General features: G+C 70.2%; 54 protein-coding genes (1 of these 54 running past the window's edge). 22 read left to right on the forward strand and 32 right to left on the reverse strand.

Annotated features, from left to right (window positions below; genetic code table 11):
- Positions 1-538: the end of a serine hydrolase domain-containing protein gene (locus CG740_RS15145; RefSeq protein WP_100575647.1), read on the forward strand. 866 nt of this gene lie to the left of the window's left edge; the window shows 538 of its 1404 coding nt (coding positions 867-1404); its start codon lies off the left edge, out of view; it ends in the stop codon at positions 536-538.
- Positions 539-623: 85 nt separating this feature from the next.
- Here the strand turns inward: CG740_RS15145 and CG740_RS15150 are convergent, their stop codons facing one another.
- Together CG740_RS15150 and CG740_RS15155 are read right to left on the reverse strand one after the other, a co-directional pair.
- A complete protein-coding gene (locus CG740_RS15150) occupies positions 624-1076 on the reverse strand; it encodes a GNAT family N-acetyltransferase (protein ID WP_100575648.1) in 453 nt (150 codons plus the stop codon).
- A gap of 25 nt (positions 1077-1101) precedes the next feature.
- Entirely contained in the window at positions 1102-1560 is a 459-nt protein-coding gene (locus CG740_RS15155) for a MarR family winged helix-turn-helix transcriptional regulator (protein WP_100575649.1), read from the reverse strand.
- Between the two features lie 137 nt (positions 1561-1697).
- Here CG740_RS15155 and CG740_RS15160 point away from each other — a divergent pair, with 137 nt between their 5' ends.
- Together CG740_RS15160 and CG740_RS15165 are read left to right on the forward strand one after the other, a co-directional pair.
- Positions 1698-2909: an MFS transporter gene (locus tag CG740_RS15160; protein ID WP_100575650.1), complete on the forward strand. Its 1212-nt coding sequence runs from the start codon at positions 1698-1700 to the stop codon at positions 2907-2909.
- Between the two features lie 34 nt (positions 2910-2943).
- On the forward strand, positions 2944-3375 hold the full coding sequence (locus CG740_RS15165; protein WP_100575651.1) for a GlcG/HbpS family heme-binding protein: 432 nt from the start codon (positions 2944-2946) through the stop codon (positions 3373-3375).
- A gap of 154 nt (positions 3376-3529) precedes the next feature.
- Here CG740_RS15165 and CG740_RS15170 read toward each other — a convergent pair whose 3' ends face one another.
- Positions 3530-4384 (reverse strand): GNAT family N-acetyltransferase, encoded by an 855-nt coding sequence (locus CG740_RS15170; protein ID WP_100575652.1) that lies wholly within the window; start codon positions 4382-4384, stop codon positions 3530-3532.
- A 5-nt stretch (positions 4385-4389) separates the two neighbouring features.
- Positions 4390-4911, reverse strand: coding sequence for a DUF2269 domain-containing protein (locus tag CG740_RS15175; protein ID WP_100575653.1), 522 nt, complete (start codon positions 4909-4911; stop codon positions 4390-4392).
- A 131-nt stretch (positions 4912-5042) separates the two neighbouring features.
- On the opposite strand from CG740_RS15175, the gene CG740_RS15180 reads away from it, so the two are divergent.
- Entirely contained in the window at positions 5043-5675 is a 633-nt protein-coding gene (locus tag CG740_RS15180) for an HAD family hydrolase (RefSeq protein WP_100575654.1), read from the forward strand.
- A 7-nt stretch (positions 5676-5682) separates the two neighbouring features.
- Here CG740_RS15180 and CG740_RS15185 read toward each other — a convergent pair whose 3' ends face one another.
- From CG740_RS15185 to CG740_RS15200, 4 genes are all read right to left on the reverse strand, one after another.
- Positions 5683-6165, reverse strand: coding sequence for an NUDIX domain-containing protein (locus CG740_RS15185; RefSeq protein ID WP_100575655.1), 483 nt, complete (start codon positions 6163-6165; stop codon positions 5683-5685).
- A 59-nt stretch (positions 6166-6224) separates the two neighbouring features.
- Positions 6225-7121, reverse strand: coding sequence for a LysR family transcriptional regulator (locus tag CG740_RS15190; protein WP_100575656.1), 897 nt, complete (start codon positions 7119-7121; stop codon positions 6225-6227).
- A 187-nt stretch (positions 7122-7308) separates the two neighbouring features.
- Positions 7309-8445 (reverse strand): cystathionine gamma-lyase, encoded by a 1137-nt coding sequence (locus CG740_RS15195; RefSeq protein ID WP_100575657.1) that lies wholly within the window; start codon positions 8443-8445, stop codon positions 7309-7311.
- Positions 8446-8486: 41 nt separating this feature from the next.
- Positions 8487-8867 (reverse strand): phage holin family protein, encoded by a 381-nt coding sequence (locus CG740_RS15200; protein WP_100575658.1) that lies wholly within the window; start codon positions 8865-8867, stop codon positions 8487-8489.
- A 50-nt stretch (positions 8868-8917) separates the two neighbouring features.
- Between CG740_RS15200 and CG740_RS15205 the strand changes: the two genes are divergently transcribed.
- From CG740_RS15205 to CG740_RS15220, 4 genes are all read left to right on the forward strand, one after another.
- A complete protein-coding gene (locus tag CG740_RS15205) occupies positions 8918-9235 on the forward strand; it encodes a cupin domain-containing protein (protein ID WP_100575659.1) in 318 nt (105 codons plus the stop codon).
- Positions 9236-9373: 138 nt separating this feature from the next.
- Positions 9374-9595 (forward strand): DUF5326 family protein, encoded by a 222-nt coding sequence (locus CG740_RS15210; protein ID WP_100575660.1) that lies wholly within the window; start codon positions 9374-9376, stop codon positions 9593-9595.
- A gap of 312 nt (positions 9596-9907) precedes the next feature.
- Complete coding sequence (locus CG740_RS15215) at positions 9908-10678, forward strand: IclR family transcriptional regulator (RefSeq protein WP_100575661.1); 771 nt, start codon at positions 9908-9910, stop codon at positions 10676-10678.
- A gap of 102 nt (positions 10679-10780) precedes the next feature.
- The gene (locus tag CG740_RS15220; RefSeq protein WP_100575662.1) at positions 10781-11215 is read left to right on the forward strand and encodes an SsgA family sporulation/cell division regulator; all 435 of its coding nucleotides are present in this window, start codon (positions 10781-10783) and stop codon (positions 11213-11215) included.
- Positions 11216-11219: 4 nt separating this feature from the next.
- Here the strand turns inward: CG740_RS15220 and CG740_RS15225 are convergent, their stop codons facing one another.
- A complete protein-coding gene (locus tag CG740_RS15225) occupies positions 11220-12557 on the reverse strand; it encodes a YibE/F family protein (protein WP_100575663.1) in 1338 nt (445 codons plus the stop codon).
- A gap of 198 nt (positions 12558-12755) precedes the next feature.
- Between CG740_RS15225 and thiC the strand changes: the two genes are divergently transcribed.
- Entirely contained in the window at positions 12756-14534 is a 1779-nt protein-coding gene (gene thiC / locus CG740_RS15230) for a phosphomethylpyrimidine synthase ThiC (RefSeq protein WP_100575664.1), read from the forward strand.
- Positions 14535-14599: 65 nt separating this feature from the next.
- Here thiC and CG740_RS15235 read toward each other — a convergent pair whose 3' ends face one another.
- The 3 genes from CG740_RS15235 to CG740_RS15245 all read right to left on the reverse strand — a co-directional run bounded on the left by CG740_RS15235 (position 14600) and on the right by CG740_RS15245 (position 18160).
- Positions 14600-15445, reverse strand: coding sequence for a hypothetical protein (locus tag CG740_RS15235; protein ID WP_100575665.1), 846 nt, complete (start codon positions 15443-15445; stop codon positions 14600-14602).
- A gap of 173 nt (positions 15446-15618) precedes the next feature.
- Positions 15619-16761, reverse strand: coding sequence for a metallophosphoesterase (locus CG740_RS15240; protein WP_100575801.1), 1143 nt, complete (start codon positions 16759-16761; stop codon positions 15619-15621).
- A gap of 265 nt (positions 16762-17026) precedes the next feature.
- The gene (locus tag CG740_RS15245) at positions 17027-18160 is read right to left on the reverse strand and encodes a LacI family DNA-binding transcriptional regulator (RefSeq protein ID WP_100575666.1); all 1134 of its coding nucleotides are present in this window, start codon (positions 18158-18160) and stop codon (positions 17027-17029) included.
- A gap of 408 nt (positions 18161-18568) precedes the next feature.
- Here CG740_RS15245 and hisC point away from each other — a divergent pair, with 408 nt between their 5' ends.
- On the forward strand, positions 18569-19648 hold the full coding sequence (hisC, locus tag CG740_RS15250; RefSeq protein WP_100575667.1) for a histidinol-phosphate transaminase: 1080 nt from the start codon (positions 18569-18571) through the stop codon (positions 19646-19648).
- Positions 19649-19751: 103 nt separating this feature from the next.
- On the opposite strand, the gene CG740_RS15255 is transcribed toward hisC, so the two are convergent.
- Positions 19752-20132, reverse strand: a complete 381-nt coding sequence (locus CG740_RS15255; protein WP_100575668.1) for a cyclophilin-like fold protein — start codon at positions 20130-20132, stop codon at positions 19752-19754.
- Between the two features lie 219 nt (positions 20133-20351).
- Between CG740_RS15255 and CG740_RS15260 the strand changes: the two genes are divergently transcribed.
- The 4 genes from CG740_RS15260 (at position 20352) to CG740_RS15275 (ending at position 28283) form a co-directional block, all read left to right on the forward strand.
- Positions 20352-21860, forward strand: a complete 1509-nt coding sequence (locus tag CG740_RS15260; protein ID WP_100575669.1) for a cytochrome ubiquinol oxidase subunit I — start codon at positions 20352-20354, stop codon at positions 21858-21860.
- Between the two features lie 18 nt (positions 21861-21878).
- Entirely contained in the window at positions 21879-22880 is a 1002-nt protein-coding gene (cydB, locus tag CG740_RS15265; protein ID WP_100575670.1) for a cytochrome d ubiquinol oxidase subunit II, read from the forward strand.
- Between the two features lie 83 nt (positions 22881-22963).
- Positions 22964-26491, forward strand: a complete 3528-nt coding sequence (gene cydD, locus CG740_RS15270) for a thiol reductant ABC exporter subunit CydD (RefSeq protein ID WP_199846452.1) — start codon at positions 22964-22966, stop codon at positions 26489-26491.
- 19 nt (positions 26492-26510) lie between these two features.
- Positions 26511-28283, forward strand: coding sequence for a sensor histidine kinase (locus CG740_RS15275; RefSeq protein WP_100575672.1), 1773 nt, complete (start codon positions 26511-26513; stop codon positions 28281-28283).
- 144 nt (positions 28284-28427) lie between these two features.
- Here the strand turns inward: CG740_RS15275 and CG740_RS15280 are convergent, their stop codons facing one another.
- Positions 28428-29297 carry a Cof-type HAD-IIB family hydrolase gene (locus CG740_RS15280; protein WP_234376263.1) on the reverse strand — a complete coding sequence of 290 codons (870 nt, stop codon included), beginning with the start codon at positions 29295-29297 and terminating at the stop codon, positions 28428-28430.
- A gap of 262 nt (positions 29298-29559) precedes the next feature.
- Between CG740_RS15280 and CG740_RS15285 the strand changes: the two genes are divergently transcribed.
- Positions 29560-30471 (forward strand): LLM class flavin-dependent oxidoreductase, encoded by a 912-nt coding sequence (locus tag CG740_RS15285; RefSeq protein WP_100575674.1) that lies wholly within the window; start codon positions 29560-29562, stop codon positions 30469-30471.
- Here the strand turns inward: CG740_RS15285 and CG740_RS15290 are convergent.
- From CG740_RS15290 to CG740_RS15300, 3 genes are all read right to left on the reverse strand, one after another.
- On the reverse strand, positions 30468-30932 hold the full coding sequence (locus CG740_RS15290; RefSeq protein ID WP_100575675.1) for a hypothetical protein: 465 nt from the start codon (positions 30930-30932) through the stop codon (positions 30468-30470). The two genes, CG740_RS15285 and CG740_RS15290, sit on opposite strands and share 4 nt — an antisense overlap.
- Before the next feature lie 8 nt (positions 30933-30940).
- A complete protein-coding gene (locus tag CG740_RS15295) occupies positions 30941-31549 on the reverse strand; it encodes an RNA 2'-phosphotransferase (protein ID WP_234376264.1) in 609 nt (202 codons plus the stop codon).
- A 62-nt stretch (positions 31550-31611) separates the two neighbouring features.
- Positions 31612-32127, reverse strand: coding sequence for a PadR family transcriptional regulator (locus CG740_RS15300; RefSeq protein ID WP_100575676.1), 516 nt, complete (start codon positions 32125-32127; stop codon positions 31612-31614).
- A 112-nt stretch (positions 32128-32239) separates the two neighbouring features.
- On the opposite strand from CG740_RS15300, the gene CG740_RS15305 reads away from it, so the two are divergent.
- Both CG740_RS15305 and CG740_RS15310 read left to right on the forward strand, forming a co-directional pair.
- Positions 32240-32797: a hypothetical protein gene (locus tag CG740_RS15305; RefSeq protein WP_100575677.1), complete on the forward strand. Its 558-nt coding sequence runs from the start codon at positions 32240-32242 to the stop codon at positions 32795-32797.
- 2 nt (positions 32798-32799) lie between these two features.
- A complete protein-coding gene (locus CG740_RS15310; RefSeq protein WP_100575678.1) occupies positions 32800-34188 on the forward strand; it encodes a carotenoid oxygenase family protein in 1389 nt (462 codons plus the stop codon).
- Between the two features lie 147 nt (positions 34189-34335).
- Here CG740_RS15310 and CG740_RS15315 read toward each other — a convergent pair whose 3' ends face one another.
- From CG740_RS15315 to CG740_RS15330, 4 genes are read right to left on the reverse strand one after another with little or no spacing between them, the layout of a single operon-like run.
- Entirely contained in the window at positions 34336-35310 is a 975-nt protein-coding gene (locus CG740_RS15315) for a MerR family transcriptional regulator (protein WP_425579269.1), read from the reverse strand.
- Between the two features lie 5 nt (positions 35311-35315).
- A complete protein-coding gene (locus tag CG740_RS15320; RefSeq protein ID WP_234376266.1) occupies positions 35316-36248 on the reverse strand; it encodes a metal-dependent hydrolase in 933 nt (310 codons plus the stop codon).
- Positions 36245-38005, reverse strand: a complete 1761-nt coding sequence (locus tag CG740_RS15325; RefSeq protein ID WP_100575805.1) for an SDR family oxidoreductase — start codon at positions 38003-38005, stop codon at positions 36245-36247. The genes CG740_RS15320 and CG740_RS15325 overlap by 4 nt, the downstream gene beginning before the upstream one ends.
- Positions 38006-38016: 11 nt before the next feature.
- On the reverse strand, positions 38017-38853 hold the full coding sequence (locus tag CG740_RS15330; RefSeq protein ID WP_376207730.1) for a M24 family metallopeptidase: 837 nt from the start codon (positions 38851-38853) through the stop codon (positions 38017-38019).
- A 270-nt stretch (positions 38854-39123) separates the two neighbouring features.
- Here CG740_RS15330 and CG740_RS15335 point away from each other — a divergent pair, with 270 nt between their 5' ends.
- Genes CG740_RS15335 through CG740_RS15350 form a run of 4 tightly spaced genes read left to right on the forward strand, consistent with a single transcriptional unit; the run spans position 39124 to position 42678 of the window.
- The gene (locus CG740_RS15335; RefSeq protein ID WP_100575680.1) at positions 39124-40143 is read left to right on the forward strand and encodes an ABC transporter ATP-binding protein; all 1020 of its coding nucleotides are present in this window, start codon (positions 39124-39126) and stop codon (positions 40141-40143) included.
- Positions 40133-41020, forward strand: coding sequence for an ABC transporter permease subunit (locus CG740_RS15340; RefSeq protein WP_100575681.1), 888 nt, complete (start codon positions 40133-40135; stop codon positions 41018-41020). Before CG740_RS15335 ends, CG740_RS15340 begins: the two co-directional genes overlap by 11 nt.
- Positions 41017-41928, forward strand: coding sequence for an ABC transporter ATP-binding protein (locus CG740_RS15345; RefSeq protein WP_100575682.1), 912 nt, complete (start codon positions 41017-41019; stop codon positions 41926-41928). The genes CG740_RS15340 and CG740_RS15345 overlap by 4 nt, the downstream gene beginning before the upstream one ends.
- A 30-nt stretch (positions 41929-41958) precedes the next feature.
- Complete coding sequence (locus tag CG740_RS15350; protein ID WP_100575683.1) at positions 41959-42678, forward strand: ABC transporter permease; 720 nt, start codon at positions 41959-41961, stop codon at positions 42676-42678.
- A gap of 127 nt (positions 42679-42805) precedes the next feature.
- Here the strand turns inward: CG740_RS15350 and CG740_RS15355 are convergent, their stop codons facing one another.
- The 3 genes from CG740_RS15355 to CG740_RS15365 all read right to left on the reverse strand — a co-directional run bounded on the left by CG740_RS15355 (position 42806) and on the right by CG740_RS15365 (position 45964).
- Complete coding sequence (locus tag CG740_RS15355) at positions 42806-43567, reverse strand: hypothetical protein (RefSeq protein ID WP_100575684.1); 762 nt, start codon at positions 43565-43567, stop codon at positions 42806-42808.
- 284 nt (positions 43568-43851) lie between these two features.
- Complete coding sequence (locus CG740_RS15360; RefSeq protein WP_100575685.1) at positions 43852-45153, reverse strand: CynX/NimT family MFS transporter; 1302 nt, start codon at positions 45151-45153, stop codon at positions 43852-43854.
- Positions 45154-45280: 127 nt separating this feature from the next.
- Positions 45281-45964, reverse strand: a complete 684-nt coding sequence (locus CG740_RS15365) for a FadR/GntR family transcriptional regulator (protein ID WP_100575806.1) — start codon at positions 45962-45964, stop codon at positions 45281-45283.
- A 119-nt stretch (positions 45965-46083) separates the two neighbouring features.
- On the opposite strand from CG740_RS15365, the gene CG740_RS15370 reads away from it, so the two are divergent.
- Entirely contained in the window at positions 46084-46770 is a 687-nt protein-coding gene (locus tag CG740_RS15370) for a rhomboid-like protein (RefSeq protein ID WP_100575686.1), read from the forward strand.
- Positions 46771-47002: 232 nt separating this feature from the next.
- On the opposite strand, the gene CG740_RS15375 is transcribed toward CG740_RS15370, so the two are convergent.
- The 8 genes from CG740_RS15375 to CG740_RS15410 form a co-directional block, all read right to left on the reverse strand.
- Entirely contained in the window at positions 47003-47827 is an 825-nt protein-coding gene (locus CG740_RS15375) for an HAD family hydrolase (protein WP_100575687.1), read from the reverse strand.
- Positions 47824-49113, reverse strand: a complete 1290-nt coding sequence (gene serS, locus CG740_RS15380; RefSeq protein WP_100575688.1) for a serine--tRNA ligase — start codon at positions 49111-49113, stop codon at positions 47824-47826. The genes CG740_RS15375 and serS overlap by 4 nt, the downstream gene beginning before the upstream one ends.
- Positions 49114-49816: 703 nt before the next feature.
- Positions 49817-50752: a prephenate dehydratase gene (gene pheA, locus CG740_RS15385; protein ID WP_100575689.1), complete on the reverse strand. Its 936-nt coding sequence runs from the start codon at positions 50750-50752 to the stop codon at positions 49817-49819.
- Positions 50753-50870: 118 nt separating this feature from the next.
- Entirely contained in the window at positions 50871-52163 is a 1293-nt protein-coding gene (efeB, locus tag CG740_RS15390; RefSeq protein ID WP_100575690.1) for an iron uptake transporter deferrochelatase/peroxidase subunit, read from the reverse strand.
- A gap of 32 nt (positions 52164-52195) precedes the next feature.
- Entirely contained in the window at positions 52196-54118 is a 1923-nt protein-coding gene (locus tag CG740_RS15395) for a copper resistance CopC/CopD family protein (RefSeq protein WP_100575691.1), read from the reverse strand.
- Positions 54119-54146: 28 nt separating this feature from the next.
- Positions 54147-54617 (reverse strand): copper chaperone PCu(A)C, encoded by a 471-nt coding sequence (locus CG740_RS15400; protein WP_100575692.1) that lies wholly within the window; start codon positions 54615-54617, stop codon positions 54147-54149.
- On the reverse strand, positions 54614-55273 hold the full coding sequence (locus tag CG740_RS15405; RefSeq protein ID WP_100575693.1) for an SCO family protein: 660 nt from the start codon (positions 55271-55273) through the stop codon (positions 54614-54616). Before CG740_RS15405 ends, CG740_RS15400 begins: the two co-directional genes overlap by 4 nt.
- Positions 55274-55326: 53 nt before the next feature.
- Positions 55327-56058 (reverse strand): YcnI family copper-binding membrane protein, encoded by a 732-nt coding sequence (locus CG740_RS15410; RefSeq protein WP_100575694.1) that lies wholly within the window; start codon positions 56056-56058, stop codon positions 55327-55329.
- Positions 56059-56117: the final 59 nt, after the last annotated feature.

Consider the following 56117-nt stretch of genomic DNA (forward strand, 5'->3'; position numbering starts at 1 on the left):
CACCCGGAGCGACGGCCTTGAACTCGCAGGCCACACCGGTTCGTTGCCCGGATTCGTCGCGACCCTCTGGGTGAGCGTGGCGGACGGCGTGGCCGCCGTCGTGCTCGCCAATGTCACCTCCGGCCTGAGGGTCGGCGCGCTGGCCGCCGATCTCGTCCGGATCGTGGCGGAGGCCGAGCCGCGCTTCCCGGAGCCCTGGCGCCCCCTTCCTGAGGTGGACGAGGAGCTCCTGGCGCTCACCGGCCCTTGGTACTGGGGCACCCAGGCGGTCGGCCTGCGCCTGACCGCCGACCGCGGGGTGGCTCTGGCACCGCTGCGGGGCGCCGGCCGGGCAGCCCGGTTCAAGGCCGCCACCGATGGCACCTGGATCGGTCTGGACGGCTACTACCGTGGAGAGACGCTCCGAGTGGTGCGACGAGCGGACGGCTCGGTGAGCCACCTCGATCTCGGATCGTTCGTCTTCACTCGCGAGCCGTACGGCCCCGAAGCGGCTGTGGTCCCCGGTGGTGTGGACCCCGAGGGCTGGCGCGGGGTCTGACGTTTCACGTGAAACGGCCGTTCAGGCCGTCTCCGTAGGTCCTGTTTCACGTGAAACAGGACCTACGGGCTGGCCGGGCCCAGGCCTACAGCGCCTTCTTGAACCCTACGTGCGAGGCCTCGAACCCCAGCCGTTCGTAGAAGCGATGGGCATCGGTACGCGTGGCGTCCGACGTCAGCTGGACCAGCCGGCAGCCCTGGCGCTCCGATTCGGCGACGGCCCACTCGATGAGGAGGGTGCCGAGCCCGCCGCCGCGCTCCGCGCTGTGAACGCGTACACCCTCGATGATCGAGCGGGTCGACCCGCGCCGGGAGAGCCCGGGGACCACGGTGAGTTGGAGGGTTCCCACGACCTGGCCGCTGCGGGCCGCGACCACCACGTGCTGATTGGGGTCGCCGGTGAGCCGCTCGAAAGCGGCACGGTAGGGCGTCAAGTCGTCGGGCGATTCGCGCTGGGCACCCAGCGGATCGTCCGCCAGCATCGCCACGATCGCCGGGAGGTCGTCGGGTGTCGCGGGCCTGATGTCAAGATCGCTCATGACGGGGAGCGTACGCCCAGCGGCTTCACGCGGAGATGTGCAGGGCCTCCACAGTCCTTACCAGAGGCGCGAGTTGAGGGTTTCCGGCCGCCTCGTCCAAGGCCTCGCGCAGGGCCCGGTCATTGGTGGGCCGGGCCTGGGCGAGCAGGGCCAGACCGGACTCGGTGACATCGGTGTAGATGCCGCGCCGGTCGGTGTCGCAGAGGTACCGGGTCAGCAGACCGCGGTCCTCAAGCCGGGTGACGAGCCGGGTCGTGGCCGACTGGCTGAGCACGACGGCGTCGGCGACCTGCTTCATCTGGAGGTGCCCGCCCGGGCCGCTGTGCTGGCGGCTGAGGACATCCAGCAGCGAGTACTCGCGCACGCTGAGGTCGTGCCCGGATTGCAGGGCGCGCTCGATGTGGGCGTCGATCTTGCCGTGCAGCAGGGAGAGCGCACACCACCCCTGGGCGAGGGCGGTGAGTGCGGGGTCCGTCGCGGTCATGCGTGTGTCCTCCGTCCGGAGCTGCTTGTCCTCAGGATAGTCCACGAGCGCAATAGCCCGCGTTTGCAATTAGTCAGCGTCTGCAATTATTGTGGACGCCCGTAAGGGGCTCACGCAATCTCCTGGAAGGTCATCCCATGCCACTCGCCCTCCTCGCCCTCGCCATCGGGGCGTTCGGTATCGGCACCACGGAATTCGTGATCATGGGGCTGCTCCCCGAGGTCGCCGGCACCTTCGACGTCTCCATCCCCACCGCCGGATACCTGGTCAGCGGCTACGCGGTCGGCGTCATGCTCGGCGCCCCGCTGATGACCGTCCTGGGCACGAAGATCACCCGCAAGCGGATGCTGATGCTGCTGATGGGCTTCTTCATCGCCGGCAACGTGCTCTCCGCCCTCGCGCCCGCCTTCGGGCTCATGCTGGCCGGACGAATCGTCGCCTCCCTCGCCCACGGCGCGTTCTTCGGCATCGGCTCGGTCGTCGCGGCGGATCTGGTCGCCCCCGAGAAGAAGGCCGGGGCCATCGCGATGATGTTCACCGGTCTGACCGTCGCCAACGTCGTGGGCGTGCCGGCCGGCACGCTCATCGGCCAGCAGGTCGGCTGGCGCGCCACGTTCCTCGTCGTCGCATCGCTCGGAGTGCTCGGTCTGCTCGGAGTCGCCAAGCTGGTCCCGGACATGCCGAAGACCCAGGGCGTACGGCTGCGGCACGAGATCGCCGCGTTCCGCAATGTCCAGGTGCTGCTCGCCATGGCGATGACCGTGCTCGGGTTCGGTGGAGTCTTCGCCGCGATCACCTACATCACGCCGATGATGACGAACGTCGCCGGCTACGCCGACACCTCCGTCACCTGGCTGCTCGTGCTCTTCGGCCTCGGCATGGTCTCCGGAAACCTCATCGGAGGCCGGTTCGCCGACCGTGCGCTGATGCCCATGCTCTATGTGGCGCTGTCCGGGCTCGCCGTGGTCCTGGCGCTGTTCACGGTGGCCGCCCACGACAAGTTCGCCTCCGCGGTCATGGTCTTCCTCATCGGCGCACTCGGCTTCGCGACCGTGCCCCCGCTGCAAAAGCGCGTCCTCGACCAAGCCGCGGGAGCGCCCACCCTGGCGTCCGCCGTCAACATCGGCGCCTTCAATCTCGGCAACGCGCTCTCCGCCTGGCTCGGCGGCATCGTCATCGCCGCCGGCCTCGGCTACACCGCCCCCAACTGGGTGGGTGCCGCTCTGGCCGCCTCCGCCCTCGTGCTCGCCTTCGTCTCCAGCGCACTGGAGCGCCGTACGAGCAGTGGCAGCCGGGTCGTCGCGGGCACCGTTCCCGAGCCGGTCCGGGCCACCGCGGCCCACCACTGAAGCAACTGCCCACCAATCAACAGGAGTTCCTCCCATGAGCACCCCCACCATCGCCACAGCCCCGCTCACCACCCACGAAGCGGAAGCCCTCGTGGAAGCGGCCCGCGCGGCCGCCGAGGCGGCCGGGGTCGCCACAGCGGTCAGCGTGCTCGACGCGGGCGGCCATCTGCTCGCCTTCCGCCGGGACGACCGGGCCGTACTGATCGCCGGTGAGACCAGCACCCGCAAGGCCTTCACGGCCCTTCAGCTGAACACCCCGACCGCCGACCTGGTGGACGCGGTCCAGCCGGGCGGCCTCTTCCACACCCTGCCGACGGCCCTGGACCGCCCGCTCCTCTTCATCGCGGGCGGCGTGCCCGTCCACCGGGACGGCCGACTGATCGGCGCGATCGGGGTGGGTGGCGGCGCCCCCGGTCAGGACCACGGCTTCGCCACGGCGGCCGTGGAGGCGCTGACCCGGCGCTGAACCGTAGGCGCTCTGGCACGACGTGCGGCCCTGTCGCTCTGGCCTGGCGCCGAGCGCACCGACACAGAGACGCCCGCCCTCAACTGCGCGCGATATCGCGGCACATGAGGGCGGGCATGCGTCGTCGCGGCGGCCGGCGGCAGCTGGCGGCGGCTTAGCCCGCCGCCACCGTCAGGGGCGCGAAGCGGCGCGTCCAGTCGCCGGGGAGAGCCGGAATCCCGTACGTCATCACCGCGTTGAACCCGACCGACTCGACGCCGGATGCCTTCAACCAGCTCAGTAGTTCCTCATGGCGTACATCCACATCCGTGCGCAGGGGACGGTCCGTGCCGGCCGCCAGGGAGGCGACCAACGCCTTCGCGGTCTCGGTGTCCCGGGCGATCAGGGGGCCCACCACCTGGGTGTTCATGTTGGGCCACGCTGCCGCGAAGCCCGTCAGTCCGGTCGCGTCCCGCGCGACCCGCAGCTGGTCGCAGAAGGCGGGCAGGCGGGTGATCATGTGGGTGCGATCCTGGCCGAATACCTCGGCGTCGAGCCGGAGGATCGCGGGCAGGTCGTCCGCGCTCGCGGGACGGGTGGCCACCGTCGGAGCCGGTCCGGACGGCTGGAAGTGGCCCCGGACCATCTCGGCGCGGCCGGTCGTCTCGAAGCCCAGCTCCTCGTACAGCGGGCGTCCGTTCGGCGTGGCGTGCAGCGTGAGCGGCGTGCCGTCCCACTCGCGGAGCACGTCCGTCATCAGCCGCCGTCCGACGCCCTGCCGGGCGAAGCGCTCGGCTACCAGAACCATCCCGATGGCCGCGAGACCGGGACCGTACGAGGTGACGACGCAGGCGCTGACCAGCCCCTTGCCGTCCGGGGCATCGATTCCGTAGCCCGTGCCCGCCGCTAGCAGAAGCCCCCATTTGTGCTCCTCGCGTGGCCATCCCCGGTCCTCGGAGAGGTCGGCACAGGCGATGAGGTCTGCGGTGGTCAAACGGCGCAGGGGAAGCGCGTCGAGCGGTGAGGGCATGAGGCTCAGGTTGTCCGACGTACCGGTACGTCGTCCACCGTTTTCCGGCTCTCGGCACGGTGCTTCCGGCCACGCCGGGTCAGTCCCCACGGCTTGAGCACCGAGATCGCCGTCATGAAGAAGTACGCGCCGGAAGAGACGACCGGTGCTGCCACGAGGCTCGTGTCGGGCACCCCGGCCGCGACCGCGCCATTGATCTCCGGCCGCAGCAGAAAGGCCGACAGGCAGAGCGTGCCCAGGGTCAGCCAGAATTTGATCCATACCCAGCGATGACGGGCGAGCCCCCAGCGGGTGCCCAGCGACAGCACGACGCCTGTGACCAGGGTCAGCAGCGCGACGGGCAGCACGAGCCAGTCGCCGAAGACCTTCATGGCGCGGTATGCGGCCTCGGTCATGCCGGGCGAGTCCGTGGTGTAGGCGGTGATGCCGAGTGCGAGAAGGCCGAGGGTGAGGCCCAGCCAGCTCACCGAGACGGCGACATGGGCCACCAGCCAGCCCCTCCGGGTGGAGCGCCGTAGATGTTTCACGTGAAACGGCGCCCGGCTCGTGGGTGCGGATACGGAGAGAGGTGGATGTTTCACGTGAAACAGCGTGCCGTCGAGAGCCCGCGCCAGTCGTCCCGCAGGGGGAGTAACCCCGCGTACTAGGCTCGGCGTACATGGCGAGACTTCACCTCTTCGACCTTGACGGCACTCTCATACGGGGCTCCGCCGCGCCGGTCGAGATCTCCCGGCAGCTCGGGCTCCTCGATGAGATCGGCGAGCTGGAGGTGGAGTTTTCCACCGGCCGGATCGGGTCTCCGGAGTACGCGAGGCGGGTGCACGCCCTGTGGGCCGGGCTCACCGAGGCGCATGTGACGACCGCTTTCGAGACCGCCCCCTGGCTCATGGGGATCCAGGACGTCTGGCAGGAGATCCGCGGCGAGGGGGACTACTGCGCCGTGATCTCGCTGTCTCCGTCCTTCTTCGTGGAGCGGCTGCTCGGCTGGGGCGCTCATGCGGCCCACGGCTCGCTCTTCCCCGAGGTGCCCTTCACCCGGCCCGTGGAACCCGAGGGGCTCCTGAGCCCGGCCGCCAAGGTGAGCGTGATGAACCGGCTGTGCGCCGAGTTCGGCGTCGGCAGCCAGAATTGCGTGGCCTACGGGGATTCGATGTCCGATGTGGACCTCTTCGCCGCCGTGCCGGTGTCGGTCGCGGTGAACGCGGACCACCATCTCGCGGACCGCGCCACCCACACCTACACGGGCGGCGACCTCCGGGAGGCCTACGCACTGGTCCGCTCGGCCCTGTGAGCCGCCGCTAGCCCAGATCGGGTGCGTGCATGGCCCGCACGCCCTCGATGTTTCCGTCGAGATAGTGCCGGAGGGACAGCGGAACGAGATGCACCGAAGCGATCCCGACACGGGTGAACGGGATGCGGACGATCTCGTACTCGCCGCAGGGCTCCTCGATCTCGGGGCCGTGCCGTAGCGAGGGGTCCATGGAATCGAGGCGACAGACGAAGAAGTGCTGCACCTTCACGCCGGTCGCGCCCCCGTCGGCACCGATGTGCTCGACGGTGTCGACGAAGCAGGGCACCACATCGGTGATCTTCGCGCCGAGTTCCTCGTCCACTTCGCGGTGCAGGGCCTCGACGACGGTGGCGTCCTCGGGCTCGACCCCGCCGCCGGGAGTGAGCCAGTACGGGTCCATGCCGGGCTTGGTGCGCTTGATCAGAATCAGGTCGTCACCGTCAAGCAGAACGGCTCGGGCGGTGCGCTTGACCACTGGACGTACGGTCATGGGAGAAATGTGGCCCGAAGGGACGCCTGCGAAACTCCTCGGGTCTCCTCCACTGCCCCTCAGCTCCAGTCGGCCGCGGCACGCAGCAGCCATTCCTGCGCCCGCGCAATGTGCGGGAGGCCGAGTGTGCCGGTGCGCGCCGCGAGGAAATAGGTGCGCAGCGGAGGCACCGGAGGGTCGAGGAGCGCCACCGCCTCGCCTTGTTCCAGGGCTGTCTCGCACAGATAGCGTGGCAGCACGGCGAGACCCGCTCCCGCGGTCACCGCGGCGAGAACCGCCCGGAGATCGGGTGCCACGACCGTGCCCGCGGCGGCGGGTTTGGCGTCGAACACCGACGCCCAGTAGCGCGTGACCAGGGGCAGTGACTCATGGACCTCCACCACGGGGATGGCCTCCAGCACGGCCGGCCCGCCGTGCCGCACCGCACCCGGCCCGAGCCGTGCGGCCCAGCGCACCCCGGCGACCAGCACGTGCTCCTCGTCGCACAGTGCGGTCGCGGTCAGTAGCCCGCCTCGCGGCCGGGCCGTGGCGATGGCGAGATCGTGGTGGCCGGCGGCCAGGCCCTCCAGGGTCTCCTCGGCGTTGCCGAAGGATGCCCGCAGCGCGAGCCCCTGCGGGATGAGCCGGGTGAGCGCGGGCAGGGCGCGCAGCGCGGTGAACTCCGGTGGCCCGGCCAGATGCAGGGTCCGCAGGGCCGATGCCTCGCCAAGGCCGGACTCGGTGATCTCGACCAGCGCGTCCAGATGCGGAGCGGCCCGCTGGGCCAGCTCGTCGCCCATGGCCGTCGGGGTCACCCCGCGCGCTTGGCGCAGGAAGAGCGGATGCCCCAACTGCCGCTCCAGCGTGCGTATCTGGCCGGTCACCGCGGGCTGCGAGAGCCCCAGCAGGGCTGCGGCCCGGGTGAACGAGCCCGCTCTGTGCACGGTGACGAACGTACGCAGCAGGGCAAGGTCCATGGTGCCCTCCCGTCCTGAACTGCTTCATGACGTCCCCGGCCGGACACAACTATAAATATGTCGATAGGCCCCTGTCGCTACCGTGATTGGACACTGACGCACAGTCAACTAGCCTTGTCCGGGCGGTTCTCGTACGCGGGAACCGGGGCGGTCCGAGCCATGAGGGGGGAGGCTCGGACCGCCCGTCCTACGGACGGGGCCCGGCCGGCGAGCCCGCCTCCGCCAAGGCGCGCTCCACGTCCGCGATCAGGTCGGGGGCGTCCTCGGCGCCGACGGAGAAGCGGATGAAGCCCTCCGAGACGGCGTCGCCGCCCCAGCGCCCGCGCCGCTCCGCCGTGGAGCGGACGCTGCCGAAGCTCGTGGCGTCGTCCACGAGGCGCAGCGCCTCCAGGAACCGCTCGGCGAAGGCGCGGTCGGGCAGGTCGAAGGAGATCACGCAGCCGAAGCGCCGCATCTGCGCCGTGGCCGTCCGGTGGGACGGGTCCGAGGGAAGTCCCGGGTAGCGCAGGCCGGTCACCTCCTCCCGCTTGGCCAGTGCCTCGGCGAGGGCCAGCGCGTTCGCGGCCTGCCGGTCGGCGCGCAGGTGCAGCGTCGCGAGGGAGCGGTGGGCCAGCCAGGCCTCCATCGGGCCCGGAATCGCGCCGACGACCTTGCGCCACTTGCGTACGCGCGCGGCGAGATCGGGGTCGCGGCAGACCACGTAGCCGAGCAGGAGATCGCCGTGGCCGGTCAGGCCCTTGGTGCCGCTGGCCACCGCGAAGTCCGCGCCGAGTTCGAGGGGACGCTGCCCGAGCGGCGTGGCCAGGGTGTTGTCGACCGCCACCAGAGCGCCCGCGTCATGCGCGGCCCGCGCCAGCCGGCGCACGTCGCACACATCGAGACCGGGGTTGGACGGTGTCTCGATCCACAGCAGCTTCGCGCCGTCCAGGTGGGCGAGCTGGGCGTCGCCGGCGGTGGGCGCGGTGCGCACCGCGATGCCGTACGCCTCCAACTGCTCGCGCACCAAAGGCAGCGCCTGGTAGCCGTCGTCCGGCAGCACCACCGTGTCGCCGGTGCGCGCGTGGGAGAGCAGCACGGCCGAGATGGCCGCCATCCCGGAGGCGAAGACGATCGCCTCGGCGCTCTCGTCGGGCGACTCCAGCTCGGCTATCGCCCGCTCCAGATGCGTCCAGGTCGGGTTGGTGTCACGGCCGTAGGTGTACGGCCCGGTGGCCTCGCCCGGCAGGTGGAAGTGGGCGGCGAACACCGGCCCGGGCAGGGTGGGTTCGTAGGCCACCGGCTCGGGGAGCCCGGCGCGTACGGATCGGGTGCCGTCACCTGTCATGCCGCACGCTCCATTTCATCGCGGTGGGGGGTGGCCAAGGCTCAGTCCTTGTCGTCGGGCAGAACGATGTGCATCGCCCAGGAAACGATCGAGATGATCAGGGCGCCGAGCACGGCGGTCCAGAACCCCTCGACGTGGAAGCTCAGGTTGAGCTTGTCGGCGAGCCAGGAGGTCAGCAGCAGCATCAACGCGTTGATCACCAGCGTGATCAGCCCGAGGGTGAGGATGAAGAGGGGGAACGACAGCAGCTTGACCAGTGGCTTGACGACGAAGTTCACCACGCCGAAGACCAGCGCGACCAGAATCAGCGTCAGGGCCTTCTTGCCGGTGTTGTCACCGGTCAGGGTGATGTTCTTCACCAGCCAGACGGCCACCGCCAGGGCGGCCGCATTGGCGATCGTCTTGACTACGAAATTCTTCATGGGTCTGATCGTGGCAGACGTGATCAGCACGAGCGCAGGGGCAGAGGGCGATGAAAGACTTCCGACTCGACGAGCTGGAGGCGGAGCGGGCCGCCAACGACGGTGCGTATCTGCAGTTCCTGCGGGAGCGCACCATGTCGGCGGGGCTGTACGCGCTCGACGCGGGCGCGCACGACCCTCAGTCCCCGCACGCCCAGGACGAGATCTACTTCGTGGTCAGCGGCCGCGCCTCCATCACCGTGGGCCTGGAGACGACGCAGGTCGCGCGGGGCAGCGTGGTCTATGTGCCGGCCGGAGTGGCGCACAAGTTCCACCACATCACGGAGGATCTGAGGGTTCTGGTCGTCTTCTCTCCCCCTGAGAGCTGAGGGTCGCCCCCGATTCTCCCTAAGGGTTCGGTCAGGGGTGTTCAAGGGCTGCGAGGGCCCCGCAGGGTACCCCCTCGCGCCTAGCATCAGGAGTGTCGAAAGCACACGACTGGTGAACTGACGAAAGAGGTAAGGACGATGGCGGCACGGGAAATATTCGCGGGGATGCCCTGGTGGGTGAAGTGGGTCGCCGTGCCCGTCATCGCCCTGGTGGTGTTCGGCGGCCTGATCGCGAGCGTGGTGGGCTTCCTGTTCGGACTGCTCTTCAAGCTGCTGGTCTTCGTGGCCCTGGTCGGCGGTCTCATCTATGTGGTGCGGAGGTTCATGTCCTCCTCGTCGTCCTCGCGCGGCGACTGGTAGCGGGACCGGGCGGAACGACGACTTCCGCCCGGAGCCCGGCTGGGCATCCGCGATACCGGACCGGCGTGCACGCCGCGCCCATGACGTCCGGGGATTAGCCCGGCCGGGGGAACGAAGCCGGCGAAACCCCCTGACCGGCGAAGTCGGCCATTAGAGTGGCTGGTCCCTGCCGCCCCCTGGGAATCACGGGTCCCGACCGATCCCTGCCTCCGGTTCGACCGCCCGTGCCGCCCCTTGGGACGTGCGGCGGGGCCCGCGGGGGTGGCCCCCGCAGTCGGGCGTCCTGCCCGTCGGCACTCCTGGGGGTGACCCGTGGCCACGGCTTCGAATGCCGCCGTCCCTACCCTGATCGGCTCGGTCCAGCGGGCCTTGCGCCTGCTGGAGGCAGTCGGGTCCCACCGGGACGGCGCCCCCGCCAAACAACTGGCCCGCGAGGCCGGACTGCCGCTCCCCACCGCCTATCACCTGCTGCGCACCCTGACCCACGAGGGCTATCTGCGGCGCGAACACGGGGTGTTCGTGTTCGGGCCCGCGGTCGAGCGGCTGGCCCATGGCGGGGCACTGCAGAATCGTCGCAGCAAGATCGCCGACTCGTTGGCGCACTGGCGGGACTCCATCGGGGTGCCCGTCTATTTCGCCGTCTGGCGCGAGGGCGAGATCGAGATCGCCGGGGTCGCCGACACCCCTGCCGCGCCCGCGGTCGAGGAGTGGGCCGACTTCCGCGAGACCGGGCACGCCCACGCGATCGGCCAGTGCCTGCTCAGCCAGCTCGACGAGCGCACCCGCGAGGACTATCTGGACCGGCATCCGGTCGAGGCCATCACCCCCTTCACCGTGCGGGACCGCCGTACCCTGTCGGAGCGGCTGGCGGCTACGGAGCGTATGCAGCCCGTGATCGAACGGCAGGAGTACGCGCTCGGTACGGTCTGCGCGGCGATCCCGATCACGGCCGGTTCCAGCGCTGCCGCGGTGGCCATTTCCGTACCCCTTCACCAGGAAGAACGTCTGCTTCCCGCCATCGAGCAACTGCGGGGCGAAGTGGGTGGCCTGTTCCGCACCCTGGCCTTCTCTATCAGTATCTGAAATATCACTCCTTGTGATCTGTTGGGGCTTCCAGCACGATTGCGTCAAGAGGGCCATGCGGGATCATTCCTGGCCAGTTTCGGCAAAAGCGGGGTACGTGCGATGCGTGAATCGGTTCAGGCAGAAGTGATGATGAGCTTCCTCGTCTCCGAGGAGCTTTCCTTCAAGATCCCGGTGGAGCTGAAGTACGAGGCGGCGGACCCCTATGCGGTGCGCATGACTTTCCACCTTCCCGGCGACGCGCCCGTGACCTGGGCGTTCGGCCGTGAACTGCTGCTCGACGGCATCAACGGGGCGACCGGGGACGGCGATGTGAGAATCGAGCCCAGCGAGCCCGAGGAGCTCTCGGACGTCCACATCCGGCTCCAAGTGGGCGCGGACGCGGCCCTGTTCCGGGCCGGCGCGGCGCCGCTCGTGGCCTTCCTCGACCGCACCGACAAGCTCGTACCGCTCGGGCAGGAGTGGACGCTCGGGGAGTCCGACGAGCATTTGGAGGAGGCACTCGGTCGCATCCTCGCCGAGGAGAACGCCGGCTGACCCGCTACTTCTTGCGGCGGTGACCGCCCCCGCCGCGTACCGCGCGCGGCCCGGCCGACCCCGTGCCCGGCCGGTCGGCGGAGACCACCAGGGCGGCGAGCGCCGTGGTCAGCGGCACCGAGGCGACCAGGCCGATCGAGCCGACCAGGGTGCGGACGATCTCCTCGGCGACCAGCTCGCTGTTGGCCACCGTGCCCACGCTGCTCTGCGCGATCGAGAACAGCAGCAACAGCGGCAGTGCGGCTCCCGCGTAGGCGAGCACCAGGGTGTTGACCACCGACGCGATGTGGTCGCGGCCGATCCGGATGCCCGCCCGGTACAGGCCGCGCGGGCCCATGGTCGGGTTGGCCTCGTGCAGCTCCCAGACCGCCGATGTCTGCGTGACCGTCACATCGTCGAGTACGCCGAGCGATCCGATGATGACGCCCGCGAGCAGCAGGCCGGACATGTCGATGTGCGGGTAGAGGCCGTGGATCAGGCCCGTGTTGTCGTCCGTGTTGCCGGTGAGCGAGGCCCAGCCGATGAAGAGCGAGCCGAGCAGCCCGATCAGCATCAGCGAGACGAGGGTGCCGAGGACGGCGACGGAGGTGCGCGCGGAGAGGCCGTGGCACATGTAGAGCGCGATCAGCATGATGGCGCTCGCCCCGACCACCGCCACCAGAAGCGGATTGGAGCCCTGCAACACCGCCGGAAGGATGAACAGCGTCAGCACGGCGAACGAGACCACCAGGGCGACCAGCGCCATCACCCCGCGCAGCCGGCCGACGACCACCACCGCGAGCGCGAAGATCCCGGCGAGCAGTGCCATCGGGAACCGGCGGTTCACATCGGTCACCGAATATTGCAGGTCGTGCGGTGCGTCGGGGGCGTACGCGACGATCACGCCCTGGCCCGTGTGCAGCTGGCGGGGCGAGTCGGGCTGGACGATCTCGGTGAAGGTGCGGCCCTTCTCCTTGCCCGAGGTGACCTCGACGGTGGCCTTCTTGCACACCCGCTGCTCGGTCTTCCTGGCCTGCTGGCTCTCGGCGGTGGAGGTGTCACCGTTGGACGGGGCCTGCCCGGCGTTGACCGAGGCGCAGTCGACTTCTTCGACCTTGACCACCTTGGCCTGCTGGGTCTGGCGGTCGAAGCCGACGCCGGTGCGCTGGTGCGGCGGGGCGCCGCCGGGCCAGAGCACCACGAGACCCACAAGTACCGCCGTGGAGAAAGGAATCAGCACGGCGGCGATGACCTTGCGCAGGTGCTTGGAGACGGGGGCGGCGGGCCCGTGCGCGTGGGAGTGGCCGTGCCCGTGGCCGTGTCCGCCGTGCTGGTGCGGAGGGTGCGGTTCTGGTGAGGTCACCGCCCGATCATCGCAAGAACACCGGGGGCCCTCTGTTCAGCGCGCCAGTGATGACGCTAGCGTGGTGACACCTTTGCACACGCGGGAGCTCGGAGCACCGGGCTGAGAGGGCGCTGAAAACCGTACGAACCGTACGGAAACGGCTGCGCCGACCGCCGAACCTGTTACCGGGTAATGCCGGCGTAGGGAGTAGGTCTCATGACCATTCAGGACGCACGCACGCCTGCCTCCAGCACTGAGGAGAGCGGGAAGTCCATCGGCTGGCACAAGGGGTACGTGGAGGGATCGCGCCCCGACCTCAAGGTGCCGGTCCGTCAGGTGCACCTCACCAACGGCAAGGCCGTGACGCTGTACGACACCTCGGGCCCGTACACCGACCCGGGCGTCGAGACCGACGTCCGCCGCGGCCTCGCCCCGCTCCGTGAGAACTGGATCATCGGGCGCGGCGACACCGAGGAGTACGCGGGCCGCCCGGTCCGCCCCGAGGACGACGGCATCAAGCACACCTCGCCGCGCGGCGGGCTCAAGAACCTCGACGCGGTCTTCCCCGGCCGCCCGCGCCAGCCCCGCCGGGGCCGCGGCGGCCAGGCCGTCACCCAGCTCGCGTACGCCCGCCGTGGCGAGATCACCCCGGAGATGGAGTACGTCGCGATCCGCGAGAACGTCTCCCCCGAGGTCGTCCGCGAGGAGATCGCGGCGGGCCGCGCCGTGCTGCCCGCCAACATCAACCACCCAGAGATCGAGCCGATGATCATCGGCAAGCGGTTCCTGGTGAAGGTCAACGCCAACATCGGGAACTCCGCGGTCACCTCCTCCATCGAGGAGGAGGTCGACAAGATGACGTGGGCCACGCAATGGGGCGCGGACACGGTCATGGACCTCTCCACGGGCCGCAACATCCACACCACCCGCGAGTGGGTGCTGCGCAACTCCCCCGTCCCCATCGGCACGGTCCCGCTCTACCAGGCGCTGGAGAAGGTCGACGGCCGCGCCGAGGAGCTGACCTGGGACATCTACAAGGACACGGTCATCGAGCAGGCCGAGCAGGGCGTCGACTACATGACGGTCCACGCCGGCGTGCTGCTGCGCTATGTGCCGCTGACCGCCCGCCGCAAGACCGGCATCGTCTCGCGCGGCGGTTCGATCATGGCGGCCTGGTGCCTGGCGCACCACAAGGAGTCGTTCCTGTACGAGAACTTCGAGGAGCTCTGCGAGATCCTCGCGGCCTACGACGTGACGTACTCGCTCGGTGACGGCCTGCGCCCCGGTTCCATCGCGGACGCCAACGACGAGGCGCAGTTCGCGGAGCTGCGCACGCTCGGGGAACTCAACACGATCGCCAAGCGTCACAACGTACAGACGATGATCGAGGGCCCGGGACACGTCCCGATGCACAAGATCAAGGAGAACATCGACCTCCAGCAGGAGATCTGCGAAGAGGCCCCGTTCTACACCCTGGGGCCGCTGACCACCGATGTGGCGCCCGCCTACGACCACATCACCTCCGGCATCGGTGCGGCGATGATCGCCTGGTGGGGCACCGCGATGCTCTGCTACGTCACGCCCAAGGAGCACCTCGGCCTGCCCAACCGTGACGACGTGAAGACCGGCGTCATCACGTACAAGATCGCCGCTCATGCGGCGGACCTGGCCAAGGGGCACCCGGGCGCGCAGGAGTGGGACGACGCGCTCTCGGACGCCCGGTTCGAGTTCCGCTGGGAGGACCAGTTCAACCTGGCCCTCGACCCGGACACCGCCCGGGAGTTCCACGACGAGACGCTGCCCGCGGAGCCGGCCAAGACCGCGCACTTCTGCTCGATGTGCGGTCCGAAGTTCTGCTCGATGAAGATCTCCCAGGACATCCGCCGCGAGCACGGCGGTGACCTGAAGTCCGACGAGATCGAGGCCGGAATGGCGGAGAAGTCCAGGGAGTTCGCGGACGCGGGCAACCGGGTCTATCTGCCGATCGCCGACTGAGGCCGTGCGGCCTCGCGCCGCCCCGGGAGCGGACCACTCCCGGGTGCGGCGCCGCACCCGCCGGTTCAGTCCGGCTGGTGCTCGGGTCCGCCGTAGTCGGGGCTGGTGAAGTCCGGGCTGGTGAAGCCCGCGTGGCGGGTGGGGGAGCCGCCCTCGTCGGGGCTGCCGAAACCCGGGCGGTCGTAGCCGAGGGTGGGGATGCGGCCGATCGGTCGGCGCGGCGCGGGGGCGCCGGGGTCGACGCTCGGATCGGCGAGCGCGTCCCGCAGGAAGGGGTAGATGCCCCGCTCCAGCAGGGCGTGGCGCCAGGCCTCGCGGGCGCGGGCGAGTTCCTGCGTCTGCTCGTCGGGGGCGTCCGCCTCGCTGTCCTGGTCGATGGCGACGACCTGGGTCGCGCCGTTGCGCACGGCGGTGATCAGCAGCCCGATGCCGGCGGCGAGTATCGCGGCGGCGGTCAGCGCGCCGAAGAACCAGCCCGCCGTCACCATGGTGTCGGCGAAGGCGGGTTGGGGCTTGAGCATCTTCAGTACGTAGCCGACCAGCAGGAATATCGCTGCCGCGGTGCCCGCGAGCACCGGGGCCAGGACCGTGACGACGGCCCCCACGCCCGCGCCCGAGGGCTCCAGGACGGTGTTCTCGGCGGTCGCCAGGACGGAGTCGTGCCCGGTGGATCCGGAGTGCGCGCGCAGCTCTTCGCGCGCCCTGACGTAGTGCTCGTACTCGGCGGCCGCCCGCTCGGTGACGAACGTGCCGGCGGAGAGCACCATGGTGCGCAGTTGCACGGCGTTCAGACGGTCGCCGATACCGGACAGCTCGGGCCGTTCATGCGCGGTGCGCAGTGCCTCGTCAAGAATCCGCTCGAACTCCGGGCGGTCCTCGCTGAGCAGGTGCGGAGCGCTGTTCATGTGCATCCCCCGATGCTCCGTAGGGCCGGGATGCCCGCCTGAGGAACGGGCAGTTGGGCGGAAACGGAGGAGAGCCTGCTACGGATAACCCGATGGTAGAGCCGCTACGGCACGCGGTGACAGGGTGTTTCCGGAAATGGCATACCCGGCGCTTTGCGGAAGGCCTTCCCGGTCAACCGTCACCCATGCAGAGGCAGTTGCTGGACCAGCAGCTTTCCGGCCATGGTCACGCCGCCGTCCATGGCGATGGCAAGGCCGTCGGCGTAGACGTGCGGGCCCTCGACCACCGGGCGCGAGTCCTCCTCGCCGTCTTCGGTGCCGACCTCTCCGAGCAGGTAGGGAATGGGGCTGTGGCCGTGCACCACGCGCTGACCGCCGTACGCGGAGAGCAGCTCGCGGGCGGCCTGCGGGCCCGATTCGTCACGGAAGGCGAAGCGCTTGGTGAACTTGCGGAACAGGTCCCAGCACTCGTCGGCGTCGTTGCGGTTGAGAATGGCGTGGACCGTGTCGTTGACGGCCTCGATGGAGTCGCCGTAGTCCAGATAGGCGGTCGTGTCGGAGTGCATCAGGAGGTGGTCGTCCTCCTGCTCGATCGCGTCGAGCCGGGACATCCACTGGAGGTGTACGTCCTGGAGCCGGTCCATGTCGGCCTTCTGGCCGCCGTTGAGCAGCCAGGCGGCCTGGAAGGTGGCGGTGCCCGCGCCCGAGTTGACCGGGGTGTCGGCGAACCGCTTGGCACCGATGAGCAGCAGCTCGTGATTGCCCATGAGGGCCTTGCAGTAGCCGCCGGCGGCCGCGGCCTCGGCGGAGAGCCGCATGACGAGGTCGATGACGCCGATGCCGTCGGGGCCCCTGTCGGTGAAGTCGCCGAGGAACCACAGGCGCGCGGTGCCCGCGGCCCAGTTGCCGGACTCGTCGATGAGGCCCTGGGCGCGCAGCGCGGCGAGGAGTTCGTCGAGGTAGCCGTGGACGTCGCCCACGACGTACAGCGGGCCGGGGCCCTCGGGGATCTCGGCGGCGAGGGGCTCGACCGTCGGCAGCTCGACCGTGTCGCCGCGCTGGATCACCGGGAGGTCCCGGGCCGTCGGCGTGTAGCCGTCGGGCTCATCACCCGAATAGGTGGCCGCGCCGGGCGCCGGAGGAGGCGCGGGCGCCTCGGGGTGGCCGGCGGGTGGCTGCTGGTGGAAGAGCGGCACCGCGGGCTCCGGTTGTCCGGCCGGTTCCTCCGGCGGTGGCACGGGGGTCTGTTGCGCATACGGCGGCACCCGGAAGTCACGCAACGTCTCCGTCCGCACGGGTCCCTGACCGGCCCCCTGAGTCATCGACCCCTCCACCACCGTCGCGCCGCCGTACACCCTGGGAGCCGCCAGGTCGGGCGGGGATCCGTGGTGTCGTGCGCCCATCATAGGAATGCGCCTCATGCTGTGTGACGCACCAGGGGTGGTCAATCCGGGTGCGAGCGATGTTCGCGGGTGGTTATGTCCCCAATGTGGTGGTCTAGTCCAGGCCGATCCTGACATTGGTCCGCGCTATTGGGACAGGGCTGTGCCCGATGCCGGACGACTGGAGCCGCCGTCCGGCCGGAGTTCACTCCTTGCCGGGGCCCGGCTGGTTGTCCTTGGCCGGCGATCGGGGCGGGCTGACCGTGGTGCGCGGAGGCCGTCGCTGGGAGGAGGTGCGCACGATCAGTTCGGTCGGTATCACCTGCTCGATCGGCTGGCCGTTGTCGATCCCCTCGATCGCGTCGATGAGCAGCTGGACGACGGCCGTGCCGATGCGCCTCGGTTTGAGCGAGAGCGTGGTGATGGGCGGCTCGGTGGTGGCGTACACGGTGGACTCGCTACAGCACACGAGCAGCAGGTCCTCGGGCACCCGCAGTCCGTAGCGCCGGGCGGCCGCGAGCAGATCGGTGCCGTTGGGGTCGAAGAGTCCGTAGACGGCGTCGGGCCGGTCCGGGCGGGCGAGCAGCCGGTCGGCCGCGACGGCGCCCGCGCAGGGGTCATGCGCCGGGTAGGACTCGTACACCGGGTCCTGGCCGACGCGTTCGCACCAGCTCAGATAGGCCTCGGTGGAGAGCCGGGTGTAGGTGTCGGTGGTGGTTCCGGTGAGCAGGCCGATCCGGCGGGCGCCGGCGGCGGCGAGATGGTCGAGCAGGTCGAGTACGGCGGCCTCGTGGTCGTTGTCCACCCAGGCCGTGACGGGCAGGCTGCCCGCCGGGCGGCCGTCGGAGACGACCGGAAGTCCCTGGCGTACGAGTTCGGTGACGACGGGGTCCTGGTCGGAGGGGTCGATGACGACGGTGCCGTCGAGGGCGACGTTCGACCAGACGTCCGCGGGGCTGCGGCGTGAGGTGGCGGGCAGGATGACGAGGGCGTAGCCGCGTGCGAGGGCGGCGGAGGTCGCCGCCCTCGCCATCTCGGCGAAGTAGGCGAATTCGGTGAAGGTGAAAGGTTCATCCCCGTAGGTCGTCACGGTCAGGCCGATGAGGCCCGACTTGCCGGTACGGAGCGTGCGGGCCGCTGCGGATGGGCGGTAGCCCAGCCGGTCTGCGACCTCGCGGACGTGGCGGCGGGTGGCGTCGGGGAGCCGGCCCTTGCCGTTGAGCGCGTCGGAGACGGTCGTGATGGAGACACCGGCGGCGGCGGCTACGTCCCGAATACCTGCCCGCCCCAGCCGGCGACCGGTCGACCGGCTCACCTGGTGCTTCCCTGCTGCTGTCATGGCGAGCCGATAGTAGGGCGATGACGGATGGTTGGCCCGGGTGCATATGCACGCGTTGACAGGCACGTTTCTGCATGATCGTAAAGCGTCAATCGCCTTGCGATGCAAGGGAGTTGGGCGATATTCCGACGCGGTGACGCTTGTCGACCCGTGGGCGGCTGGCAACTGTCCGAGGTTTCGAAGAGGTCTCAACTCACCTGCACGGGTGATGCGCGCTACGGCGCGAGCCACCGGCGTGCGCCATGAACAGAAGCGCTCCCCCCTCCGCCCGCGCCCGCCGGGAACCGGCCCCCGTCCCCTATTCGCAGGGAAGCCGAATCCTCATAAGGTGAGGAGCATTGGATGTGTACGGAGCTGTCCGCGCCGGCGGCCACGGCATCCGTACGGAACGGTCGAGGAGGACCTGCGGTGAGCGAGACGAGCCCCAAGCTGCGCGCCGAGCTGGACGGCATCCCCACCTACAAGCCGGGCAGGCCCGCAGCTTCCGACGGACCGGTCGCCTACAAGCTGTCCTCGAACGAGAACCCCTACCCGCCGCTCCCGGGCGTGATGGAGAGCGCGGTCGCGGCCGCGGGGAGCTTCAACCGCTACCCGGACATGGCGTGCACCGGGCTGATGAACGAGCTGGCCGACCGGTTCGGGGTCCCCCTCACGCACCTGGCCACCGGCACGGGCTCGGTGGGCGTGGCGCAGTCGCTGATCCAGTCCACCTCCGGCCCCGGTGACGAGGTCATGTACGCCTGGCGTTCCTTCGAGGCGTACCCGATCATCACCCAGATCAGTGGAGCGACCTCGGTCCGGGTGCCCCTGACCCCGGGCGATGTGCACGACTTGGACGCGATGGCCGACGCGATCACCGACCGCACCCGGCTGATCTTCGTCTGCAACCCGAACAACCCGACCGGCACCGTGGTGCGCCGGGCCGAACTGGAGCGCTTCCTCGACCGGGTGCCCTCCGACGTCCTGGTGGTGCTCGACGAGGCCTACCGGGAGTTCATCCGGGACACCGAGGTGCCGGACGGCATCGAGATCTACCGCGACCGTCCGAACGTGGCGGTGCTGCGCACCTTCTCCAAGGCGTACGGGCTCGCCGGGCTGCGGGTCGGCTTCGCGGTGGCCCACGAGCCGGTGGCCGCGGCGCTGCGCAAGACGGCCGTGCCCTTCGGCGTCAGCCAGCTCGCCCAGGACGCGGCGGTGTCCTCGCTGCGCGCCGAGGACGAACTGATGGGCCGCGTCGGCGCGTTGGTGGGCGAGCGCGAGCGGGTCTACGCGGGCCTGGTGCAGCAGGGCTGGACCGTGCCCGAGACGCAGGCGAACTTCGTCTGGCTGCGCCTCGGTGAGCGCACGGTCGACTTCGCCGCCGCATGTGAGGCGGCCGGTGTCGTGGTCCGGCCGTTCGCGGGCGAGGGCGTGCGCGTCACGATCGGCGAGGGCGAGGCCAACGACCTGTTCCTCAAGGTCGCGGAAGGCTTCCGCAAGCAGGCCTGATCCGGCAAGCAGGCCTGGCCCGGCAAGCAGGCCTGACGCGGGTCGCAGGGCGCCCGTGCGGGTAGCTGGGGCGGCGCCCCGGAGTCTCGGGGACGCCTCGTCCTCAGATCGCGTCGACCCTGATCGGGTCCCCGGAGCGGACGGTGGCCAGCTGCCGCGGGTCGCCGTCGATCCGGCCGAGCACATTGCAGGGGCTCGCGAGCCGGCATTCGTCGCCGCGCGAGATCGGGGTGGGTCCGTACGGCAGGGCGAGCGCGTCGCCGTCGGTCCAGAAGGCCACCGTGCCCGGCTCCACCACCTGCCGGGCGTCCGGCTCCCGCTCGGGGGAGACGGGGGTGTCGAAGTAGACCTCCTCGCCCCAGGTGTGCGCGGTGGAAGTGATCGGGAGAGCCCCCGCGAGCGCCGCGCTCGTCGGGGTTTCTTCGAGGGTCGCGGTGAGGCTGCCCGCGGGCCATGAGATGCGTATGCGCAGCTGTTTCTCCATGGCGCCGAATTCAACAAGATGTTGAAAGTCTTGGGAAGAGGGTGTCCAGATCCGGCCTCCGCCGCTTAGGGGACCCCCCTGGAGATGTCGACAGCCAGTACGACATAATGCTTGTGAATGTGAACGCGTTCACAAGCGTGTCCCGCTTCATCCCAAGATCGGCGGGATTAAAGGGGCAAGCTGCGGCTGTGACCTCGGCGATGTAAGGAGAGTGCCGACGTGGACCTGGCTCTGGCGCCGGAAACCCTGGCGCGATGGCAGTTCGGCATCACCACCGTCTACCACTTCCTCTTCGTCCCCCTGACGATCTCCCTGGCGGCGCTCGTCGCCGGCCTGGAGACGGCATGGGTGCGAACGGGCAAGGACAAGTACCTCAAGGCGACCAAGTTCTGGGGCAAGCTCTTCCTGATCAACATCGCGATGGGTGTGGTCACGGGCATCGTCCAGGAATTCCAGTTCGGCATGAACTGGTCCGACTACTCGCGGTTCGTCGGCGACATCTTCGGTGCCCCGCTCGCTTTCGAAGCGCTCATCGCCTTCTTCTTCGAGTCCACCTTCATCGGACTGTGGATCTTCGGCTGGGACAAGCTGCCGAAGAAGATCCACTGCGCCTGCATCTGGATGGTCTCGATCGGCACCATCCTGTCCGCCTACTTCATCCTGGCGGCCAACTCCTGGATGCAGCACCCGGTCGGCTTCCGGCTCAACAAGGCCACAGGACGCGCCGAACTCACCGACTTCTGGCACGTCCTGACCCAGGACACCACCCTCGTCGTCGTCTTCCACACCCTGACCGCCGCCTTCCTGACCGGTGGCGCGTTCATGGTCGGGGTCGCCGCCATCCACCTGCGCCGCAAGAAGCACATCCCGGTGATGCGCACCTCGCTGCGGCTCGGCCTGGTCACGCTGGTGATCGGCGGACTGCTCACGGCCGTCAGCGGTGACTCGCTCGGCAAGGTCATGTTCAAGCAGCAGCCGATGAAGATGGCCGCCGCGGAGGCCCTGTGGGACGGCCAGAACTCCGCGCCCTTCTCGATCTTCGCCGTGGGCGACGTGGCCAAGGGCCACAACGACGTCGAGATCTCGGTGCCCGGAATACTGTCCTTCCTCGCCGACAACAACTTCTCCTCGTACGTCCCCGGCATCAACGACGTGAACAAGGCGGAGCAGCAGAAGTTCGGGCCCGGCGACTACCGGCCCAACATCCCGGTCACCTTCTGGGGCTTCCGCTGGATGATCGGCTTCGGCATGACGTCCTTCGCCATCGGCCTCGTCGGACTCTGGCTCACCCGCAAGAAGTTCATGCTGGCACCGGGGATGAGGACCGGTGAGGACGAGGTGCCGAACCTGGTGCTCTTCAAGAGCACGCCCCTCGGCGCCCGCTTGACCAAGTGGTACTGGTTCGCCGCCGTCTGGACGCTCGGTTTCCCGCTGATCGCCAACTCCTGGGGCTGGATCTTCACCGAGATGGGCCGTCAGCCCTGGGTGGTGTACGGCGTGCTGCGCACCAAGGACGCGGTCTCCCCCACCGTCTCGCAGGGCGAGGTCCTCACCTCGATGATCGTCTTCACCCTGCTCTACGCGGTACTCGCCGTGGTCGAGGTCAAGCTGCTCGTCAAGTACGTCAAGGCCGGCCCGCCCGAACTCACGGAGGACGACCTCAACCCGCCCACCAAGATCGGCGGGGACCACCGTGACCCCGACCGGCCGATGGCCTTCTCGTACTGAGGCTGAGGAGATCGAGGCATGGAACTCCACGACGTCTGGTTCGTACTCATCGCCGTTCTGTGGATCGGCTACTTCTTCCTGGAGGGATTCGACTTCGGGATCGGCATCCTGACGAAGCTGCTGGCCCGGGACCGCACCGAGAAGCGCGTCCTGATCAACACCATCGGACCCGTGTGGGACGGCAACGAGGTGTGGCTGCTCACGGCCGGAGGCGCGACCTTCGCCGCCTTCCCCGAGTGGTACGCGACGCTCTTCTCCGGCTTCTACCTGCCGCTGCTGATCATCCTGGTCTGTCTGATCGTCCGGGGCGTGGCCTTCGAGTACCGGGCGAAGCGGCCCGAGGAGAAGTGGCAGCGCAACTGGGAGCAGGCCATCTTCTGGACCTCGCTCATCCCGGCTTTCCTCTGGGGCGTGGCCTTCGCCAACATCGTGCGCGGGGTGAAGATCGACGCGCACATGGAGTACGTGGGCAACTTCTGGGACCTGCTCAACCCGTTCGCGATCCTGGGCGGACTGGTCACCCTCGCCCTGTTCACCTTCCACGGTGCGGTGTTCGCCTCCCTCAAGACGCTCGGCGACATCCGTGAGCGGGCCAGGGCACTGGCGCTCAAGCTCGGTCTGGTGACGGCGGTGCTCGCGCTCGGCTTCCTGATCTGGACCCAGGCCTCACGCGGCGACACCAAGAGCCTGGTCGCGATGGCCATCGCCGTGCTCGCGCTGGTCGGGGCGATCGGGGCCATCAAGATCGGACGCGAGGGCTGGTCGTTCGCACTGTCCGGCATCACGATCGCGGCCGCGGTGGCGATGCTCTTCCTGACGCTCTTCCCGAACGTCATGCCGTCCTCGCTGAACGACGCCTGGAACCTGACGGTCTCCAACGCCTCGTCCACGCCGTACACCCTGAAGATCATGACCTGGTGTGCCGGGGTCGCGACCCCGATCGTGCTGCTCTACCAGGGCTGGACCTACTGGGTGTTCCGCAAGCGGATCGGCACCAAGAACATCGCCGAGGCCCACTGACCGCCTCGGTCCGCACGGTTCAACGGGGTGTGTTTCACGTGAAACACACCCCTCCGGGCCCGCACTGATCCTTCTGTTGGGGGATGTTTCACGTGAAACCGATCGACCCGCGCCTGCTCCGGTACGCCCGCGCCACCCGCTTCTTCCTCGCGGCCGTGGTGGTCCTCGGTCTGGTCGGGGCGGGACTGATCATCGCCCAGGCCATGCTCATCGCCGAGATCGTCGTGGGGGCGTTCCAGCACGGCCAGGGCACGGCCGGCTTGAGGACGCCGTTGCTGCTCCTCGCGGCGGTCGCGGCCGGGCGGGGTCTGGTCTCCTGGCTGACGGAGCTCGCCGCCAACCGGGCGAGCGCGGCGGTCAAGTCGGAGCTGCGCGGCCGACTCCTGGAGCGGGCGGCCGGGCTCGGCCCCGAGTGGCTGAGCGGTCAGCGCACGGGCTCACTCGTCGCGCTCGCCACCCGTGGGGTCGACGCACTCGACGACTACTTCGCGCGCTATCTGCCCCAACTCGGCCTCGCCGTCGTCGTACCCGTGGCCGTGCTCGCGCGGATCGTCACCGAGGACTGGGTGTCCGCGGCGACGATCGTCGTGACCCTGCCCCTCATCCCCCTGTTCATGGCGCTCATCGGCTGGGCCACCCAGTCGCAGATGGACCGCCAGTGGCGGCTGCTGTCCCGGCTGTCGGGGCACTTCCTCGACGTGGTCGCCGGACTGCCGACGCTGAAGGTCTTCGGGCGGGCCAAGGCGCAGGCGGAGTCGATCAGGACGATCACCTCGGACTACCGCAGGGCGACCCTGAAGACCCTGCGGATCGCCTTCATCTCGTCCTTCGCCCTCGAACTGCTCGCCACGATCTCGGTGGCGCTGGTCGCGGTCGGCATCGGCATGCGCCTCGTCCACGGCGATCTCGACCTGTACACCGGCCTGGTCATCCTGGTCCTGGCGCCCGAGGCCTATCTGCCGCTGCGCCAGGTCGGCGCCCAGTACCACGCCGCGGCGGAGGGCCTTTCCGCCGCGGAGGAGATCTTCGAGGTCCTGGAGACCCCGCTGCCCGAGAACGGCACGGCGGCGGTGCCCGCGGGACCGGTCCGCCTCACGGTCGACGGCGTGACCGTCCGCCACCCGGGGCGCACCGAACCCTCCCTCGCCGCCGCTTCCCTGGTGGTCGAGCCGGGCGAGACCGTGGCGCTGACCGGGCCGAGCGGCGTCGGGAAGTCGACCCTCCTCAACGCGGTCCTCGGCTTCGTGGCACCGGAGGGCGACGGTCGCATCCTGGTCTCCGGGACGGACCTCGCGTCGCTGTCCCTGGCCGACTGGCGTGAGCACATCGCTTGGGTGCCGCAGCGGCCCCACCTCTTCGCCGGGACGATCGCGGAGAACGTCCGGCTCGCCCGGCCGGACGCGGACGACGCCGCCGTACTCGACGCACTGCGCGACGCCGGCGCACACGACTTCGTGGCCGCGCTCCCGAACGGTGTCGCGACCGTCCTCGGTGAGGGCGGCGCGGGGTTGTCCGCCGGTCAGCGCCAACGTCTCGCCCTGGCTCGGGCGTTCCTGGCCGACCGGCCGGTGCTCCTGCTCGACGAGCCGACCGCCGCGCTCGACGGCGAGACCGAGGCCGCCATCGTCGACGCGGTCCGCCGGCTCGCGGTGGGCCGTACGGTCCTGCTCGTGGTGCACCGCCCGGCGCTGCTCGCCGTGGCGGACCGCGTCGTGGGGCTGACGCCCGCAGTCCCCCTGGCCCATGTCCCGGCCCAGGCTCCGCTCGCGCCGGCCTCAACTGCCCTTCCGGTGGCTCCTGTTGAGGCAGTCGCCGAGGCTGCGGCAGCGCGGCCCGCCGGCGTCGCCGTCCGCAATCCGCTCGCCCGGGTCCGCGCCGCGGCCCGCGGACTGCGCGGACGTATCGCCCTGGCCTTGCTGCTCGGTGCCCTGGCGCTCGGCTCGGCCGTCGGGCTCATGGCGACCTCCGGCTGGCTCATCTCGCGGGCCGCGCAACAGCCCCCGGTCCTCTATCTGATGGTGGCCGTCACCGCGACCCGGGCCTTCGGGATCGGGCGCGCGGTGTTCCGCTACGCCGAGCGCCTCGTCTCGCACGACGCGGTGCTTCGCATGCTCGCCGAACTGCGTGTCGCGGTCTACCGGCAGCTGGAGCGGATCGCGCCCGCCGGGCTGCGCGAGACCCGGCGCGGCGATCTGCTGTCCCGTCTCGTCGCCGACGTCGACGAATTGCAGGACTACTGGCTGCGCTGGGCTCTGCCCGCCGGGGTCGCCGTCGTCGTGTCCGTGCTCAGCGCCGGTTTCACGGCATGGCTGCTGCCCGAGGCCGGCGCGGTCCTCGCCGGGGGACTCCTCGTCGCCGGGGTCGTCGTCCCGTGCGTCAGCGGAGCCCTGGCCCGAAGGGCCGAACGGCAGCTGGCCCCGGCCCGGGGAGCGCTCGCCACCCGGGTGGCCGATCTGCTCACCGGAACGGGCGAGCTGACCGTGGCGGGGGCGCTGGGCCGCCGCTTCGGCGACGTGAAGGACGCGGACACGACGCTGACCCGGATCGCCTCGCGGGGCGCCGCCGCCACCGCGCTCGGCACCGGCCTCTCCGCGCTGACCTGCGGACTCACCGTGGCGGCGGCCGCGCTGGTCGGCGTGGGGGCCGTGGTGACCGGACGCCTCGACGGGGTGCAGCTCGCGGTGGTGGTGCTGGTGCCGCTCGCCGCCTTCGAGGCCGTGACCGGGCTACCGCTCGCCGTGCAGTCCCGCCAGCGGGTGCGGCGCAGCGCCGAGCGCGTCTACGAGGTCCTGGACACACCCGCCCCCGTGCGGGAACCGGATGCGCCCGCCACCGCGCCCACCTCGCCGTTCCCACTGGAGCTGCGTGGCCTCGGGGCCCGCTACGCGGGGCAGGAGCGGGACGCGCTGCACGACTTCGGGCTGCGCCTCACTCCGGGCATGCGGGTCGCCGTCGTCGGCACCTCCGGGTCCGGCAAGACCACCCTTGCCCAGGTACTGCTCCGCTTCCTGGACGCCCGGACCGGTACGTACGGGATCGGTGGGAGCGACGCGAGCCGGCTCGACGGCGACGACGTGCGGCGGCTGGTCGGGCTGTGTGCCCAGGACGCGCACCTCTTCGACAGCTCGGTACGGGAGAACTTGAGGCTCGCCCGCACCGACGCAACCGACGACGACCTGCGGTCCGCCCTGGGGCGGGCCCGGCTCCTGGACTGGGTCGACGGGCTGCCGGACGGCCTCGACACCCTCGTGGGCGAACACGGGGCCCGGCTGTCCGGCGGACAGCGCCAGCGGCTCGCCCTGGCCCGCGCCCTGCTGGCCGACTTCCCGGTGCTGGTCCTTGACGAGCCCGCCGAGCACCTGGACCTGGTGACCGCCGACGCGCTCACCGCCGACCTCCTGTCGGCCACCGAAGGCCGCACGACGGTGCTGATCACCCACCGGCTGCGCGGACTGGAAGCCGTGGACGAGGTGATCGTGCTCGACGAGGGCCGGACCGTGCAGCGCGGTACTTATGACGAGCTCGCGCTCATCGATGGGCCGCTGCGGGGCATGCTGGACCGGGAGCGCGAGACCGACGCCCGGCAGCAGCCGACTTTCCTCGCCAAATAGGACTAACTAGTCTCAAGGCATGCCAGTCCCGCCAGACCCGAACAGGCCCACGGGCCACCAGGACGTCACGGACCTGGACCGCCAGGACCCGGAACGTCCGAACCAGGATCCGCTCGAAGCGGCGACCCGGGCCACTCGCAGCCTCCAGGGACTCTCCACCGAGCTGACCGCCCGGGTGCCCCAACTGCTTGAGGCGATGCGCTCGGTGGGCACCGGCCTGGAACTGCACTCGACGCTGGACCGGATCTGTGAGACGGCCGCCGAGCTCGCCGACGCACGGTACGCGGCGATCGGCGTCGTCAACGACGAAGGGCGAGGGCTCTCCGACTTCGTGACGTACGGGGTCAGCGACGAACAGGCCCGGGCGATCGGGCACCGGCCGGACGGGCACCGCGGACTGCTCGGCTGGCTCATCCACCACCCCGAGCCGCTCCGGCTCGCCGAGATCTCCGCCGACCCGCGCTCGGCGGGGCTGCCTGCGAACCATCCGCCGATGCGTACCTTCCTCGGCGTCCCCATCCGCGTCCAGGGCGAGATCTTCGGCAACCTCTATCTCACCGAGAAGCACGGCGGCGGCGAATTCAACGACTACGACCTGCACATGGTGCGGGTGCTCGCCACCGAGGCCGGGATCGCCATCGGCAACGCACGGCTCTACGAGGCGGCACGTCAGCGTGAGCGGTGGATCGACGGCTCGGTCGCCGTCACCACGGCCCTGCTGTCGGGCGGCGACGCGGACGATGCCCTGGAGGTCGTCGCCGAACAGGCCCGCCACCTCGCGGTCTCCGATGCCGGCATAGTGCTGCTGCCCGCGGAGGAGGGCGGTCTGGAGATCGTGGCGGTCTCCGCCGACAACCCGCGCGTCTCGCTCGGCCTGGTGATTCCGCCGGAGAGCCCGGTCGTCTCCACCCTGCTGGAGGGCGAGGCGGTCTTCGTCGACGACGCCGCCACCGACCCGCGCATGATCACCAAACTGTCCGAGCGCTACGGGCCGAGCATGCTGCTGCCCTTGCAGAGCGGTGGGCGGGTCCTCGGTGCCCTCGCCACGCCTCGGGTCCGCGGCGGTCGGCCGTTCACCGAGGCCGAGCGGACCCTGGCCAGCCAGTTCGCCTCGCAGGCGGCACTCGCCCTGATGATGGCGGAGGCCCAGCGGGACCGGGAACGTCTCGCGGTGTACGAGGACCGTGACCGCATCGCCCGCGACCTGCACGACCTCGTCATCCAGCGTCTGTTCGCCACCGGGATGATGCTGGAGGGCGCTCAGCGCAAGTCGATCGTGCCCGAGGTGCAGAGCGGCATCGGCAAGGCGGTCGATGAACTCGACGTCACCATTCAGGAGATCCGCACCGCGATCTTCGCCCTCCAGCAGGGTCCTGCCGAGGCGCCCTCCGGGCTGCGCACCCGTGTGCTGCGGGAGATCAACATGGCCGCGGTGCCGCTCGGCTTCAAGCCGGCCCACCGCTTCCTCGGCGCCGTGGACACCCTGGTCGGCGAACTGACCGGCAAGAACCTGATCGCGGCCCTGCGCGAGGCCCTCTCGAATGCCTTCCGGCACGCGGAGGCGTCCCGGATCGAGGTCGTCATCGACGCCACGGCCCAGCTGCCGGACGGCAGCGCGGGGGTACGCCTGACGGTGGCGGACAACGGGGTGGGGATCCCACCGGGCGGCCGGCGCAGCGGACTGCGCAATCTCCAGAGGCGCGCGGAGGCGCTCGGAGGTTCCAGCTCGTACGGACCAGGGCTCGGGGACGGCGGAGGCGGCACGACCGTCGTGTGGGAGGCACCGATCTGAGACGACGTCCTGGTGGGGCGGTACGCCACGAGGGCGGAGCCGTGCCTTCGCGGGCGCGCTGTTTCACGTGAAACAGCGGGGCGTTTCACGTGAAACGCCCCCGCCACGGGGTCCGAGCCGGGGATGGAGCGTGGCTCTCCGGCGTCAGAGGGCCTTGAGGATCTGTTCGATCACGACCGCGACGCCGTCCTCGTTGTTGGCGGCCGTGCGTCCGGTCGCGGTGGCCAGGACATCGGGGTGGGCGTTGCCCATCGCGTACGACGTGCCGGCCCAGCTCAGCATCTCCATGTCGTTCGGCATGTCACCGAAGGCCACCACCTCGGCGGGCGAGATGCCGCGCTCGGCACAGCACAGCGCGAGCGTGGAGGCCTTCGACACGCCTGCGCCGCTGATCTCCAGCAGTGCGGTCGGGCTGGACCGGGTGATCTCGGCGCGTGCCCCGACCGCTGTGCGGGCCAGCGCGAGGAAGTCGTCGGGGGCCAGTTCGGGATGGAAGGCGAGGATCTTGAGCACCGGCTGCTTCGCCGGGGCGGCGTCCTCGGCGAGGAGCTTCTCCGCCGGCGCGATGCTCGCCGCGGCGTCCATGTGCATGGGCGGATAGGCGAACTCGTGGTGGAAGCCCCCGGTGCGCTCGACCGCGAAGGACGTGCCCGGTACGGCGGCGCGCAGCAGGCTGACGACATCGAGAGCCGCGGCCCGCTCCAGCGGCCGTACCTTCACGAAGCGGGGGCCGTCGCCGTCACCGTGCAGATCCACCACGGCCGCCCCATTGCCGCAGATCGCCAGGCCGTGACCGTGGACGTGGGCGCTGACCACGTCCATCCAGCGGGCCGGACGGCCGGTGACGAAGAAGACCTCGATGCCCGCCTGCTCGGCGGCGGCCAGCGCGGCGACCGTACGGTCCGACACGGACTTGTCGTCGCGCAGCAGGGTGCCGTCCAGATCGGTCGCGATGAGCCGCGGTGCGGTGGGCACGGGGCGGATGGCCGGGGCGGGGTCGGTAGCAGAGGTCACCGGGCCATTGTTCCGTACGCGAACGCACGGGCGTGCGAGGAGACGCACAGATGAGAGCGCTCGGCGGTGCGCATGAGGCACGAGGGGGCGTACGTATGCCACACACCGGCGGCGGGGGTGCAGCCCTGCTGCCCCGGCCTGGGCGCGACCGCCCTGCCCCGGGGCAGGGCGCAGACACGGTCGTTCGTCCTTACGCAGGTCGTGCGGATCACCACGCCGCTCGACCCCTCGTGGCGTCGCGTCCTGCACGTAGGGTCGTGTCATGCGATTGAGCACTGTGATTCTCCCGGTACGCCGCTGGCACGACGGCGGTCGCGACGAGTGGCTGCGCGCCGAGGAGCTGGGGTTCCACACCGCGTACACCTACGACCACCTGTCCTGGCGGACGTTCCGCGACGGCCCGTGGTTCGGCGCGGTTCCCACGCTCACGGCCGCCGCTGCCGCCACCACCCGGCTGCGCCTCGGCACCCTGGTCACCTCGCCGAACTTCCGGCATCCGGTGACCCTCGCCAAGGACCTGATCACCCTCGACGACGTGTCGAACGGCCGGATCACCCTGGGGATCGGCGCCGGCGGCAACGGGTTCGACGCCACCGCGCTGGGTCAGAAGGCATGGACGCCGCGTGAACGGGCGGACCGCTTCGGCGAGTTCGTACCGCTGCTGGACCGCCTGCTCACCGAGGCGTCGGTGACGTACGACGGCACGTTCTACTCGGCGGTCGAGGCACGCAACCTGCCGGGCTGTGTCCAGCGCCCCAGGATTCCGTTCGTGGTGGCCGCGACCGGACCGCGCGGGTTGCGCCTCGCGGCGAAGCACGGGCAGGCGTGGGTGACGACGGGCGACCCGAAGCTGTTCGAGTCGGGCACCCCCGAGGAGTCCATCGCGGCGATCCGGGGACAGATCGAGAAGCTGGGCGCGGCGTGCGCGGAGACGGGGCGCGACGTGGGCGAACTGGACAAGATCCTGCTCACCGGCTTCACCCCGCAGCCCGGCCGCCCGCTGGAATCCCTCGACGCGTTCGTGGACTTCGCGGGCCGGCACTTCGAGCTCGGCTTCACCGAGCTCGTGCTGCACGCGCCGATCCCTGATTCCGACTTCGCGGCCGACCCGAAGGTCTTCGAGCAGGTCGCGACCGAGGGGCTCGCGCAGCTCGGCGGCCCGGACAGGCCCTAGCCCTTCCGGCTGCGGACGTGCGCGCTCATCCAGGGGGTGAGCGCGCCGAGCAGCACCAGTTCCTTGTAGGTCTCGTCGCCGGGCAGGGGCACGACCAGCCACCAGCCCGGCGGGAAGAGCCGGCCCTTGACGTGGGCGAGCCCGCCGTAGACGGATCGCAGGAAGGCGGGCACGTCGTCGCGGGGGATGTCGTCGAACTCCACGCCGTCGACGGTGATCCGGGCGTCGTCCTCGGGATAGACGCGCACCGATACGGATGGCGTGCCACCCAGTTCGACGTATGCCTCGTGCGGCAGCGAACCGTCCGGGTCGAGCACCGCGAACACGCCGGCCGAGGTGCGACGCGAGGTCCGGTCCGCGCCGATGTCGTCGGTGACCTCGGCCTCCAGGCGATACTCGTCGGCGATCCCGCGGATCGCGGTGACTACGGATTCGGTGGTGGGCAGGTGGGGTCGGCGCATGGGGTCGATCATCCCAAGCGAGCCGCACCGGTGGGCAGCCGCAAGTACTGAGGCGGGACGGCTTCTGTGAGCCAGACCCCGTTGGCGCTGACGTGGAAGACATGGCCGGCCCGGTGCATCGCCCCGGCGTCCACGCTGAGGACCACGGCGCGGCCGCGACGGGCGCCGACCTTGGCGGCGGTCTCCCGGTCGGGCGAGAGGTGCACATGGTGGCGGTCCATGGGGCGCAGCCCCTCGGCGCGGATCGCGTCCAGACTGCGGGCCACGGTGCCGTGGTAGAGGTACGTGGGCGGCTCTGCGGACGCCAGACCGAGGTCGACGGCCACGGTGTGCCCCTGGCTGGCCCGGATCCGGCCGCCCTCCACGGCGAAGCGCCGCTTGTCGTTGGTGGCGACCACATGGTCCAGCTCGGCGCGGGTGATGGGGAAGCGGTGCGCGGCCGAGGCCCGCAGCAGCACGTCGATGTCCACCCAGCCGTGCGGATCGAGGGCGAGACCGATCCGCTCGGGCTGGTGGCGCAGGTGTTTCGAGAGGTATTTCGACACCTTGACGGTGCGTCTGTCGTCCGGGAGCAGCCCGGCGCGATCGCCCGGCGGTTCCCGTGGGATGTCTGTCATGCCGTCAGGGTGCCGGGCCGGGCGGCGCCGGGGCATCTCCATTTCCGTCGGGGCGCGGGCCGTCAGGGCGTGAGCTGCTCCGCCGCCCAGCGGGCCCACTCCTCGTGCATCTCACTGAGCCGCTTGCCGTACTCCATGGCGAGGCGGCCGTGCACCGACAGCGGATCACCGCCCCAGTCGATGGCGGCCTCCGCCTCCTTGAGCCCGGCGAGCTGCTGGGCCGCGCGCTCGGCTTCACCGAGCAGATAGGTACGCGCTTCGAGTCGCGTGAGCTCGCCGAGGAAGAAGACCCGGAGCAGGGAGTCGCTGCGGCGGGCGCGGGTTGGCTCGACCTCGGTGAGCCAGTGGTGCAGCTCCGCCCTGCCGGCGGGGGTGATCGCGTACTCCTTGCGGCCGCGCGGCCCCTCGGCGGACACCTCGACCAGACCGCCGTCGGCGAGTTTCCCCAGTTCTCCGTATACCTGGCTCTGAGTCGCCGACCACACGTGGGCCAGCGAGGTCTCGAACCGCTTCATCAGGTCGTAACCGCTGGCCGGACGGTCGGCGAGCAGCCCCAGGACTGCGTGGCGAAGGCTCATGCACCCACCCTACCTTCCACTCTTGACACGTCAAAGGAGGATCCTCTACATTCGACATGTCGAAGTTGGAATGTGGAGCTGGGCGGAAGCGCTCGGAACAGAGGGGACTCCCATGAGCTACCTGCGCGGATTCATCCCGTGGATCGTCTTCGCCGTCGTCGGCAGCGCGCACTGGCAGTGGGGCGCGCTCGCCGCTCTCGTCGCCGGTGGCTACCTCTTCGCCATGGACCGCAAGCGCGGCCTGAGCGCCGACGCCCTGATCCTTGAGCAGTCCACGATCGCCTTCTTCACCGTTCTGAGCGTCGTCGCCTTCGCCGCCCCCGACAGTGGGCTCCGCGAGTACGGCGGCGCGCTGGCCACGGGCTGGCTGGCCCTGACCGCCTGGGCCACGCTGGCCGTCCGCAAGCCCTTCACCACCGGGATCGCCAAGCGGCAGGCGCCGCCCGAGGTGTGGGCCAACCCGGTGTTCCTCCGGATCAACGTGGTACTGACCGCCGTCTGGGCCCTGGCCTTCACCCTGACGGCGACCGCCCTCGCCGTCATCGACGCCGAATCGCTCGGCAGTACCGCTTCGATAGCCGTTCAGGTCGCGGGCTTCGCCGTCCCGGCCGTCATCACCGCCCAGTACCCCGAGCGCGCCCGCCGTGCCGCCGTCCGCAAGGGAGCCTGACGATGACCACCACCCCCGGGGCCACCACCACGTCCGCCGCACCCATGGCATCGAAGCCGCCCGCCCCGCACCTCGCGGGCAACTTCGCGCCTGTCGCCGAAGAGCTGACCACGCACGAGCCGGCGGTGACCGGTGCCATCCCGCCCGAGCTAAGCGGCTGGTACGTCCGCAACGGGCCCAACCCGCAGGACGCGGCCTCCGCCCACTGGTTCTTCGGGGACGGCATGGTCCACGGCATCCGTATCGACGAAGGCAGGGCCCGCTCCTACCGCAATCGCTGGGTCCGCACCTCGTCCTTCACCGACGGAGCCCGGGTCCACGACCGGCAGGGCGGCACCGACCTGACCGCCGGGGCCGCCAACACGCACGTGGTGCGGCACGCCGGACGCACACTGGCCCTGGTCGAGTCGTCCTTCCCCTATGAACTGGACTTCCGGCCGGGGTGCGAGCTGGAGACGCTGGGGGCCTACGACTTCGCCGGCCGCCTCACCACCGCCATGACCGCCCACCCCAAGACCTGCCCGGTCACCGGCGAACTGCACTTCTTCGGATACGGGACGCTGGACCAGCCTTTCCTGACCTATCACCGCGCCGATGCCCAGGGCGAGTTGGTGGTGAGCCGGCCGGTGGAGGTGCCGGCGGCCACGATGATGCACGACTTCCATCTCACCGCCTCCCACGTGGTCTTCATGGACCTTCCGGCCGTCTTCGACCCGCAGACGGCGCAGCGGCCCGGCGGCGGCCTCCCCTACCGCTGGGACGAGGAGTACGGGGCCCGGCTCGGCGTGCTGCGCAGGGACGATCCGTACGGCGAGGTGTGCTGGCTGACGGTCGACCCCTGCTATGTCTTCCACGCCCTGAACGCATACGACGAGCCCGGGGACGGCGCCGGGCGCGGGGATCGGATCGTGCTGCACGTCGTGCGGTACGAGCGTCTGGGGGCGAGCGGGCCCACCCTGTGGAAGTGGACGCTCGATCTCGCGACGGGCACGGTGCGGGAGGATCAGCTCGACGACCAGGCGTGCGAGTTCCCCCGGGTCGACGACCGGCTTGCCGGGCTCAAGTCCCGCTTCGGGCACGTCACGGTGAGCCGGACACCGCCCGCGGGGCCGATATCGGGGGCACTGCTCCGTTACGACCTGCGGACGGGAGCGGTGGCGCGTCATGAGTTCGGGGCGGGGCGGGTCCCGGCGGAGGCGGCCTTCGCCCCGGCGGACGACCGGCCTGGCGGCCCGGGGTGGTTGCTCAGCTATGTGTACGACGCGGCCAGGGACGCCAGCGATCTCGTCATCCTGGACGCGGACGACCTCGCGGCTCCGCCGGTGGCGACGGTCCATCTTCCGCAGCGCGTGCCGTTCGGCTTCCACGGCAACTGGCTCGCCGATCGGTGAATGAGGTGATGCCAATCACCTTATTGAGGACGGCAGTTGGGTTTGATCCACAGCGAAGTAGCGTTATCCACAGGCAAATTGAAAGCGCTGTGGACAAGTGACGTCCGATAAGGGGTATTTGGCGAAGTTCGTTCTGGTATAGGCAATTTAAGGCTTCAGTGGTTCACCGCTGTCGCGAGTTGGGCGCGACAGGGCGTCCAAAGTCCGTGCTCCGACCTCACGTTCGGTCGCGGCGGCGATGAACGCGGCGACGTTCTCCGGGCCCACCAGCGCCTGCACGGCTCGGACCGTGTCCGAGGGCAGGGTCACCGGGCCTGGGTCCGGCGCGGCGGGCGCGGCGGTCGGGGTCCCCAGATGGCGCTGGAGGTGCCGGGTGGCGAACAGGCGCATCGCGCGGGCTAGTTCGGCATCGACGGTCTGCTGCGCCAGAGGGCGCAGCCGGCGCACCAGATCGGCCGCCTCGGCCGCCTCCGTGTCGGTCGGCGGGCGGTGGCCGAGGTAGCGGGCGAAGACGTGTTCCGTGGTGAAGTCGAGGAAGCGGGCCGCGATGTGTTCGACCTGGCCGCGCAGCTCGCGCAGATGCCCGGCGATGGCGTCGAGGGGCACACCGGCCGCGTGCAACTCGGCCGCCACCGCCAGCTCTTGGGGGCTGGGGACGAGGAACTCGGAGTCGTTGTCCGGGACGCGTTCCAGGATGCCGAGCTCCACCGCCTCGGCGACGGCCTCGTCGTCGGGTTCGCCGCCGAAGGTCTCGTCGAGGTCGGCGCGGGAGATCCGGGCGGCCTCCTCGTCCGTCCACGGCCCGTTGACCTCGGCAACCAGCCCGAGCACTCCGCCGAGCCCCCGCCCGGCGTCCCAGGCCTCCAGGAGTTCCTTGATGGAGGCCAGGGTGTAGCCGCGGTCCAGGAGGTCGGCGATCTGGTGCAGCCGGGCCAGGTGGGTGTCGCCGTACACATTGGAGCGGCCGCGCCGCTCGGGCCGGGGCAGCAGTCCCCGGTCCTGGTAGGCGCGGATGGTGCGGACCGTGGCGCCGCTGGCGTGCGCCAGATCCTCGATCCGGTACTCGGCCGGTGCCGCCGGCGGCACCACCTGCTGAAGTGCTGACTGCCCGGACAAACCCACTCCCTCTAACCCAGGGCGGCGCGGCCCACCGCACCCGCCGCCGCACGGGCCGCCGGCGAGGTCGCGAGATAGTCGACGGCCTTGCGCAGGGAGCCCTCCTGCGAGGGATGGTACGACCGGCGGAAGTAGCGGGGTATGGCCGAGCCCAACTCCTTCCAGGTCGGCAGCAGGCCGCGGCGTACGGCCCGGTTGTGCTCGCCCAGCGAATAGCGCAGCCGGCCGGCGAGCTGGGGATCGTGCCGGATCAGATAGGAGGCGCCCCACACCCACAGCCAGATCAGCACCGGGGCCACGACCGCCATGCCTTCCAGGCGCCGGACGTAGCGGGGCAGGCCCGTGCCGCCGCAGTGCTGGTACATGTCGAAGGCGACCGCCCGGTGTTCGACCTCCTCCGCGCCGTGCCAGCGCAGCAGATCCAGCATGACCGGATCGGACCCGGCCCGGTCCAGCTCCTCGGCGTGCAGCACCCAGTCGCCCAGCACCGCCGTGAACTGCTCGATCGCGGCGATCAGCGAGAGCCGGAAGCGCAGCCACTCCTGGGTCGGTATCGGTGCCCCGAGCGGTGGCGTCTCGCCAAGGAGCTTCTCGAAGAGGAAGTCGACGTGCCGGGTGTAGGGCTCGGTGTCCAGACGCTGGTGCGCCAAGTGGTCGAGGACGTGGGCGTGTTGGACGCTGTGGGTGGCCTCCTGGCCCATGAACCCCTTGACGTCCTTGAGCAGCACCGGGTCGGCGACCAGCGGCAGGGCCTCCTTGAACACCTTCACGAACCAGCGCTCGCCCGCCGGAAGCAGCAGGTGCAGCACATTGATGACATGGGTTGCGGTGGGCTCGTCCGGAATCCAGTGCAGCGGGGTCTCGTCCCAGTCGAACGAGACGCGCCGCGGGGTTATCCGGTAGTGCTCCTCGCTCGTCGTGCCGTCCAGGCGCTCCGTGCTCACAGCGGCGGCTCCAATCGGGCGATCGCGCGCAGCGTCCTCGGCGCGAAGCGGGACATGAGGTGGGCGCCGCGGGCCTCGGGTGTCACCGGCACCACGGCCTGGTTCTTCACCACGGCACGCAGGATCGCCGAAGCGACCTTCTCCGGTGGGAAGTTGCGCATTCCGTACAGGCGGGAGGTCTTCTTCTGGAGGCGCTTCTCCTCCGCGGCGTCGGCCCCGGCGAAGTGCGTGGTCGACGTGATGTTGGTGTTGACCAGGCCGGGGCAGATCGCCGAGACCCCGATGCCCTGGCCGGCCAGCTCGGCGCGCAGGCACTCGCTGAGCATCAGCACCGCGGCCTTCGACGTGCTGTAGGCGGGCAGCGCACGTGAGGGCTGGTAGGCGGCGGCCGACGCGGTGTTGACGATGTGGCCGCCCTGGCCGCGCTCGGCCATCTGCTTGCCGAAGATCCGGCAGCCGTGGATGACGCCCCACAGATTGACGTCGAGGACCTTCTTCCAGTCCTCCGCCGTGGTGTCGAAGAAGGAGCCGGACAACCCGATGCCCGCGTTGTTGACCAGGACGTCCACGATGCCGTACTCGGTGGCCACCTTCTCGGCGAGCTTCTCCATCGCCTGCTCGTCGCTGACGTCGACCACCTCGCCCCAGGCCTCGGGGGCGCCGATGAGCCGGGACATCTCCGCGGTCCGTGCGGCACCCTCGGCGTCCCGGTCCACGGCGACGATCCGTGCCCCGGCCTCGGCGAACGCGAAGGCCGTGGCCCGGCCGATGCCGCTCGCCGCGCCCGTCACCAGGACCAGCCGGCCGCCGAACCGGTCGGCGTGCGGGCCGGTGGCGACGGCGTCCTTGGCCGGTATGCCGTCCTCGTTGGCGCGGACGAACTCACTGATCCAGATGGCCAGTTGGTCGGGCCTGGTACGCGGAATCCAGTGCTTGGCCGGGAGGGTGCGGCGGGTCAGCCGGGGCACCCAGTGCTCCAGTTCGGCGTACAGCTTGGGCGAGAGGAACACGTCGTCGAGCGGCGTGATCAGCTGGACCGGCACATGGGCGTAGGCGTCGGGGCGCGGGCGGCCGAGGCGGGCGCGGACGTTGTCCCGGTAGAGCCAGGCGCCGTGCGCCGCGTCCTGCGGCAGGGAGGCCGTGGGGTAGCCGCCGAGCGGTACGTTCTCCAGGCGCTGGAGCATCTTGGGCCACCGCTTGCCGAGCGGGCCGCGCCAGGCCAGCTCCGGCAGGACCGGCATGTGCAGCATGTACACGTACCAGGACTTGGCGCCCTGGCTGATGAGCTGGGCGGCCCTGCGTGGTGTGGGGCGGCTCATCCGGCTCTTGATCCAGTGGCCGAAGTGGTCGAGCGAGGGGCCCGACATGGAGGTGAAGGAGGCTATGCGGCCCTCCGTGCGCTCCACCGTCGCGAACTCCCAGCCCTGGACCGAGCCCCAGTCGTGGCCGACCAGGTGCACCGGCCGGTCCGGGCTGACCGCGTCCGCGACCGCCAGGAAGTCGTCCGTCAGCTTCTCCAGCGTGAATCCGCCGCGCAGCGGGGCCGGCGCCGTGGAGCGGCCGTGTCCGCGGACGTCGTACAGGACCACATGGAAGCGGTCGGCCAGGCGCTCGGCGACCTCGGACCACACCTCCTTGCTGTCCGGATAGCCGTGCACCAGCAGCACGGTGGGCCGCGCCGCGTCCCCCAGCTCCGCCACGCACAGCTCCACGCCGCCGGTGCGCACCCAGCGTTCGCGGGCTCCCTCGATGTTCACGCTCGTCACACTCACGCCGCCTTCTCCTCGGCCCAGCGCCGCACATGCGGCAGGTCGTCGTCCAGCCAGAACGCGCTCTGCTCGGGGTCCTTCGAGTCGGTGACGACGAGGATCTCCTCGAACTTCGCGCCCGTACCCCGGAATCCGAGGTGCGGCTCGACCGCCCACAGCCCCGGCCGGGGCGGGTGGTCGGAGAACTTGTACGGCGACCAGAGCGGCGACCAGCCGTCCCGGTGGCCGTGCAGCGCGTCGCCGGCCAGGCCCTTCAGCGCCTGGGTGCCGAACCCGAAGACGTTCGGCGACCAGCGGCGCTCCTTCACCTGGTCGATCTTGTGGGCGATCACGCCGAACGGATACGCCCGGTGCCGGTTGGCATAGCCCTGGCGGACCATGAGCCGGTCCACGTCCTCGTAGATCTCGCGCAGCGGCCGCTGCTCGCGCACCTCGCGCAGGATCAGGGCGCGGTGCGCCTCCAGGTCGGCGAGCAGCCGGTTGTGCACCGGGTTGAGGCCCAGACAGCCCGAATAACCGATGTCGGCGGTGTAGCCCCGGTAGACCGGGGCCATGTCGAGGATGAACGGCATCCCCGCCTCAAGGCGCCGGTTGGTGGGGAAGAACTGCAACGGTATGCGGAAGCCGGCGAACGCGGTGCGGTCGCCGAACCAGGCGAACGGCAGGTGGAACCAGTCCCGCACGCCCCGCTCGCGCAGCCAGTCCCGCTGCATCCGCGCGGCCTCCCGCTCGGTCACCCCCGGCTTGAGCTGGGCGGCCACCGCCTCCGCGCACTCGTACGCCAGGCTCTGCACTTCCCTGAACCCGCGCAGTCGCGTGTCGGGTCGAGCCTTCACTGCCGATGGCATCCGTCCACCCCTGTCGCCCTACGCGTGCGTAACTTGACACTGATGAATGTGACAATGCCCGGCGGCTGCGTCAAGGGCCCTGCGTCAGCCTGTGGACAACGGGCCGGTTGTGGACAACTCCGCCCCCCCAGGTCAGCGACCCCATCCGCCTCACGTACGGGTTCCCCTACGGGCGCGTACCTCTGGAGTCGGAGATGGATCCAGCCGTCTGGGCTGACGATTCGTGTGTCCTGCGCCACTACCGTCGATGACGTGACTGTGATCGCGACCGAAAGCCTGAGCAAGCGGTTCCCCCGGGTGACCGCGCTTGACCGGCTCTCGTTGGACATCGGCCCCGGCGTGACCGGGCTGGTGGGCGCCAACGGAGCCGGCAAGTCCACGTTGATCAAGATCCTTCTTGGTCTCTCGCCCGCCACGGAGGGCACCGCCGCCGTGCTCGGCCTCGACGTGGCCACCAGCGGCAGCGCCATCCGCGAGCGGGTGGGCTACATGCCGGAGCACGACTGCCTGCCACCCGACGTCTCGGCCACCGAGCTCGTCGTGCACATGGCGCGCATGTCGGGCCTGCCGGCCACCGCCGCCCGGGAGCGCACCGCCGACACCCTGCGCCACGTAGGGCTCTACGAGGAGCGCTACCGGCCCATCGGTGGCTACTCGACGGGCATGAAGCAGCGGGTCAAGCTCGCCCAAGCCCTCGTCCACGACCCACAGTTGGTGCTCCTCGACGAACCGACCAACGGCCTCGACCCGGTCGGCCGCGACGAGATGCTCGGCCTGATCCGCCGCATCCACACCGACTTCGGCATCTCGGTCCTGGTCACCTCGCACCTGTTGGGCGAGCTGGAGCGCACCTGTGACCACGTAGTGGTCATCGACGGCGGCCAGTTGCTGCGGTCCAGCTCCACCAGCGACTTCACCCAGACGACCACCACGCTGGCCGTCGAGGTCACCGACTCCGACAGCCACCCCGACGGCACCGAGGCGGTCCGCAAGGCCCTCACCGCGGCCGGGCTCTCGCTGCGCGCCGGAGTGGAGGACGGTCTGCCGGGCGCCGGCCACATCCTCCTCGTCGAGGCCACCGGCGAGGACAACTACGACACGGTCCGCGACACCGTGGCCGACCTCGGCCTCGGTCTCGTACGGATGGAACAGCGCCGTCACCACATCGCCGAGGTCTTCCAGACCCCGGCGCGGGAGCCGGTCTCCGAACGCGCCGCCGCATGGGCAGCCACCGCGGCCGGCGCCGAGCAGAAGGGAGCCGGTCGCGATGGCAACTGACAGCGCCCAGACCCAGATCCACAACATCGGCTACCGCGACTACGACGGGCCGCGGCTCGGCCGGGCCTATGCCCGCCGCTCGCTCTTCTCGCAGTCGCTGCGCGGCGCGTACGGGCTCGGCCGCAGCGCCAAGTCCAAGGTCCTGCCGATGATCCTGTTCGCGGTGATGTGCGTGCCCGCGGCCATCATGGTTGCGGTCGCCGTCACCACCAAGGCCAACGACATCCCGGTGCCGTACACGCGGTATGCCATCCTCATGCAGGCCGTCATCGGCCTGTTCATCGCGGCCCAGGCGCCCCAGACCGTGTCGCGCGACCTGCGGTTCAAGACGGTGCCGCTGTACTTCTCCCGGCCGATCGAGCGCGTCGACTACGTCCTGGCCAAGTTCGCCGCCATGGCATCGGCCCTGTTCATCATCACGGGCGCACCCCTGGTGGTCCTCTACATCGGCTCCCTGCTCGCCAAACTCGACTTCGCGGACCAGACCAAGGGGTTCGCCGAGGGGCTGGTCTCGGTGGCACTGCTCTCGCTCCTCTTCGCCGGCCTCGGCCTGGTCATCGCCGCGCTGACGCCGCGCCGCGGCTTCGGAGTGGCCGCCGTGATCGCCGTCCTCACGGTCTCCTACGGGGCCGTCTCCGCGGTCCAGGCCATCGCCTTCAACCAGGGCTCCCCCGGCGCGGTCCAGTGGCTCGGCCTGTTCTCGCCCATCACGCTCATCGACGGCGTACAGACCGCGTTCCTCGGCGCGAGCTCCAGCTTCCCGGGCGGCCACGGACCGGGATCCGGAACCGGATTGATCTACCTGCTCGTCGTTCTCGCGCTCATCTACGGCTCGTACGCCGTGCTGATGCGCCGCTACCGGAAGGTCGGGCTGTGACCACCCTCCACATCGACCACACCTCGCGCTGGTTCGGCAACGTGGTGGCGGTCAACGACGTCACCATGACGGTCGGCCCCGGCGTGACCGGACTGCTCGGCCCCAACGGCGCCGGGAAGTCCACCCTCATCAACATGATGGGCGGCTTCCTCGCCCCGTCCACGGGCACCGTGAAGCTCGACGGCGAGCAGATCTGGCGCAACGAGTCCGTGTACAAGAACATCGGCATCGTGCCCGAGCGCGAAGCCATGTACGACTTCCTCACGGGTCGCGAATTCGTCGTCGCCAACGCCGAGTTGCACGGGCTCGGCGCGCGCGAGGCCGGCCAGGCCCTGGCCACGGTCGAGATGGAGTACGCCCAGGACCGCAAGATCCAGACCTACAGCAAGGGCATGCGCCAGCGCGTCAAGATGGCGTCCGCCCTCGTCCACAACCCGTCGGTACTGCTGCTCGACGAGCCGTTCAACGGCATGGACCCGCGCCAGCGCATGCAACTCATGGACCTGCTACGGCGGATGGGGGCCGAGGGCCGCACGGTCCTGTTCTCCTCCCACATCCTCGAAGAGGTCGAGCAGCTCGCCTCGCACATCGAGGTCATCGTCGCCGGCCGGCACGCGGCCAGCGGGGACTTCCGCAAGATCCGCCGTCTCATGACGGACCGCCCGCACCGCTATCTGATCCGCTCCAGCGACGACCGAGCACTGGCCGCCGCCCTGATCGCCGACCCCTCGACCGCCGGTATCGAGGTGGACCTCAAGGAGGGCGCGCTGCGCATCCAGGCCGTCGACTTCGGCCGGTTCACCGCGCTGCTGCCGCAAGTGGCCAAGGTGCACGGCATCCGCCTGCTGACGGTCTCGCCCTCCGACGAGTCCCTCGAATCCGTCTTCTCCTACCTCGTAGCGGCCTGAGCGCCTCCAGAAAGGAGCGGTGACGTTCCCATGTACAACCCGACCGTCGCCCGGCTCACCTACCGGGCCCTGCTCGGCCGCCGCCGGGCCGCCATCCTCTTCGTCCTGCCCGCCCTGCTCATCGTGATCTCGGTGGCCGTCCGCTCCTTCAGCGGCGCCGACGACCAGGTCACCGCCGATCTGCTCGGCAGCTTCGCGCTGGCCACGATGGTGCCGCTGATCGGTGTCATCGCCGGAACGGGCGCGATCGGTCCGGAGATCGACGACGGCTCGATCGTCTATCTGCTCGCGAAGCCGGTGAGGCGGTCGACGATCATCTTCACCAAGCTGATCGTCGCGATCGCCGTGACGATGGCCTTCTCCGCGATCCCCACGCTGATCGCCGGGTTCATCCTGAACGGCAACGGCCAACAGATCGCGATCGCCTACACGGTGGCCGCGCTCGTCGCCTCCATCGCGTACGCCGCGGTCTTCCTGCTGCTCGGCACCGTCACCCGGCACGCCGTGGTCTTCGGCTTGGTCTACGCGCTGGTCTGGGAGTCGCTGTTCGGCAGCCTGGTGCCCGGCGCGCGCACCCTGAGCGTGCAGCAGTGGTCGCTCGCCCTCGCCCAGCGGATCGGCGAGAACGGCGTGATCTCCTCCGACGTGGGCCTGCCGCTCGCGGTGATCCTGCTGGTGGGCGTGACCGCCGCGGCCACCTGGTACGCGGGCCAGAAGCTGCGCACCCTCAAGCTGGCCGGGGAGGAGTGACGGGGGTTTCCCCGGCCAAGAGCGGTGCCCGACGACAACTGGTCGTCGGACACCGCCCGTTGAGCAGCAGCGGCCGGTTGGGCTCGGCTGCCTCCGGCCGTCTGGGATCACCAGCAGCCGCGTGCGGCTACCTCCGGCGCCGTCGGCGCGGGTCCGGCGGCCGGGGGAGCCGGCGCTGGATGTCCGCGACGTCCTCGGCGAGATCGGTGAGCCGGATGCTCATCGCGCCCACCACGCGGTTGGTCGCGTCGAGCCGACGGTCCACCCCGTCCAGGCGGACATCGACGGCTTCGAGCCGTCGGTCCATCGTCTCCATGCGGAGATCCATCGACTCCAGCCGCACCGACATCCGCCGCAGCACAGGTCCCAGCTCCTGGAGCGCGGGCCCGATGTGGGCCATGGAGCCCTCCAGATCGGTGACCCTGTGCTCAAGGCCGTCGTAGCGGGGGTCGCTCGCGATGACGGTTCGAGCGGTCTCCTCGGTGTCGAGGAGGTAGGTGCGGACACAGCGGGCTACTTCGCTGTCGCGAAGGAGCATGGCTATGTTGAGGACGGTTCGACGGGTGAAGAGGCGGAGGTGGGCCCTGCCCTGTGGATAACTCGGGGCTCGGTCGTCCTTGGAAATGGCCAAGTTGGCCATTTCAAAGGCTTGCAGCTCAGCACCCTTGAGGGTACGAAGCCCATTGCTGTGCAGTTCGTCGCGGTGCCGCTTGACGGTGCTGTTGACGGCCTCTGCGGGCACCTGGAAGTACTGCGCGACACCCTCTGTGGACAAGTGGGTTCCGTCGGGTAGCAACCGCAACGCCCGGACCTTCTCCAGGACGTCGACGCGTCCCACGTGGTCGGCGCGCAGGGTGCGCGATTCCAGTAGAGCGACTTCGGATGGCATGGTCGGCCTTCCGTTCGTGGTCGGTGATGCATGACTTGGACGCCCTGTCCCCGGGCCGCAGGGGTGGAGGTCCGCTCATCTACGCCACTGACTCGATGACCGGTCCCTTGTACTGCGACCGGCAATCCCCGAATTCACGAAAGGTACGACGCCACTAACCCCAGTTGCCTCCACGCGCAGGGACAACGAGCGGACTTTCGTACAAGTCACGCATCCGGGGAACGCGTGTTGGGAACAAACGTTTCGCCCGGACCCGGCCGCCAAGCCGCCTGCCAAGCCGCCCGCTAGACCGTCCGATCCCGCGCCGCGAAGAGGCCCACCGCCAGGGCCGCCGCGCACACGCCGAGGACGAGGGCGATCGGGATCGTCCAGCCGCCCGTCGCCTGGTGGACCGCGCCCGCGGCCAAGGGCCCGACCGCGGCCAGGAGGTAGCCGACCGTCTGGGCCATGCCGGAGAGACGGGCGGCCGTCTGGGCGTCGCCCGAGCGCAGCACGATCATGGTGAGGGCCAGGCCGACCGCGCCGCCCTGCCCGATGCCGAGGACTCCCGCCCACAGCCAGGCCCCGCTGACCGGCGCGATCATCAGGCCCGCGTAGCCGGCCGCGACCAGGGAGGTGACCAGCACGATCAGGGGTCGCTGGCTGCGCATCCGGCCGGCCAGGAGCGGTACGGCGAAGGCGCCCGCCACCTGGATCAGGTTGTTGAAGGCGAAGATCACGCCTGCCGTGGAGCGGCTCATCCCATGGTCGGTGAAGATCGTCGGCATCCAGGCGATCAGCACGTACGACCAGAGCGACTGGAGGCCCATGAAGAGGGTGACCTGCCAGGCGAGAGCCGAGCGCCACACGCTCTTGCCAGTGGCACCGGAAGCGGAGCCGGGACCAGTACCGGAGCCGGACCGGGTGCTCGTGACCCGGACCTCATGTCCCGTACGTCCGCGGGCGATCAGCACCTGCGGCAGCCAGGCGACCGCCGCCAGGACCGCGAGCAGGGACCACACCGCGAGCGAGGCCTCCCAGCTGCCGCCGAAGGCCTTCTCCAGCGGCACCGAGGACGCGGCCACCAGGGTCGCGCCCGCGATCATCGCGCCGGTGTAGACCGATGTCATGGACGCGGCCCGGTCCGGGAAGTCCCGCTTGATCAGACCCGGCATCAGCACGTTGAGCAGGGCTATCGCCGTGCCGACGAGTACGCCGCCGCCGTACAGCGCCACCGTCGAGGGCGCCACCCGCACCAGGATGCCGACGGCCAGGAGGAGCAGGGCGAACAGCAGGACCGGTTCGCTCCCGAAGCGGCGGGCGAGCCACGGTGCGACCAGGGCGCCGAGCCCGAGGAAGAGCACGGGGACCGAGGTCACCAGGCTGCTCGCCGTCGAGGACAGGCCGAATGACTGGCTGATGTCGCTCACCAGCGGCGACACACTGGCCAGCGCCGCCCTCATGTTCAGCGACGCCAGGACGATCCCGATCAGGAGCACCACCGGATGCGCCAGCAGCGCCCGCCGCGCGGCGGCGCCCTGGGGTGAGGGCCGTACATCGGCCTCGGCATCGGGCAACAGCAGGTGATCGGTATCCGGGCGTGACAAAACAGGCACCTTTCTCGATGTCGGAGCTTGACCGTTGGGGAGGGAGGAAGGAAGGGAGGAAGGGAGGGAAGTGGACGCGGGGCGGCGGGCGGGGAGCCGCTGCCGGGCGGTGGTCGGCCGGCGGGGCTCAGGCCTCCCGCCGTGCCGCCACCGCCCGTACGGCCTTAAGCGGCTTGCGCAGGAGTTCGCGGACGGCGCGTTCCGCGGCCGCCGGGTCGCCGCTCTCGATCGCGTCGACCAGGCCTTCGTGGGTGTCGAGGTCGATCGGCGGCATCTCCTCGTCGCGCAGCGAGGTGATGAGGCTTTCGTGCACCTGTACCGAGAAGAACCGGTAGACCTCGATGAACGCCGGGTTGTGGGTGGCCTGCACCACGCCCAGGTGGAACGCCATGTCGGCGTCGGCGGCGCGGTCGCCGTGCTCGCGCAAGGTCTCCAGGGCGCCCCGCAACGCCACCAGGTCGGCGGTGTCCCGGCGTTCGGCGGCGAGCCGGGCGGCCTCGGCCTCCAAGGCGACGCGGAGTTCGAGTACGTCAAGGGTGTCGGCGGCGCGGATGCCCTGGAGGACGGCGGAAGGATCGGCCGTCGAGCGCACGAAGGTCCCGTTGCCCTGGCGGGATTCGAGCAGCCCCGCATGCACGAGGACGCGTACCGCCTCACGGACCGTGTTGCGGCCGACGGCCAGCTGCTCGGCGAGTTCGTGCTCCGTCGGAATGCGGTCGTCGACCGCCCACTCGCCATTGGTCAGCTGGGCTTTCAGCTGATCGACCACGGTGTCCACCAGGGACTGCCGTCCCGCCGTTCTGAGAGCCACGCCGCCCACACTCCATTCACCCGGTTGCCCAGTCATCCTACAACTGCGGCGCCGGCCCACTTCACCGCGCCGGGACGGCTTTTCATGTGGTGCTCAGGGTTCCGGTCCATCATCTAGGGATGACGACCCTGCTCCACCGCGGCACCGAGCGCTCGCGGCCGGTCCGTTCCTGGGTGCGTTCCACACCCGGGACCCATATCTGGCTGCTGGCCATCGCGATCACCAGCCTCGTCATCCAGCTGTCCACGCAGGCCCTGGAACGCTTTCTGCTGCACCGCAACAGCAGCAACATCCACGAGCTGACCCGGCACCCCGTCCAATCCCTGTTCACCAGCGCGTTCTGGATCGAGAACCCGTCCTCGCTGCTGCTGTACCTGGTGATGTTCGAGGTCATCCACGGCACGGTGGAGCGCTGGCTCGGCACGCTGCGCTGGCTGTGCACGGTCGTGGTGGGGCATGTGGTGGCGACCCTGATCAGTCAGGAGTACGTCCTGTGGTCGATCCAGAACCAGCATCTGCCCAAGCGGCTCGCGCACGCCATGTCGCACGTCGTGGACATCGGGGTCAGTTACGGGCTGGCCGCGGCGGCGGGCATTCTCGTCTACCGGCTGCCCCGCCCCTGGCGCTGGCTCTACCTCGTGGGTGTGCTCGCGTTCTTCGGAATCCCGCTCGCCACCGGCGGTACGTACACCGACCTCGGCCATGTGACCGCGCTGCTCATCGGCTTCGCCTGCTGGCCGCTGACCCGGGGGGTGCCGGACCGTAATTCGTTGGCGCCCAACGGCCGTGCCGGGCACAGTGGTTGAGGCAACCGCGCACGCGAGGAGCGGCCCCGCCGCACGGGGGACGAGTCGGGGCGGGGCCGCGCGGGGCAGGCATCGGAGCAGCACCGACGGCTCCGACGGGCCGCCCGTGCGCGGTTGCCGGGGGCGGCCGCTTCGAGCGCGCGTCAGCGCGAGGCCGCCCCTCTGACATGGGTAAGGGGCGCCCGCAGTGGCGGACGCCCCTTACCCGTGCCCTGATCTGACCCTGATCTGATCAGCTTCGGCCGAGCAGCTGTTCCAGGACCACGGCGATGCCGTCGTCGTCGTTGGACGCGGTGATCTCGTGCGCCACGGCCTTCAGTTCGTCGTGGGCGTTGGCCATCGCCACCCCGTGCTGGGCCCAGCCGAACATCGGGATGTCGTTCGGCATGTCCCCGAACGCGATCGTGTCCGCTGCCTTGCAGCCGAGCCGGCGCGCGGCGAGCGAGAGCCCGGTCGCCTTGCTCAGGCCGAGCGGAAGCAGTTCCACGACGCCGGCTCCGGCCATGACCACGTCCACCAGGCTGCCGACGACCTGGCGGGTGATCTTCGCCAGGGCGTCGTCGTCGTACCCGGGATGCTGGATGTAGACCTTGTTCAGGGGGGCCGACCACAGCTCGGTGAGGTCCTCGAAGGAGCGGACCGGGAGCGGGCCCTCCTGGACCTGGTAGCCGGGGCCGACCAGGACGTCGCCGTCGATGCCGTCGCGGCTCGCGGCGAGCGCGAGCGGGCCGATCTCGGCCTCGATCTTGGACAGGGCGAGCCCGGCGAGCTGGCGGTCCAGGGTGACCGAGGTCAGCAGCCGGTGTTCGCCGGCGTGGTAGACCTGCGCGCCCTGGCCGCAGACGGCGAGCCCGTCGTAGCCGAGGTCGTCGAGGATGTGACGCGTCCAGGGGACCGCCCGGCCGGTCACCACGATGTGCGCGGCGCCGGCCGCCGTGGCGGCGGCCAGCGCGTCGCGGGTGCGCTGCGAGACCGATCCGTCGGTGCGCAGCAGCGTCCCGTCCAGGTCGGTCGCGATCAGCTTGTACGGGAACGGGCGCCCCACGGCGGTACTCACTTGGCGATCGGCTCCAGGAACTCCCGGCCGCCCAGATACGGCCGGAGCACGGCCGGGACGCGCACGGTGCCGTCGGCCTGCTGGTGGTTCTCCAGGATCGCCACGATGGTGCGCGGGACCGCGCAGAGCGTGCCGTTCAGGGTGGACAGCGGGGCGACCTTGCTCTTGCCGTCGCTGTTGTCACGCATGCGGACCGACAGGCGGCGGGCCTGGAAGCCGTCGCAGTTGGAGGCCGAGGTCAGCTCGCGGTACTTGCCCTGGGTGGGGATCCAGGCCTCGCAGTCGAACTTGCGCGAGGCCGAGGAGCCGAGGTCACCGGTGGCGACGTCGATGACCTGGAAGGGCAGTTCGAGGGCGGTCAGCCACTGCTTCTCCCAGTCCAGGAGCCGCTTGTGCTCGTTCTCGGCGTCGTCCGGGTGGACGTAGGAGAACATCTCGACCTTGTCGAACTGGTGCACCCGGAAGATGCCCCGGGTGTCCTTGCCGTACGTTCCGGCCTCGCGGCGGAAGCAGGGGGAGAAGCCGGCGTAGCGCAGCGGCAGCTTGTCCGCGTCGATGATCTCGTCCATGTGGTAGGCCGCGAGCGGGACCTCGGAGGTGCCGACCAGGTAGTAGTCGTCCTTCTCCAGGTGGTACACGTTCTCGGCGGCCTGGCCGAGGAAGCCGGTGCCTTCCATGGCGCGCGGGCGGACCAGGGCGGGCGTCAGCATCGGGATGAACCCGGCCTCGGTGGCCTGGGCGATCGCGGCGTTGACGAGGGCGAGCTCCAGGAGCGCGCCGACACCGGTCAGGTAGTAGAAGCGCGAGCCGGACACCTTGGCGCCGCGCTCGACGTCGATGGCGCCGAGCGCCTCGCCGAGCTCCAGGTGGTCCTTGGGCTCGAAGCCCTCGGCGCCGAAGTCGCGGATGGTGCCGTGGGTCTCCAGGACGACGAAGTCCTCCTCACCGCCGACCGGCACGTCCGTGTGGACGATGTTGCCGAGCTGGAGGAGCAGGTGCTTGGCGCGCTCGTCGGCGTCGTTCTGCGCGGCCTCGGCGGCCTTGACGTCGCTCTTGAGCTGCTCGGCCTTCTTCAGGAGCTCGGTGCGCTCGTCCGGCGTGGCCTTGGGGATGAGCTTGCCGAGCGACTTCTGCTCGGAGCGCAGCTCGTCGAAGCGGAGGCCCGAGGACCTGCGCAGCTCGTCGGCGGAGAGCAGGGCGTCGACGAGGGCGACGTCCTCTCCACGGGCGCGCTGGGAGGCGCGAACACGGTCGGGGTCCTCACGGAGCAGGCGAAGGTCAATCACCCCTCCAGGCTACCGGTGTGCGCTCCTTGCACCCCACCGGTATATCCGGTGCGCCCATCGCGCGCGTGTCGCTTTGTCCGTATTGACCGGATTGGGAAACCTGGCCGTGGAATTCCCGGGCCGTCGGTCGGCAGGCGTCAAGGAAATCGGCGCTATTGCCCGGAAAGGGGCGCCTGTCGGACCGTCGTTGACCGACTCCCTTGCCGTGCACCGGACTTGTCCACAGAAGTGCACAGCGCCGGATACTTATCCACAGGCTGTGTGGAGTGTCTGTGGACTGCGGAAGAGATCATTCCGAAAGCCGCATGCGGGACCCAGGATTCCCCTCCCAAACCCGCTCCACACACTCATTCGGGTGGGAATTGCTCGCTCTAAAGAGTTGATCAATGTAATTGAGGTGACAGAGGATGTCCTGTCGCCCTGTGGACCGATGTGGCGTCACTAGAGGGATTTGTCGACTGTGTCCGGTTGTGTTGTCGACTTACCCACAGGTCGAGAAGCAGGCCTGTGGATAACTTTGTGGACAGCGAAAATCAGCAGGTAGGACCGGTCGTCGGGCAGTGCGGGGCCTGGGGACGACCGTCCCGTCGCCTCCGTCGACTGCTGCTGTGGCACCCCAGTCGAGCGCCGTTGCGCGAACCCGTGCCGAGCGCCGTTACACGGACCCGCGCCGAGCACTCGCACGCACCCGCGCCGAGCGGTCCTACGCGCGCCCGTCCTGGCAGCGGGCCAGCCACTCCGCCGCCTCCACGAACTCTGCGTCCGAGGTGCCCGGCCGCAGCGCCCGTACGTCGTCGAGCGTCATCTCCGCCCTCGGGTACGAGCCGAGGAAGCGCACCTCGGGGCAGATCCGCCGGAGCCCCATCAGTGCCTCCCCCACCCTGCGGTCCGCGATGTGGCCCTCGGCGTCGATGGCGAAGCAGTAGTTGCCGATGCCCTGGCCGGTGGGCCGGGACTGGAGCAGCATCAGGTTGACCCCGCGCACCGAGAACTCCTGGAGCAGTTCGAGCAGGGCGCCGGGGTGGTCGTCGCGCTGCCACAGGACGACCGAGGTCTTGTCCGCGCCGGTCGGCGCCGCCGGGCGGGCCGGGCGGCCGACGAGCACGAAGCGGGTCTGGGCGTTGACCGCGTCGTGGATCTCGGTGATCAGCGGCTCAAGGCCGTAGGTCGCCGCCGCGAACTCGCCCGCGAACGCCGCGTCGTAGCGGCCCTCCTGGACCAGGCGGGCGCCGTCCGCGTTGGAGGCGGAGGACTCCCAGAGCGCCTCGGGCAGGTTCGCCTTCAGCCAGTTGCGGACCTGGGGCTGGGCGGCCGGGTGCGCGGTGACGGTCTTGATGTCGGCGAGCGTCGTGCCCGGGCGCACGAGCAGCGCGAACTTGATGGAGAGCAGTACCTCGCGGTAGATCATCAGCGGTTCGCCCGAGACCAGCGCGTCCAGGGTGGCGGTGATGCCGCCCTCCACCGAGTTCTCGATCGGGACCAGGGCCGCGGCCGCCTCCCCGCTGCGGACCGCGTCCAGGGCGGCCGGCACGGACACCATCGGGACCAGTTCACGGGTGGCGGCCTCGGGGAGCGTGCGCAGGGCGGCCTCGGTGAACGTGCCCTCGGGACCCAGATAGGTGTATCGCGTGGCGGACATGCACGTCACACTAATGGCCCGAAGTCACGGGCACCCACCGCTCCCCGCGAGCGTCCCACCGGGCGGCCCCGCCCGCCGGACCGGCCGACCGCGCCCGCTCGGTGTCCCGGCCCGGCCGTCACGACTCCAGAAGCCGCTGGCCCACGTACTCGCCGGCCCGCGGCCCGCCCGGCACCGCGAACAGGCCGCTCGACTCGTGCCGCAGGAACGCGGAGAGCGCGTCCCCGCGGTCGAGCTTGCGCTGGACCGGTACGAAGCCCTTGAGCGGGTCGGCCTGCCAGGCGACGAAGAGCAGTCCCGCGTCGGGGGTGCCGTCCGCGGCGATGCCGTCGTGGAAGGAGAAAGCGCGCCGCAGCATGGCCGCGCCGCCGTTCTGTTCGGGGGCGGCGATGCGGGCGTGGGCGTTCAGCGCGATGACCGGTTTGCCGTCCGGACCGAACTTGTCGAGCTGCATCTTCGTCGTCTCGGAACCGCCCGAAAGAGGTGCGCCGTTCGACTTCTTGCGGCCGACCGCCTGCTCCTGTTCGGTCAGCGGCAGCTTCTCCCAGGTGTCGAGCAGCATCCGGATGCGGCGTACGACGGCGTACGAGCCGCCCGCCATCCACGCCGGCTGTGCGGTGTCGGGGACGAAGATGCGCTGGTCGAAGTCGGCGTCGGTGGGCTTGGGGTTGTTGGTGCCGTCGATCTGGCCCATCAGGTTGCGGGCGGTCAGGGGCTTCGCGGTGGCGCCCGGCGTGCGGTTGAAGCCGTTCATCTGCCAGCGCACCTTGGCCGCCGAACCGGCGTCCTGCTGGATCGCGCGCAGTGCGTGGAAGGCGACCAGCGCGTCGTCGGCGCCGATCTGCACCCACAGGTCGCCGTTCGAGCGCTGGGCGTCCAGTTGGTCGGAGGAGAAGTCGGGCAGCGGGTCCAGCTGGCTGGGGCGCCGGTCGGTCAGCTGCGTACGGTCGAAGAAGCTGTGGCCGAAGCCGAAGGTGACGGTCAGCGAGGAGGGACCGGCGTCCAGGGCGACGCCGGTGTCGGCGCTGCCCGTGGGCTCGCCCGCCATCAGGGCCCGGGCCGTGGCCGACCAGCGCCGCATCAGGGCGGCGGCCTCCTTGCGTCCGGCGCCGGGGGCGAGGTCGAAGGCGATGAGATGGCCGGTGGACTGAAGCGGAGTGGTGATCCCCGCTTGATGTTTCCCGTGAAACATCACCTCCGTGGAACCGACCGAGGCCAACGGGCTGGTGTCGTCGGGGCCTTCGACGGCCGCGTAGGCCGCGGCCCCGCCCGCCGCACCGAGCGCCAGACCGCCGACGCCGACCGCGCCCACGGTGCCGAGCAGCTTGCGCCGGGAGATGTCGGGGCCGCCGGACTCGGGGGAGGCGTCCCGGGTCCGCGCGGCGTTCTCGGCGTTCTTGGTCTCGCTCATGTCAGTTCAACGTCCCGCTCATGTCAGTCGACTCAGCCGATCTTGACGTTCTTGTCCACGGTGGTCTCGTCGATCTCGGAGGTGCGTACGGTCACCGAGATCTGCCAGTCGCCCGCCATCGGGAGCTGTACGCCGCTCGCGCTCCAGTGTCCGGTGGTGACGTGGTCGGGCACGACGGGCAGCGGGCCGACCGACTTCGCGGCGAGGGTGAAGGCGACCTTCACCTCGGGCGCGTCCTTGGGCTTGCCGGCCGGGTCCTGGAGATAGATGTGCAGGTCGTTGGCGCCGGTGCGACCCGGGTCGAGGGTGAGCTCCACGGTGCCCTTGCCGTTCTGGCCGCCGGTGTCGAAGGGCAGCCGGATGTCGACCGGCCGGTCCGCGACGGCGACCTGGGAGCCGGCCTTCGCCCGGTCCACGGCCTGCTGGGTGCGGGCGGGCTCGGTCTGGGTCAGCACGGTGGTGACGGCGAGCAGCACCACGGCGACGCCGGCTTCGGCGAGCACGGTGCGGCGCAGCCCGGTCCGCTCCGGGTCGGCGTCGCGGATCCGCTTCTCGCGGGCGGTGCTCATCGCGGCCTGCTGGCGCGCGAGTTGGGCGGCCCGCTTGGTGTCCTTGCCGTCGTCGGGCACGGTGACGGGCTCGGGCTCGGCTTCGCCGGACCGCTGCTCGACGATGGAGGCGGCCTCGGCCTCCGGGGCGGTGTGCTCGGACAGGCGCGCGGTCCAGCGGCGCGATACGGAGGCCGTGGCGACCAGGACGGCCACCAGGCCGACCTTGACGAGCAGCAGCTGACCGTAGGCGGTGTCGACGAGCGCGGACCAGGTGCCGACCTGCCGCCAGGACTGGTAGACACCGGTCGCGGCGAGGACGGCCACGCTCCAGAACGCGATGCGCGAGAAGCGCAGGACGGCCGCGCGTTCGATGCCGGGGGCGCGGAAGAGGACGACGAGCAGGGTGGTGAGGCCGCCGAGCCAGGTCGCCACGGCCAGCAGGTGCAGGACGTCGACGGGCATGGCGATGCCGGGTTGCAGGCCCGTGGAGGCGTGCTCGGCGAGCGCCCAGGTGGCCGCGAGTCCGGCGGCGACGACGGTCCCGCCGATGGCCAGGCCGAAGGTGAGGTCCTTCTTCTCGGCCTCGTCCTCCCGTTTGGCGTACGCGCCGAACAGGACGGAGACGAACAGCGCGGCGGCGCCGAGCAGCAGCAGCCGGGAGATGAGCGCCGCGCCCGGCTTGGTCTCCAGGACGGCCCGCAGCCCGTTCAGGTCGAAGGCGTCGGAGAGTTTCCCGGAGCCCGTGTAGGGGGTGCGCAGCAGCAGCATCGCGAGGGTGGCCGCGGTCATGGTGAGCCAGCCGCCGACGACGACGCGCTGCACCGGACCGACCGTGGCGCCGCGCCGCCAGCAGGCGAGCACGAAGGCCGCGCCGCCGGTGAGCAGCACGAAGCCGGCGTACGCCGCGTACCGCGCGATGCCGTACAGGACGCCGACGAGGCCGCCGCCCACCTCCTGGCTGGGGACGACCGCGGCGGTCGCGGAGGGGGCGCCGATGGAGAAGGTGAAGGCGCCGGACACGGGGTGGCTGTCGGCGGAGATCGCCTGCCAGGCCACCGTGTAGGTGCCGTTGGGGAGGCCGGTCCGCAGCCGGACGCCGTACTTGACGATGTCCCCGCTGCACAGGTTGACCAGTTCGGCGGTGTCGGAGCGCTTGCCGGTGGGGTCCAGGACCCGGATGGAGTTGGCGTCCAGGGCGACGCCCTCGGAGAAGGTGAGGGAGACCTGGGCCGGGGCGGTCGCGACCACCGCCCCGTCCTTCGGGTCGCTACCCGTCAGTGCGGCGTGCGCGGACGCGGGCACGGCGCCCGCGAGGAGCGCGCCGAGCAGCGCCACCGTGACGAGGAGCAGCCGGGTCAGGCTGCGGCGCGTCAGGGTGTGAAGGGGTGGGGCGGTGGCCGTCATGTCAGTCCCTCAAGTCCCTCTGGATGCCTCAGTGGTGCTTCGGGTTGTAGGTCGCTTCCTTGACCGGCAGGTCGACCTTGACCGGGTCGGCCTTCTCGAAGTGCAGCTCGACGGTGACCTTCTGGCCCTGCTTCGGCTTCGTCTTGAGCCCCATGAACATGATGTGGTTGCCGCCGCGCTCCAGGTCCAGCTCGCCGTTCGCGGGGATGTCGAAGGACTTCACCTCCTGCATCTTCTGGTCCTTCGTCTCGTGGATCGTGATGTCGTCCGACAGGTCGCTGGTGACCTTGGTGAGCTTGTCGGCGGTCTTGCTGTCGTTCTTGACGACGAGGAAGCCGCCGGCCATGTCGCTGGTCGGCTGCGGCATGAACGCATCGCTCACCTGGAGCTTCGGCTTGGCATCCGCGCTGTCGGAGCAGCCCGCGAGGGCCAGCCCGGCGGACAGGGCTATGACGGCGGCGACGGTCGGGCGGACGGCACGGGTGGTGCGGCGGTTCACGGGTTCTCCCCCTTGATGATCTTCGGCAGGTCCTTGGTGTAGTCGGCGACGGTGGCGTCCTCGCCGTACAGGACGTAGCCCTGGTCGGTCTTGGGGGAGAAGGCGATGACCTGGGCCCCGTGCATCGAGACGACCTTGCCGTCCTTGTCCTTGGTGGCCGGGTCGATGCCGATGCCGATCGAGCGGGCGCCCTTCTGGATGGTGGCGAAGTCGCCGGTCAGGCCGATGAAGGACGGGTCCTGGCCCTTGAGCCACTGGCCGAGCGAGGCGGGGGTGTCGCGGTCCGGGTCGGTCGTGACGAAGACGACCTGGAGCTTGTCCTGGTCGGCCTTGGGCAGCGACTTCTTGGCGACGGCGATGTTGCCCATGGTGAGCGGGCAGACGTCGGGGCAGTGGGTGTAGCCGAAGTAGATGAGCGTCGGCTTGCCCTTGGTCTCGGCGCGGAAGTCGAACTTCTTGCCGCTGGTGTCGGTGAGGACGAAGTCGGGCTTGGTGAACGGCCGGTCGAGCAGCGTCGCGGCCTGGGTCTTCGCCGAGGCGGACACGTCGGCGACGGGGCTCTTGGAGCCGCTGTCGCCGCTGCCGCCGCACGCGGTCAGGGTGAGCGCCGCCGCCGCAGCCAGAGCTGCGGCGGTCAGCGCGGTCTTGGTGCGCATGAGGTGATTTTCCGGTCTTTTCCGGTGGATGGGGTGCAGGTGCGGGGTGCGCGTTACGCGGAGCGGCGGCGTCCGGCGAATACGCCGAAGGCCACCCCGGCGACGCCGACGACGATGCCCACGACGGCGAGGATCCGGGCGGTGTTGTCGGTGTCCGACGACGAGGAGGACGAGGCCTGGGTCTTCTGGCCGGACGCGCTCTTGTTGTCGGCGGTGGGCGCCGCGTCGTCGTCCCCGCCGGCCGCGGCGGCGGTCAGCTGAAGGGTGGGAGCCGGGTTGGCGGGCTCGGGCGCGCCCTTCTTGGCCTCCTCGATCCAGCGCACGACCTCGTTGTTGTCGTACGTCTGGAGCGCCTTGAAGACGAGCTGGTCGGTGTCGGTGGGCAGTGAGCCGATGGACAGCGGGAACTTCTGGAACTGGCCGGACTCGATCGCCCCGCCGCTCCAGGTCACCTTGGTGACGGCCTCGTTGATCTGCTTGCCGTGCACGGTCAGGGGCTTGTCCAGCTTGGACTTGGTGACCTCGACGTTCCAGCCCGGGACCGGCTGCGGCATGACGGACGCCAGCGGGTGGTCGGTCGGGAAGTTGACCTCGACCTTGACCGTCTTGGCGTTGTCGCGCTCGTTGGGCACCTTGAAGTCGACGACGGCGTAACCGCCCTTGGCGGCCGCCCCCTCGGGCTGGACGGTGACGTGGGCGAAGGCCGTTCCCGAGAGCAGCAGGACGGAACCCGCCGCGATCGAGGAGACGACGGCGACACGGGTGCGCGAACGGGCAGCGTTCATGGCAGAGACACTCCAGTGAGCAGGAAGGGTGGGGACGTCCACCGCGCACGGGTGCACGG

Source organism: Streptomyces sp. CB01201 (assembly GCF_002803085.1).
Taxonomy (GTDB): domain Bacteria; phylum Actinomycetota; class Actinomycetes; order Streptomycetales; family Streptomycetaceae; genus Streptomyces; species Streptomyces hundungensis.

What these genes read in the sequence shown, in the direction of transcription:
- CG740_RS15150 (WP_100575648.1), bottom strand. Translation starts at nt 1,076, where the DNA reads ATGAGCGATCTTGACATCAGGCCCGCGACACCCGACGACCTCCCGGCG.
- CG740_RS15155 (WP_100575649.1), bottom strand. Translation starts at nt 1,560, where the DNA reads ATGACCGCGACGGACCCCGCACTCACCGCCCTCGCCCAGGGGTGGTGT.
- CG740_RS15160 (WP_100575650.1), top strand. Translation starts at nt 1,698, where the DNA reads ATGCCACTCGCCCTCCTCGCCCTCGCCATCGGGGCGTTCGGTATCGGC.
- CG740_RS15165 (WP_100575651.1), top strand. Translation starts at nt 2,944, where the DNA reads ATGAGCACCCCCACCATCGCCACAGCCCCGCTCACCACCCACGAAGCG.
- CG740_RS15170 (WP_100575652.1), bottom strand. Translation starts at nt 4,384, where the DNA reads ATGCCCTCACCGCTCGACGCGCTTCCCCTGCGCCGTTTGACCACCGCA.
- CG740_RS15180 (WP_100575654.1), top strand. Translation starts at nt 5,043, where the DNA reads ATGGCGAGACTTCACCTCTTCGACCTTGACGGCACTCTCATACGGGGC.
- CG740_RS15185 (WP_100575655.1), bottom strand. Translation starts at nt 6,165, where the DNA reads ATGACCGTACGTCCAGTGGTCAAGCGCACCGCCCGAGCCGTTCTGCTT.
- CG740_RS15190 (WP_100575656.1), bottom strand. Translation starts at nt 7,121, where the DNA reads ATGGACCTTGCCCTGCTGCGTACGTTCGTCACCGTGCACAGAGCGGGC.
- CG740_RS15195 (WP_100575657.1), bottom strand. Translation starts at nt 8,445, where the DNA reads ATGACAGGTGACGGCACCCGATCCGTACGCGCCGGGCTCCCCGAGCCG.
- CG740_RS15200 (WP_100575658.1), bottom strand. Translation starts at nt 8,867, where the DNA reads ATGAAGAATTTCGTAGTCAAGACGATCGCCAATGCGGCCGCCCTGGCG.
- CG740_RS15205 (WP_100575659.1), top strand. Translation starts at nt 8,918, where the DNA reads ATGAAAGACTTCCGACTCGACGAGCTGGAGGCGGAGCGGGCCGCCAAC.
- CG740_RS15210 (WP_100575660.1), top strand. Translation starts at nt 9,374, where the DNA reads ATGGCGGCACGGGAAATATTCGCGGGGATGCCCTGGTGGGTGAAGTGG.
- CG740_RS15220 (WP_100575662.1), top strand. Translation starts at nt 10,781, where the DNA reads ATGCGTGAATCGGTTCAGGCAGAAGTGATGATGAGCTTCCTCGTCTCC.
- thiC (WP_100575664.1), top strand. Translation starts at nt 12,756, where the DNA reads ATGACCATTCAGGACGCACGCACGCCTGCCTCCAGCACTGAGGAGAGC.
- CG740_RS15235 (WP_100575665.1), bottom strand. Translation starts at nt 15,445, where the DNA reads ATGCACATGAACAGCGCTCCGCACCTGCTCAGCGAGGACCGCCCGGAG.
- CG740_RS15240 (WP_100575801.1), bottom strand. Translation starts at nt 16,761, where the DNA reads ATGACTCAGGGGGCCGGTCAGGGACCCGTGCGGACGGAGACGTTGCGT.
- CG740_RS15245 (WP_100575666.1), bottom strand. Translation starts at nt 18,160, where the DNA reads ATGACAGCAGCAGGGAAGCACCAGGTGAGCCGGTCGACCGGTCGCCGG.
- CG740_RS15255 (WP_100575668.1), bottom strand. Translation starts at nt 20,132, where the DNA reads ATGGAGAAACAGCTGCGCATACGCATCTCATGGCCCGCGGGCAGCCTC.
- cydB (WP_100575670.1), top strand. Translation starts at nt 21,879, where the DNA reads ATGGAACTCCACGACGTCTGGTTCGTACTCATCGCCGTTCTGTGGATC.
- cydD (WP_199846452.1), top strand. Translation starts at nt 22,964, where the DNA reads ATGTTTCACGTGAAACCGATCGACCCGCGCCTGCTCCGGTACGCCCGC.
- CG740_RS15275 (WP_100575672.1), top strand. Translation starts at nt 26,511, where the DNA reads ATGCCAGTCCCGCCAGACCCGAACAGGCCCACGGGCCACCAGGACGTC.
- CG740_RS15285 (WP_100575674.1), top strand. Translation starts at nt 29,560, where the DNA reads ATGCGATTGAGCACTGTGATTCTCCCGGTACGCCGCTGGCACGACGGC.
- CG740_RS15290 (WP_100575675.1), bottom strand. Translation starts at nt 30,932, where the DNA reads ATGCGCCGACCCCACCTGCCCACCACCGAATCCGTAGTCACCGCGATC.
- CG740_RS15295 (WP_234376264.1), bottom strand. Translation starts at nt 31,549, where the DNA reads ATGACAGACATCCCACGGGAACCGCCGGGCGATCGCGCCGGGCTGCTC.
- CG740_RS15300 (WP_100575676.1), bottom strand. Translation starts at nt 32,127, where the DNA reads ATGAGCCTTCGCCACGCAGTCCTGGGGCTGCTCGCCGACCGTCCGGCC.
- CG740_RS15305 (WP_100575677.1), top strand. Translation starts at nt 32,240, where the DNA reads ATGAGCTACCTGCGCGGATTCATCCCGTGGATCGTCTTCGCCGTCGTC.
- CG740_RS15310 (WP_100575678.1), top strand. Translation starts at nt 32,800, where the DNA reads ATGACCACCACCCCCGGGGCCACCACCACGTCCGCCGCACCCATGGCA.
- CG740_RS15340 (WP_100575681.1), top strand. Translation starts at nt 40,133, where the DNA reads ATGGCAACTGACAGCGCCCAGACCCAGATCCACAACATCGGCTACCGC.
- CG740_RS15350 (WP_100575683.1), top strand. Translation starts at nt 41,959, where the DNA reads ATGTACAACCCGACCGTCGCCCGGCTCACCTACCGGGCCCTGCTCGGC.
- CG740_RS15355 (WP_100575684.1), bottom strand. Translation starts at nt 43,567, where the DNA reads ATGCCATCCGAAGTCGCTCTACTGGAATCGCGCACCCTGCGCGCCGAC.
- CG740_RS15370 (WP_100575686.1), top strand. Translation starts at nt 46,084, where the DNA reads ATGACGACCCTGCTCCACCGCGGCACCGAGCGCTCGCGGCCGGTCCGT.
- pheA (WP_100575689.1), bottom strand. Translation starts at nt 50,752, where the DNA reads ATGTCCGCCACGCGATACACCTATCTGGGTCCCGAGGGCACGTTCACC.
- efeB (WP_100575690.1), bottom strand. Translation starts at nt 52,163, where the DNA reads ATGAGCGAGACCAAGAACGCCGAGAACGCCGCGCGGACCCGGGACGCC.
- CG740_RS15395 (WP_100575691.1), bottom strand. Translation starts at nt 54,118, where the DNA reads ATGACGGCCACCGCCCCACCCCTTCACACCCTGACGCGCCGCAGCCTG.
- CG740_RS15405 (WP_100575693.1), bottom strand. Translation starts at nt 55,273, where the DNA reads ATGCGCACCAAGACCGCGCTGACCGCCGCAGCTCTGGCTGCGGCGGCG.
- CG740_RS15410 (WP_100575694.1), bottom strand. Translation starts at nt 56,058, where the DNA reads ATGAACGCTGCCCGTTCGCGCACCCGTGTCGCCGTCGTCTCCTCGATC.